The sequence below is a fragment of the Bellilinea sp. genome, assembly GCF_053501535.1.
The window spans coordinates 1-54,013 of the sequence record NZ_JBRCOK010000145.1 but is presented as its reverse complement, the minus strand read 5'-3'; the positions used below and the strand labels follow the sequence as shown (position 1 = coordinate 54,013).

Here is a 54,013-nt window from a genome sequence, read left to right as displayed (position 1 = left end):
CCCAATTACTGAAGTCCATTTACCAGCAGGTGCTCACACTCCCGCCGGAAACCCGTCTGCTGCCCGGTCATGGTGAAGAAACGACAGTTCAGGATGAAGCCGACAATAACCCGTATTTGAATTAGACAAACCCTCTTCAGGATTTCAAAGTGAGAAATGACGTTGCCTGGATTGAAAAAAATCAACATTGGCTTTTCCCTTTTGCCTACCTATTTAGTCGAATCATTCTTTACCTTGCCTTAATCCCCACCAGTTATTATGGTTTTGGTGACCTGCCGGTTTATTACAATTGGACAACCTTGCCGGGTTGGCCTTATTTTAACCATTGGGTAGAATATCCACCCTTGTTTCCTTTTACTAGCGAAATCATTTTTATATTGAGTAACGGTGAAGTTTTTTTATATGATTTTATTCTTTGTGTCATCATTGCTTTAGCGGGATCTGGAACGATTTTCGTATTTCAAAAAATCGCTCACCAAATGTATCAAGAAACGGTTGCTCACTGGAGAACAGTGCTTTTTTTTAGCATTTTATTGATGTTGCCATATACATGGTGGTATGCTGAGCTGATTACAGTTTTCTTGATGATCTTGAGTGTATGGTGGGGTATTTCCAAAAGAGAAACGCTCGCTGGGCTCGGAATCGCTGCCGGTATTTTATCAAAATGGTTTCCTGTTTTTATTCTTCCTGCCTTATTTCGATTTTATTCAAAAAAACAATTCGTCAAAGTTTGTCTTATCGCTGCAACCATTGTAATCCTCACATTCACAACATTATACGTACTATCTCCCCAAATGACTTTAGCCTCCTTGCGAGCTCAACCAAACCGCAGCTCTTGGCAAACCTTATGGGCATTGTTGGATGGCAACCTGACCACGGGAGCATTTTTGACCATTGAAGACAGACTACATCCTGAAGTTGCAGGGATTCCACGCGGTAATCCCCCTGTTATCTCTCCCAATTTAACTCTACTGGTCTTTGCTGGAATCGGTATTTGGTTTTTAATAAAGAGAAATCAATTCGATACCATCTCTGTGATTGCTTTCTTGGGAATAACCTGGTCCCTGTTTCTGCTCTGGTCGCCTGGCTGGAGTCCTCAATGGATTCTATATCTTTTGCCCTTAATTCTCTTAAGCTTCCCCATTTCCAGAGCATATTTGGTTTTAATAGCGTTAATCGGTTTGACAATTTTTGAATGGCCACTGATGCTGATGCGTCAAATCTTCTTAAGTTTGTGGATTATCGTCCCGTTGCGCATGGGTCTGTTAGCCCTCCTGATCAGTTTATGGCTTCCACAGATAATCTCCGCCAAAAAAGAATAATCTACATACCCCATCCATATTTGCTCTTGTGGATACCCATCTGGATAGGCATTGGTTTGCGTATCTATGGTCTATCTTCAAATTCTATCTGGTACGACGAGGCATTAACTGTTTTTTTAACAAGACAGTCCCTGATGAAGATGGTTTCACTGTTAACCACAGAACTCAATCCTCCCCTCTGGGAAATTCTTGAATGGTGGATTGTTCGTATCTTCACACCATCCGAAATTAGCTATCGGATATTATCTTTAATCTCAGGAATTTTCACGGTAGTTGTTGCCCAAAGATTGCTCTCCCATTTTCAGGTTAACTACACAAAACAATTTTTAGCGGTATGCATCCTTTCGATTTCACCTTACCAACTATGGATGGCACAGGACGCCAGAGTATACGCACTGATGAGTTGTCTATACCTGCTTGGATTTTGGTTCATCATCCAACAAAAGTGGCTCGGCGCACTGGCGTGTTTTGGTTTATTGTTTTATTCAAACAGCGCTGCCGTTTTTTGCGTTATATCTCTGGTTGCTATTGGTATATTAATTTATCCCGATAAGTGGCGCAGAATGGTTTACATTGGGTGCGCGTCATTCGGATTATTTATTCCTTGGTTTGCAGCTTCTTTTGGGAATAATCTTTCAGGGAGCTATTTTTCGGGTTACAACATTCCCCCAGTCAATGCTCAAAGAGTACTTGAACAAGTGAATTACATTTTTTTGACTCCATCAATATCAAACCCCCTGGTCAGCACATTACTGAGGTTAATCCACACATCGGTTTTGGTGGTATTTTTTGTTTTCCTTGTCGTGTTTCTTGTGAACACCTTTTTTAGACGGGAAGACAATCAACATGAATTTGTAAAGAATAGCTTGGCGCCTCTATTGATTTTAAGCTTATTTCCCTTAATTATGATCATAATAGCGGCATGGTTTTACCGAAATGGGCATCTCATCCTTTACCGCTCTTTCAGTCCACTTGCTGTTCCCCTCGTGATATTGATCGCAGTATATTCAAATCTTAAGTCCAAATTTTCCTCTGTAATTCTAATCGTTTTGTTGATTGTCAACCTAAGTTATCATTTCGTATGGACTGTACAGGAAAAAGGAGGTTACCTGCAAGAAACCATTCAAAAGCTGTCTATGATTGATCAGCCCTCTACCATCATTTTCCATGCAACGGCAAACTCTCTTTTACCCTTTCAGTATTATCTGAGCGGCGCAACGCACTATTTATTGGATGCCGACCTGCCTGCATGGTTCCTGGTGCAGCCTTTGCAGCAAGCCTTCGATATAAAGAAAATTTCTCCCCGGCAAGTCCCAGCCGGCTCTTTTTGGATTATATGGGCAAAAGATGCTCATTTGCCACCTTTTGTTGAAGAAGAGATGAATGAATTAACCAACAAGTGCCAGTTGATGTGCAAAATATCATATCCCCAAGCAGCAGCCATAGACATTTACTATTGCTCACCATAGGTCAACTTTATGAACAAACTGGATATGTTCTATACAATCTTTCTCATTGTATTATCAGGTTATTTTCGTTTTACAAACCTCGCTCAAAACCCGGGGATATATAATGATGAAGGCACATTGCTTAATATTTCAAACAACTTGCATAAAGGAAGTTTAGAATATCTCGGCATCCAGGGCTCCTGGTTGTTGGCCGGTAGAATGCCCGTCTTCCCATGGCTTCTATCTTCGAGTTACAACTTTTTTGAACCGAGCTTGTTGGTCTTGAGGGGATTTACGGCACTAAGCAGCATTATATCCGTAGTATTGCTCTTCTGGTTCCTCAAAAGTCTATCCGATAAGAATTTACTTTTCATAAAATACCTTTCTCCTCTGGTATTGGCGCTGCATCCAAAATTCGTCTTATTTAATCGAATCGGATTTGGATACAATTTGCTGATTCCAATCACTATTCTAATCACTTGGTTTTTCTGGTCATATTTGCAGTCTAAAAATAAACATTGGATATTTTTTGCCTCTATTTTTGTCGGCATTGGAGTCCTGATTGAGCTGGCCTATATTGCCTTTGTTGTATTTCTTGCCATCTTAATCCTTCTTTTTGATCCAAGAAAGCTCTTTTTTGTAATTGTCATTTCGTTGACTCCACTGTTTTTGTACTTTTTGATTTCTCTTTTTCTTTTTGGATCCCCCTTTTTATTTGACTGGCAAACAACTTTCGAAAGGGGAACATCCCATTCCCTCTTTCTACAAATTGCCACTATGTTAGTAACCACTATCGTTTCTTTTACTTTTGCGGATACATCTCTACTTATTGGATTGCTTGGTAGCTTGGCTATTCCAAACAGGAAACTTGCAATAATAGGATTTTTCGGAATTATTGTTCCCACACTTGTAATTAATCGGACATTTTCCACAATTAATCAGAGTTTTTATTATTTTTTACCTTACCTTCCTTTCGTTGCAATCGGGATTTCGAGTGTTATTCATAAGATGATTGAGTGGATTCTAAAATTTTCCAACGAGCTTTGCGATGCCTATGTTTTCCAAGTATTACGAAAAAACCAAAGCGTAAAATGGAGAACTTTTATTTTCTCATTGATACTGATAATTACAATCCTTGGTCCAGCCGTTTTATTGGTTCTTGATTTAGATACACAAGCGAGGCATAAATTTCGGACATCCTTTGATCATCTACTAATTGACATAAGCGAATTTTCTAAAATTATAGATTTCGTAAATACAGTAACCAAACCGATGGATACGATCATTGCTTCACCGGCAATAGCCTGGGCGATTCAAGCTAACACAACGGACTATCAAATCTCGATTGCAGTCAACGAGCAACCCACTATCCATTTTCCAAATGGAATTCCAAAAGAGAGAATGCGTTTTCAAACAGATATTGAAAATGCACGTTATGTAATAATTGACTCAATTACGCGAAGTTGGGAGGATGAACAGATCCCAGGCATTTACGAGTGGATTCAACAAATCGAAACACAATGGATACCTGTATTTAAAACAACTTCACTTGTTGTATATCAAAACCCCCAACTTCTAACAAAATGAACACATTCCCTCTAATTTCATAAGTGTTCAATCTAACAAATTAATCTAAAAAGCATTCGTTTCTTGCTTCAATTCTTTTTTGTTAAGATTTAGTAATTTTAGATACATTTATAAACCAAGCATTGATTTCTCTGTTATCATTGAGCCAATTATTAACCAAAACTTCTTTTGCAACTTAACGAGCCGCTTATGTCCAACTCCTCCCGAACCTTATTAATCGTTCTGATTGGCATTCTTTTCCTTTGTCTGTGCCTTTGTGCCGGGCTGGTGTTTGCCGGAGCGCTGGGTTTTCTGATAACCACTTCTCCCAGCAGCAGCGACGACACCTCGCCCGTCTTTCAGTTCACCCCTCCTTTCAACGACTGGCAGCCGATTCCTACCCTGCCTGTCGTTGAGCCTCCTGGCCTGCCGTTGGCTACCCCTTCCAATGTTCCGGCAAGCGATGGTGCGTATGAAACCCTGCAAAGTCTCCAAAAGGCCTTGGTGCCGGTGAACGACCCTCGGGAACTGGCTCAACGGCTTGGCGGCAAAGGTCGAATTCCAGAAACCGTGCCGTTTAGCGGACCCTTTCAGGTAGGTGACCGCAAAAAGTTTTGGGTAACCAATGTGGATACCACCGAGAATTTTCAGGTGGAAGCCGTTTTGCGCTATGTCACGGATAACGCCTATTTCTGGATTGAAGACGGCGTTTCTTTCAATCAATCCGCACTGCGTCGGCTGGCTGAAACCTTCAACAATCAAATTGTACCAACCAACCGCGAATTTTTCGGCATGGAGTGGAACCCCGGTGTTGATAACGATCCGCGCTTGTTCATTCTCTACACCCGCGGGGCCGGGCGCAACATCGCCGGCTACTTTTCCTCCGCCGATTCCGTTCATCCACTGGCGCATCAATATTCCAACGCTCACGAGATGTTTATTCTCAGCGCGGACAATGCCGGGCTGGATGAAGAATTCACCTACGGCGTACTGGCGCATGAATTCCAGCACATGATTCACTGGTACCGCGACCGGAATGAGGAAACCTGGCTCAACGAGGGCTTTTCCGAACTGGCTGCTTTTCTCAACGGCTACGATCCGGGGGGTTTTGACTACATCTTCTCGCTCAACCCCGATCACCAGTTGAACGACTGGCCAACCGACTCCAGCGCCACGACTCCTTATTACGGCGCATCCTTCCTGTTCGTAACCTATTTCTTAGAACGATTTGGTGAAGAGGCAACCAAATCGCTTGTTGCCCACCCCGATAACGGTCTGGATAGTATGGATACTGTCCTTGCCGGCCTGAACGAAATAGACCCCCTCACAGGCCAACTCATCCAGGCCGATGATGTCTTTGTAGATTGGACACTGACCAACTACCTAAACGACCCGCGCATCGGTGACGGGCGCTTTACTTATACCCGCTACCGCAGCGCCCCAGCGGTTAACGATACCGAAGTATTCACCAGCTGCGATGGACGAAGTCAGACTCGCAGCGTCCGCCAGTACGGGGCAGATTACATCAAATTCAATTGTCAGGGGAGTTTTACCCTGGAATTTCAAGGCAACAGTGAGGTAGGCGTTTTGCCACTCGGGGCATTTTCGGGAGAATACGCATTCTGGTCGAACAAAGGCGACGAATCGGACATGACCCTCACCCGCGAGTTCGACTTCACCAACACCAGCGCGCCAATTCAGATGACTTACCGCACGTGGTACGATCTCGAAGAAGATTACGACTACCTGTATCTGGTTGCTTCAGAGGACGATGGTAAAAACTGGCAGATCCTGAACACGCCGTCCTGTACAACTGAAAACCCCTCCGGCAACAGCTACGGCTGCGGTTACAACGGCAAGACCAATGGCTATATTCAGGAAGTGGTAGACCTCTCCCGTTTTGCGGGCAAGAAAGTACTGCTGCGCTTCGAATATGTGACCGATGCCGCCGTCAATGGTGAAGGGCTTCTCTTGGATGATGTCTCCATCGCGGCAATTAACTATTTCACCGATTTTGAAACCGATGATGGCGGCTGGCAAGCCGACGGTTTTGTTCGCATTCAAAACCGGCTGCCGCAGACTTTCCGCTTATCCCTCATCTATCTCGGTTCAAATCCACGCGTGGAATACCTGACCCTGGATGCTGCCTCATCGCTTCGGCATACCGTACAACTGGCAGATCCTGGCGAGCCAGTTGTGCTGGTGGTCAGCGGGACAACCCGCTTCACCCGCCAGCCGGCTGCTTACACCTTCAGCGCCCAGCGTTAATCAGCAAAGAGGGGCTGCCCGAACCCAAAGCAGCCCCTCTTGTTTTGTGTTACCCTTCAACCTACTCCAGCTTAATCCGCGCCTGACGCAGGCGGTTCAATTCTTCTTCTAATTCCTTGCGCCGTTGTTCTGCTGCCAGGCGCACTTCCCCGCTGATTCGGTCAATGGTTTCGCCGATCTGCTGCTGAAATTGTTTCCCCGAGGCTGGCGCAAACAGCAATGCCAGCGTTCCGCCGACCAATCCGCCAATCAATACGCCAACAAAAAAACTAGCCAGACGACGCATCGTTTCCTCCTTACTTACGCCCATATGCTTAATCCGCTTTGATTATAACTGGAATTTTTGCTTTCTCAAATGCGCTTTGCCAGATTCAACCGTAAAAACAAAAAAGGAGCAGCCGCTGAAACCCAAAATCCAATCAAGGTATACCGCAGAAAACGGAAACCGTAGCCGAGCATTTCTGGCTCACGGGGAAAGAGCGCGCTCAGCCCGATATACAATATCAGCACACCGGCCATTCCCAGCAGGAAGCGTACCACCAATTGAGTTGGGCTTCCTTTGACACTCATCAAACCGCCGCTGCGCAGCATCAAGATGACACCGGTGATTAAACCCAGCCAGGTACCACCTACCGTAAAAAAGGGTGCGAGGGTGAAAGGGTTGATGGGTTCATCAGGCGCTGCCAGTAAAGCAGTCTGCCCCCATTCCGGCGGCAACGACCAGCGGCTGACAGCCAGCAATACCAGAAATCCAGACAATAAAATCAGCAATGAACTCGCCAGGGCCACAGTCAACTGCCGGCTGGGGTTTAGATTGCTGAACCAGTGAATGACCCTGTTTTCCACCTGAAGATAGGCCACCAGCAGAAGTCCACCCACTCCCCAGCCAACCAAAACATCACTGGGAAAATGCACCCCCAGCAGCAATCGTGAGAAACCGATCAGCAGGATCACCAAAACCATCAACCAGCGTAACCAGGCTTTGCGAATCTTCACCGCCGCCAATCCCCACAAACTGGCAGCATTTTGGGCATGGCCGGAAGGCATTCCAAAAGAAGTTTCACTGCTAAAAGCGCGCACATTCGTATCAACCCAGTAGGGACGCGGGGAATGGAATGCCAGTTTCAAAATAGAATTGAAAAGATTACTGAAAATCAACAGTACCCCAATCCGCAAACCCAACCCGGAATCTACACACCAGTAAAGAAGCGGAATAACCAACAAGTAAAACTCTTCATTCCCCAAAAAAGTGATCCCCTTAAAAATTGGGGCCAAAGCACCAAACCCGCCTTGCAGGTTTTGAATAAAATCAAGTTCACTTAGAAGAAATGGATCCATCTTATCATCCCTGCAATGAAGTGATTGACTTGTTCATACACCCAACATTGAACCCTGCCATTGACGGCTAAAGCAAAAGTATTGTACACTAAAATTATGTTCAATCCTTCAAAACGCTGGTGGGATCTTTTATCGGTATCCCTCTTCCTGGCCGCGTTGATTACCGTTACCTACCGGTTAGCAGATACCCGCTGGACCGACAATCTGGAGATTGTGATTGGGCTGGCATTGATTGGCGCAATCATCGGGCTGGCGCTGGGATACAGCCGATTCAGCCCTCAAACTGCTGGCCTTTTTGGCTTCCTGTTTACCCTCTTCTTCATCACCTGGCAATTGGGGGAACTAACCCCCAGCAATTACATCTGGCTGGAACGGTTGTGGCTGTTGGGTGACCGCATGTGGCAGAATCTGGTTCTTTTTCTGCGTAACCAGCCGCTGAACGACTCAATTTTATTCCTTGCCAACATGGCCCTGCTGTTCTGGCTGGTGGGCATTTCCACCGGCTACCAGCTGACCCGTTATGGTAAGCCCTGGCAGGGTTTGGTTGTGCTGGGAATCGCGCTGGTAGTGATTGACCTTTACCACCCGCCGCTTGCCCAAAGCGGGGTCGCCACCGCCATTTTTGCCGTTCTGGCTTTGCTCCTCTTCAGCCGCATGAATTACCTCAAAAATGCCCGCCAGTGGGAAGAAGAAGAGGTCGGTGTGGATACCGACACCGGATTTAACTTGATGCGCAGCAGTTTAATCATCCTTGTGCTGCTGGTTATTTTTGCCTGGAATGCTCCGCGTATCGTCCGCGCAGTTGTCCCAAACAGCCCCGAGCGCCAGCAGATGATTCAATCCTTGCAATCCCTGCGGGAACGGTTCCAAAATGTTACCAATCCATTAAGGGGCTCGGTTGCTGTACTGGATGAATATTATGCCGATGAGTATGCCCTTGGCACCGGCAGCCAGCTGACGGATGCCACCGTTTTTACCGTTCAAGCCAGTATCACCCAGCGAATAGGGGTGCCCTACTACTGGCGCATCCGCAGTTATGACTATTACGACAATGGCCGTTGGGAAAGCACAGTAACCAATCAGCAATCCCTGCGCGTTGGTTCACCTCCCCTCGATTATCCGCAGTACAGCCGGCGCTTCAATGTGCGCTTCGACTTCCGCCCTGTCCGCAATTTGAGCATGGTCTATGTGCCGGGATTGCCGGTCGGGCTCAACCGCAATGTTTTGCTGGTTTACGACGGTTCAGAACCCGGCAAGGTTGAAGATGTGATTACCGTGCTTGCCGATCCCGATATCCCCCCCGGCAGCACCTATCAGGTGACTTCCTCGATTGCCTCCCCCACAATTGCCGCCCTGCGGGAAGCTGGCCAGGATTACCCTCAATGGGTAGTAGACCGCTACCTTCAATTACCGGATGACCTGCCCCAAAGTATTCGCGACCTTGCCGCCGAGATCACAGCCGGCCTGGAAACCCCTTATGACAAGGCCGCTGCCATCACACAATGGCTGAGGGACAATATCGCCTATTCCGCAACTATCCCAAACCCGCCAACCGGCAGAGACCCGGTTGAGTGGGTATTATTTGAGCATAAACAAGCCTTTTGTAATTACTACGCCTCGGCAGAAGTGTTAATGCTGCGCTCGTTGGGAATACCCAGCCGCTGGGTCATCGGTTATGCTCAGGGATTTCTCGACGAAGAAGAAGACTTTTACTGGGTGCGCGATTTAGACCGCCACGCCTGGCCGGAGGTTTTCTTCCCCGGCATCGGCTGGATTGAGTTTGAACCAACCGCTTTCCAATCCCCCATTGAGCGGCCCAGTGGGGCAGGCACAGAAGACCGCACCCCATTTCCCCAGCCCAACCCCAATCAGCCGCAATTACTGGATGAATTTGAGGAAGCCACGCGTTTTGACGAAAATCAAGCCTCAGGTCCGGTAAATTTACAAACCACACCGCTGGTCAGCGCTACGCTGATCATCCTGGGTTTGCTGATTGCAGGAATTGTTATCTTTCTGGTCGCAGCCAACGGACGCAGACGCCGCTGGTTCCCTCAGCAAAGTTTTCCGGCATTTTTAGAAACCAGCCTGCGAAAACGCGGTTGGCGCATCCCGCGGTGGCTGGAACAATGGTCGTACTACACTCAACTGGCACCCGTTCAGCGCGCTTTTTACAGCATTCACTGGCTGTGCCATTTGTTCAAAATCCCCATCACCCCCGCCCAGACCCCTGCGGAACAAATTCAAACGCTCATTAACCACCTGCCGGAAAGCGAAACCTCTGCTCTTCAGCTTTTGCAAGAATACCAGAAAATTGCTTACAGTCCTTATCCAGCCGATACAGCCGTTGCTCAACAATCTGCCCGGCTGATCTGGAAACTGGCATTTCAAAATCGCGGTAAAATGATTCTGGCGAAATTAGGGGGGAAACCCCTTGAAAGCAACGCTTAAATTCCCATTCAGGAAGTAATAAAAATTGAGTGATCACAAATCTGCTTTGCAGGGTGATCAGCTGGCAACCAATCTGGAAAAGTTGAGATCAGCCTGCTACTCCATTTACAATTACCTGCAGACCAACCGTCCTGCTGCGCTACCCACTTCATTCTTTGAAACCGTAGTGGCAATTAATGCGCTGGTAAAGAAAATCAACGCGCAATTTGAAGAACTGGAAGAAGAACGTCGCAGCCTGATGGCGCTCGCCGGCATGGGACAGGTGATCAACACCTCGCTGGAATTGAACACCGTTCTTCAAATTGTCATGGATACGATTATTCGGCTTACTGGCGCAGAACGCGGCTTTTTAATGCTGAAAGATGAGGAAGGTAACCTGATCACCCGCATTGCCCGCAATTGGGTTCAGGAATCGCTGAATACCACCGAACTCCACATCAGCTTCACAGTGATTGACCGGGTCGCCGGGGAAGGCTTGCCTGTGCTCACCACCAATGCACAGGAAGACCCGCGTTTTGGCAAACAGGACTCCGTCATTGCTCACAACCTGCGTTCGATCATGTGTGTACCGCTGAGGGTCAAGAGCGAAGTAACCGGCGTCATCTACGTGGATAACCGTATTCGGAGTGGTCTATTCACCTCCAAACAGCTGGATTTGCTGGCCGCTTTCGCCAATCAGGCAGCGGTTGCCATTGAAAACGCCCGCCTGTTTGCCTCTGTCCAGCGCAGCCTTGCCGAAGTAACCGAATTGAAGAGTCTGATGGACAAGGTGTTTGCCTCCATCGCCAGCGGAGTGATTACCGCCGATATTGAAGGGAATATCCTGTTGTGCAACCGGGCAAGCGAACAAATTCTCAACCAGACTGCGCCAGAGTTGAGCAGCCAAAAGTTAAGGGATATTCTCACTTCACTCTCCCCGGCGCTGCTGCCCGAACTGCTCCACGTGCTGCAAACAGACCAGCCTGTGCTGGGTCTGGAAATTTCCCCAGCCATCGCCGGGCGTGGACGAATTGATTTACGCATCAGCATTACCCCTGTAAAAGATGGACAGCAGCAAACCCAGGGCATTGCGCTTGTGCTGGATGACCTGACCGAGAAAAAACAGCTGGAAGCACAGCGTCGTCTGTTTGAAAAAATGGTCTCGCCGGCAGTCATTCGCCAATTGAACCCCGACAGCCTTATTTTGGGCGGACAGCGCAAAGAAATCACCGTATTATTCGCCGATATTCGCGGATTTACCACCATCAGCGAGAGTTTATCGCCGGAAGAACTGGTCTCCATCCTCAACCGTCACCTTGCAGCAGCGGCCGAAGCCATTTTGCAGGAAGAGGGAACCATTGACAAGTTCCTGGGTGATGCAGTTATGGCATGGTTTAATGCCCCGATCCGCCAGCCCGACCATGCCCTGCGTGCAGTGCGGGCAGCCTTGCTCATGCGCGACTCGCTCAAAGCCCTTCATCTGCAATTGCCAGCAGCACAACGCCTTTCTTTTGGCATTGGCATTCACACCGGAGAAGCCGTGCTGGGTTTAATCGGCAGCGAAAAACGCCTGGAATACACCGCCATTGGGGATTGTATCAATACCGCCAAACGAATTCAGGAAAATGCACGCGCTGACCAGATTTTGATCACTCAGTCGGTGGTTGACCGGCTGGGGGGATATGCGGTCTATCAGCCGGTACAGGCAATTCAGGCAAAGGGCAAACGAGAACCGATTCAGGTATACGAGGTCAACTTCTTAACAATCTGAGTTCGGCATCCATATTTACGCTCTGCCAGAGATGGATTTTTTGCCCGCTCACCCAAAAGCGGCTTTGGGGTGTATCAACTGCGCCTGCTGCCGTTTTTGTACCAGATGCGTTCAATGACCATCAAAACTTGCTGCAATCCGAGGCGGATTGGCGGGATTTCAAGGTACTCGCTATCGGTATGGGGAGCGCCGCCGCGCGTTAGCCCGAGGCATACCGCAGCAATCCCCCGGCTGAGGGGGATGTTGGCATCCGTCGAGCCAATTTCCAACACAGCCGGTACGTGCAGTTCGGCAAGACACTCCAGCGCCAGTTTGACCAGCGGATGAGAAGGGCGAATGCTTCCTGCCGGCCGAATACCGATCAGGTCCATCTCAAAATGCACTCCCTTGCGTTCTCTCCCCATGACGATGCGTCGGACCCGCTGTACAAGCCGCTCCAAACCAGCTTGATCCTCTGAACGCAGGTCAACCTCACAAAAGGCGCTGGCGGCAATCGTATTAATCGAGGTGCCGCCCTGGACAATTCCAACATTCAGGCTGCTGCGCGGTTTTTGCGGCAAAATGATTTCTGCCATGGTGTGAATTACCGCCGCCAGTTCATGGATGGCCGAGGGCTCGCCCTGATTAACCCAGGCATGTCCGCCCTGACAGTGCGCGGTGATACGATAACGGGCAACGCCCAGTCCGCGATGACAAACCTGTCCCAAACCCAACCCTTCCAAAATCACATAAGCCTGAACGGCTTCACCAAAACGATCCACCACCGTCCGCATACCGGCAAGGTTGCCAAGGCCCTCTTCACACACATCCGCCACCAGCCAGATATCTCCATCAAAACGCTGTCCATGTTGAACCAGACATTTGCCAATCGTCAACAGAGCCGCCAGCCCCAAAGCATTATCCGCCGAGCCTGGGCCGGTGATTTTACCGGTTGTCACCTCCAACGGTAATGATTTATCCAATGGGTGAACAGAATCGAGATGAGCTGAGAGGATAAAAGGCTCGGCATCCCCGCCTCTCCAGCGGCCAAACACATTACCCTGCTCATCCAGAAAGACCTCATCCAGACCGATCCGCAGCATTTCATCGCGAATGTAAACCGCCCGGCGCTCTTCGTGAAAGGTTGGCGCAGGAATTTGTTGAATCCGTGCGGTTTGTTCAACAATATAATCCAGCAACTCGGCGGGCAAAGGGATCATCAGACTTTACTCACCATTTCGCGCAGTTTTTCCAGTCGCATGGGGGGCAGACCCGGCAGTACATCCAGCGCATAGAAGGGGCCACTTCCCTCCACCACAATCGAAGCCGAGATATTCCCCCATAACGTAGCCTCCAGGGGATCGTAGGTCTGCCGCAGCCCGGCCAAAAAACCCCCACAAAAAGCATCACCCGCGCCGGTCGGATCCACAACCCGAGCAGGATAAGCCGGCACCATCCAGCGCTGGCGGCTGGTCCGTGAATAGACCCATTGCCCCTGGCTTCCCCGTTTAATCACCACAATTTCACAATCAAAAGAGGTGAGCCGTTCCGCCATTTCCCACAGATCATCGGTCAACCCCTGATAAAAGCGACGCACCTTCTTTTCCGAACAAATCAATGCGCTGACCCCCCTCAACATTGCCGGCAAGTCATCCCGAAAGGTTGGATTCATGCTCCCCTCGGAAGGATCCATCGTCAAAGTGGTAACTTGCCCACGGCGGAAGAGGGAAGGCAACAAGGACTGCGTCAGGTAATCAATGGGGGCAATATGCGCTGCTGTAGCATCCAGATAATCCGGTGGAAAATCGCCGGCGCGGATCGTCCAGTCGGTTGGCTGCACCCGGCTGTCAATCTGATTTGTGGGTGGGGAATAGCCCAGCAATGCTTTGGGAAAGGGTAAACCCAACCTGGAAAAATGCGTCAGAGGTGCATCCGAATTTTCTTCATCACCGTTTGGGTAAGCTGCAAAATAACGTGACTCCAGGGCTGTGGGCAGCACTTTGATGCCGCGGCAGTCAAATCCACGCGCGGCAAATTGATCAAGCCATTCATGAGGATAGTCTTCGCCGACCCGTCCGATCAAACCAATCCCCTGATCCCACAGGCGCACCCCAACAGCGGTGTAGATCAGATTACCACCGGGAATATCCAGGGCCGGTTTACCGTTGACGGGCAGAATAAAATCCCGCCTCAGCTTACCGGCGATCAAATAACGTAGAAAAGGAGCGCTATCCAAAAAACCCCCGCCCGGCGCAACCGTTTTTCGATTACTTTTTTGAACCGGCAATATCGGTAATCAGCCGCAACAGTCCCAGAACACCCAAGCCAACCTTTACACCATCACCGGCGGTCAAACGAGGAGCCTGTTGGGTTTCTTCCGCCCGTTGAATGAGGAGCAAGGCCGCAATCACACCTGCCGCTGCACCAATCAATCCCCCGATCACAATTGTTTTCGTTTTCCAATTTTCCATCAGAAATCCTCTTGGAATGAGATAAGATGAAGGCTGAAAATTAATGGCGAATGATTTTTGACCGCAGGGTATGGAAGCCCGCTGACCACCCACCCCAACGGATGAAAGGGCGGGCAAGCCGGTCACACAAGGCTTTCACCCGGAGTACCATTACCTGCGAATAAATCTGACCAATCCTAAAATAAGGGGGCAGAACCCGCAAAATTTTGTTCATCAGGTAAATCAGTCCAATGTTGAGTGCCAGAAACAGCATTGCAAAAATAATGAGCGGGCCGATTAACCAGATTAAGGAAATGGCTGCCCAATGACCGGTGCGGGATGTCCCCAGTGAGGGAGTCAGCACCATCAACAATCCTAAACCGAGGAACACCACCCCTGCCGCAATTACCGGCATCCATATCTGCCAGACAACCTGCCGACGGTGTTTTTGAAAGGAGGGGGATGGAGAATTTTGATTTTCCGCACTCATGCAATTATTGTAGCATGAAACCGCCGCGTAAAAAATACAATCCCAACCGATTGAAATATCGGTTTTAACTCAACTCTCTTTCCACCCAAACAAGCCGGGGCAATCCCTGCAGATCATGGATTACTTCAATTTTCGCGTTCGGCAAATTACGGTAAACCAGTTGGGCAACCTTTTCTGCCTGCCCTGCCTCGATCTCCAGCAGCATTAAACCGCCCTTCGCCAACCAGCGTTTTGAATCTTCGATCAAGGCTGCAATCCAATCCAAGCCGTCATATCCACCATCCAAAGCCAGCCGAGGCTCAAAGCGGCTGACTGCCAGTTGCGCCAGTTCATTGGCAGGTATATAAGGTAGATTGGCACAAACCAGATCAAACATCCCCTCTACGGCATCCAGCAAGTTACCAAGCATGGGAAACACCCGCTGAGAAACCTGCAGTTGCTCAAAATTCTGGTGGGCAATCTGTATCGCCTGCCAGGAACGCTCGACCGCCACACATTTCAAATCCGGAACATGAAAAGTCAGCGTAGCGGCAATACTGCCCGAACCGCTGCCCACATCTGCCGCACTGCGCCGATTTGGATGGCGTTTTAACCACCCAAGCGCTCTTTCGACCAGCAATTCAGTTTCGGGACGCGGAATTAAAACCGCCGGGCTGACCCAAAAGGTCAGTCCGTAAAACTCTCGTTTGCCGGTTAAATAAGCCAGCGGTTCACCCTGCTCAAGACGGGTGATTAAATTCTCCAACCGCTCGATGTGGTCTTCTCCCAGCACATATTCCGGATGAGCCAGAATAAATTCACGGCTTTTCCCCAACACATGCGCCAGAATCACCTGAGCAGCCAGACCCCCGTCTTCTATACTCTTTAGTCTTTTCCGGGCAAATTTCAGCCAATCCCCGGCATTAAGGTTCAGCAGTTTCATGTGCGGTCAGGCGTTCGGTTTCATCCCGCAAGGACAGTTCTTCAATAAATTCGTCCAGTTCTCCATCCAATACCGCCGGCAGGTTGAAGGAAGAAAGATTGATCCGGTGATCGGTTACACGGTTTTGCGGGTAATTGTAGGTACGGATTTTCTCGGAGCGTTCACCGGTTCCCACCTGAGAACGCCGGGCTTCATCCAGTTCCTGCTGCCGCCGGTTTTCTTCAATTTCATATAATTTGGCACGCAGAATGCTCATTGCCCGCAAGCGGTTTTGCAATTGAGAGCGCTCGTCCTGACAGGCCACCACAATACCGGTTGGGATGTGCGTAAGGCGCACCGCGGTGGAGTTTTTCTGAACGTTCTGTCCCCCGGCTCCAGCCGAACGATAAATATCTATGCGGATATCCGATTCCGGGATATCAATATCCACCTCTTCCACCTCGGCCAGTACGGCTACTGTGACGGTGGATGTGTGAATTCGGCCGGAGGCTTCCGTTTCCGGCACACGCTGTACGCGGTGCACGCCGGATTCGTATTTCAGGCGGGAATATGCACCCCGCCCTTTGACCATGAAAATGATTTCCTTGAAACCACCGATGCCGGTTTCATTCTGCGAGAGAATTTCCACCGACCAGTTACGCCGCTCGGCGTAGCGGCTGTACATGCGGAACAAATCAGCCGCAAACAGGGCGGCTTCTTCTCCGCCCGTTCCAGCACGAATTTCCATGATGACATTGCGCTCATCACGTTTATCTTTGGGAAGTAAAAGTGACTTGATCTCCCGTTCCAGCGCTTCCTGGCGTGGTTGCAGTTCTTCTAAATCCTGCCGGGCAAGCAGGCTGAGTTCCTCATCATCACCATCCACTAACTGACGGGCTTCTTCGATGCGTTTCAGCACCTGCCGGTATTCGCGCCCTTTTTCGACAATCTCCTCCAAGTCGGAGCGCTCTTTGGCAAGTTCTGCAGCACGTTGATAATCCTCTCCGACTTCTTCCAGCAAGCGATTGAGTTCTTCGTAACGCTCTTCGATCTTTGTAATTTTTTCCAGCATATGTTTTCTTAATCCGTTAACTCAGATTGGCAATGTTTAATTATACCAGCCTGTCATGTTCCAACAGCCGGCAAAAATTAAGTTCGACTGCGGCGCTAAAACTTACTGATTAATTCGATGTTGATAGCCTGGATTCCCCCGCCTCGCTCAGACCGCGCCAGTTCCATCTCGAAAATATAACTGCGGCTGGGCAGTACGGTCGGCCGCACCGATTCGGGCAAATTGGAATCATGGAAAAATGCGGTGGCATACGGCGATTCGGGATGGCGGGTATCGGTCAGCCACAGACCGGGCGCGATGGATTTTAAGTATCGCATGAAGCCATAGCCCTGTTCGCTGTGCCAGTAACACCATCCCCGCACACGGGAACCGATTTCACCCCATTCGGGTTGATCGGTTTTGTAATTGTTGACCGGGATTAAGTTGGGAATGAGATAACCGGAAATAAAGAAATCCGCTTCATGACGCAGTTTGCTGGATACATTATCCAGCGCCATCACTTCAACTCGACAGCCCTTATCCTGCAAGGCGCGCACAACCTGAACAAAATCGCCGTCCCCGCTGGCCAACAGCACCCGGTCCAGCTTGGCAGATTGCAGCAGCGCATCCACCGCCAGATCTAAATCGGCATTTGCCTTGCCATATCGGTTGCCGCTTTCATCCTCAAACCACTGGATTTCCTTGACAATCACTTTATAGCCCATATCCCGTAAAGCTGAGTGAAAATTTTGGGTGCCTTTCCGGTAAACCTCATCCCATTCGGCCCGCTCACGGTCATAACTGACGTAAGCATTCATGCGCACCGGTTCGGCAAAATCCCGGCAGGCAAATTCCCGCAACACATCGTACTGCATTTTAGAACCGCCGTTGTTATAAATATAGGCTACATCCACATAAATACCGACTTTGCTGCCACCACCTGATATGGGCATATAGACTCCTGATCACTTTACATTGATTGTAAGTTTCATCCCCACCGCGGGGGATTATGCAAGCCAAAATTTTATAATTTTTTTTACTGTTTGAAATGATATTTTATATTGCACAAATTCTATACCTCAATGCTAATTAAATCAATAGTTACAAAGTTGCTCCTTTACAACAGGCCAATAAAATAATATTTCCCTCCACCCGCAGGCGGAGGGAATTGCCAATTGCTCAAATTGTCTTTTTCTTTCAGTCAAACGGTTTCTCTCTTGCGGCGTACCCATTTGAACACTTCCACACCACTAAAAACCAGAGTGCTCAACGCGAGGCTGACCAGCAAATCTTCGAGGGGCAACGCACGGGTGTTGAAGACATTTTGCAAAAAAGGCACATACACAACCGCCATCTGCAAAGCGAAAGTCAGCAATACCGCCCCCAAGAGAGGTTTATTCGAAAACAGACCAATTTGAAAGAGCGAGAAGCGATTCGAACGGGTTGCCAGCACATTGCCCATCTGCGCCAGGGTGAGGGTTGTAAACACCATTGTCTGCCAGGTTTCCATCCGTCCGGTGTTCAAAGCCCACAAGCCAGCCGCCAGTGAAACCAGCCCCATCCACAAACCGATCCATAAAATATCGCGTGCCATTCCCCGCGAAAAGACATTCTCCTTTGGTGGAAAAGGTTTGCGTTTCATCGTGTCCCGTTCAGCCGGCTCTACCGTCAACGCCAATCCGGGCAAACCGTCCGTCACAAGGTTGACCCATAAAATTTGAATGGGGGTCAGTGGCAAGGGCATTCCCAGGAATGGACCGGCCAGCATCACCCAGATTTCACCGGCATTCGAGGTGAGTGTATACTTGATGAATTTGCGGATATTGTCATAAATCCGCCGGCCTTCCTCAATCGCCGCCACGATTGTGGCAAAGTTATCATCCAGCAAAACCATATCGGCGGCTTCTTTGGAAACATCTGTACCGGTGATACCCATCGCCACGCCAATATCTGCCTTTTTCAACGCCGGCGCATCGTTGACGCCGTCCCCGGTCATGGCGACGATTTCACCTTTTTCTTGCAATGCCTGAACAATTTTCAACTTATGTTCGGGAGAAACCCGCGCAAAAACCGAAACATGCTCCAACACCTCTTTAAGTTCCTCGACGCTCATGAGGCTCAGCTGCTGGCCGGTAATTGCTTCGCCATCCGGCGTGGTAATGCCCAGTTCGCGGGCAATGTGCAGCGCAGTCAGCGGGTGATCACCTGTGATCATAATCGGACGTACGCCTGCACCCTTGGCGGTTGCCACCGCATCTCTGACTTCCGGGCGGGCAGGATCAATCATACCCACCATTCCAACAAAAATCAGGGCTTGTTCTTGCGGCTTATCACACCCCTCGACTTGTTCGGCAGGACATAGCCGGTATGCCACGCCCAGTACCCGCATTCCCTTCATTGCCATGTCTTCATTGGCTTTTTCAATCCGCCTGCGCCATTCCTCATCCAGCGGAACGCTGCCATCTTCGACCCACACGCGGTTACACACTTCCAACAGGCTATCCACAGCGCCTTTGGTAATGGAAATGTACGGCTGCTGAATTTCAGCGGCGATAACACGCTCAGCCGTTTTCAAGATTTCCGGCAGTTCATTCTGATTGAGGCGGTGAACGGTGGTCATGCGCTTACGTTCCGAATCAAACGGCAATTCGGCCACGCGCGGCATAGCTTTTTCCAGTTCGTCTTTCCACAAACCTACCCGCGCTCCGGCAATGACCAGCGCGCCTTCGGTAGGATCACCGACTGAAACAAAGCCTCCCCGCGCGCTTTCATTAGCTTCGATCACCGCATCATTGCACAAAGTCCCTCCCACCAATAGAAGCGCAACGGCAGGGTATTCTACCAGCACTGGTTCGATTTTTCGACGGTCGGGCAGGGTTGGCGAATAATTTTGAACCTCTTCCAGAAAATCAATCCGATTCCCGGCCACATCAACCACCGTAACGGTCATGCGATTTTCGGTGAGTGTACCGGTCTTATCGGAGCAAATCGTGGTGACGGAACCCAGTGTTTCGACGGCTGGCAATTTTCGGATCAGCGCCCGACGCTGAAGCATTCGCTGAGCGCCAAGAGCCAACGCAATGGTAACCACCGCCGGTAACCCCTCCGGCACTGCTGCCACTGCCATGCTGATCGCCGTCTGGAACATGATGCGGATGGGCTCACCGCGCAGCACCCCCAACCCAAAAACGATGCCGACAATCACCAGCGCAGCCACTGCCAGCCCTCTGCCCAGCTGCGCCAACCGTTTTTGCAGGGGAGTGGCTTCCTGACCCACTCCCTGAATCATGTCGGCAATCCGCCCCAGTTCGGTTTGCATGCCGGTTTGTACCACCACCGCCGAACCGCGCCCGTAGGTTGTCACGGTTCCCATGAAAACCATATTGCGCCGGTCTCCAACCGGTATATTTTCCCCCTGGATCACCTGGGTATTTTTCTCAACCGGCTCAGATTCACCCGTCAGCACGGCTTCCTGAACGCGCAGGTTAATCGCTTCAATTAAGCGGCAATCAGCAGGTACAGCATCTCCCGCATCCAGCTGAATGACATCTCCCGGTACCAATTCACGGGAAGAAATCTCGATCAGGTGACCATCGCGGTGGACTTTGACCTTAGGTGCTGCCATCTTTTTAAGCGCAGCCATTGCCCTTTCGGCACGGTATTCCTGGGTAAAGCCCAACAGCGCGTTCAGCACCACGATGATCAAAATCACAATTGCATCGGTGACTTCGTGAAGGAAAATTGAAATAACCGCCGAGATGATCAGGATTACGACCATGATCTCGGTCAACTGTTCCAATAGAATTTTCCAGGGGCTTTTCAGACCGCGCTCAATCAGTTCGTTCGGTCCGTATTTTGCCCGTCTTTTTTCGACTTCCGCTGAAGTTAGTCCGTGTTTTAAATCGGTTGAAAGTTCGGCTTCAATTTCATCCAGGGATTTTGCGTACCAGTTTTTCATTGCAATGTTGCTCCCATTCAAACTTTGATATAAAAAAAGACCATCACCATTCCGTGATGGTCTTGCCAAACGCTTTTTCATGCGCCCGGGCTACCGGAAGCCGCTGGCTTCGTTTTGACGATAACCCGTCCTGCGAGAGGAGGCTACTCCCCATTACTTTGTTTATCCTAACGCATCTCATTCAGGATGTCAAGCATCCGTTACGGAACCCATTTTCCAATTTCGGACCACGCATAAGCCAGATGGGCTGCCAGCGTATCTCCCACCCTCCGCCGCACTTTTTTCATGACATATTCCATGAGGGCAATCCCGCCCGCCTGATCCAATCGAACGCCAATTTCGCGTGCCCGAATGTGACGGCATTGCGCATTGAAGGAGCCCCCGGATCGCTCTGACAGAAAATCCTCCTTTTGACCAATACGCACCAGCTCGTCAATCAAGCGGTCAATTTCAGCCTGCATTTCTGCCGGATACGGTTTCTTTTCGAAAAGAAAATCAAGCCAGCCCACAACACACCTCCAATTCGATTGTATCATGCCCTGCCCGCAATGGTACAATAAGTCGAATATGGATTGGGTATTTCTTTCCCCTCACCTGGATGATGCCGTTCTCTCCTGCGGGGGGTTCATTTTTGAGCTGATCCAAAAGGGGGAACGGGTCGAAATCTGCACGATTTGTGCGGGTGATCCGCCGCCGGGTGAACTTTCCCCGCTGGCGGAAATGCTTCACCAGCGCTGGGGGGTTACAGCCCAATCTTCCCAGATTACCCGTCGGCAGGAAGATCGGGCTGCCTGTCAAAAACTCGGCGCTACACCGTTTCATCTGGATATCCCCGATTGTATTTACCGGCGCAACCCCGAAAACGGCCAGCCATTGATAACCTCAAATGAGGCACTCTTCCAACCTTTGCTGCCGGCGGAATATCCTCTGGCCTCGCAACTGGCCAACCAATTAGCCGCCCATATTCCCCTCTCCAGCCGGATTGTTTGCCCGCTTACTCTCGGCGGACACATAGACCACCACCTGACCCGCACAGCCGCTCAATTGATCGGCAGACCGTTGTGGTACTACGCCGATTATCCCTACCTGCTGCAACACGCCGGCCGTTTGCACGAATATATCGCGCCGGATTGGCGGATTGAACAAATTGCCATATCGCTGGATGCCTGCCGTGCCTGGCAGGATGCCGTTGCCTGTTATCAATCCCAAATCAGCACTTTTTGGACAAGTATGGAAGAAATGAGAGATGCCATTTGTCATTACTGGCAAAAAGGCGGGGGAAGCACCCTCTGGAGATCACTTTCAACCTGAAATCACTCCCTTTTTAGTGCATACCCCCTCGAAAAAATTGCATTTAAAAAATTATGCTATACTGATACCATGCAAGAGGTTGAATCCTGCTGGCAAAAATGGGCGAATTTCCTTAAGGAAAGAAATCTCGAGGAAATCACAATCACCCTGCTGGAAGCGACCGGCCCGCTAAAAATCCTTGCAGCGCAGGTGGTTTATGCCGGAATCCCCCTATTGGAATCCTTTTCTCCATCTAAAAGAACATGGCTCGAATTGGCAAACCTGTTGGAAGACAATCAGCGCAGCCGGAAATTCATTGCCTACCTGCGCGGGGAGGTTGATTTATGATGGTTGAAGCAATCATGGCTCTGGCTTTGATTGCGGTCACTGCTGGTCTGATCTTGCTGCTGACCCTGCAGCGCAACATCCTGCGCAGCGGTTTGCGTCAACTGCCGGCTTTTGACCGCCTTCGTCAGGCCATTGGTCTGGCCGTCGAAAATGGCACCCGCATCCATATTACACTGGGTAAAGCCGGTATCGCCTCTTCAACCAGCGCAGCCGGTTTGGCCGGGCTGACCACACTGGAACGCATTGCGCGAGTCAGCAGCATCAGCGACCGCCCCCCTTTAGCCAGCAGCGGCGAAGGAACCCTCACCTTGCTGAGTCAGGATACGCTGCGCGCAGCTTACCGTCAGATGAACCAGCTGGAACTGTATGACCCGCATCGCGGGCGGCTGACCGGCCCGACCTCTTTCTCCTACATTGCCGGCGCGCTGCCAATCGCCGATGGTGAAAATGTTTCCGCTCATCTGGCAATTGGAAATTTTGGCCCGGAGATTGCCCTGTTGATGGAAGCTGGAGAGCAGCAAGAAGCCTTTACCCTGGCTGCCACCGATTCGCTCAGTGCTCAGGCGGCGCTTTTCACCAGCAGTCAGGAAACCCTGATTGGTGAGGAATTGTTTGCCATTCCGGCATATCTCAATAGTGGCGCAGTGTATACCGCCAGCCTGCAAGTACAGGATATTTTACGCTGGGGTGTGATTGTGGTTATTGTTGCAGGTTCTATTTTGAAATTGCTGGGGGTGGTATGAGGGCACCAGTCTCCACTGCTATCGCCATTGCCACCGGGCTGCTGGTTTTGCTGGGTGCTTTTCTGCCCGTTCCGGTGTTGTTGCCCGTCCGCCAGATTTTGCTTTCCTGGACCATTCCAGTGGCGGCTGCTGCTGGCCTGATTGCCATCCTCAACCTTTTGAGCGTCCACTGGCGCAAGTTGAACTCCGCCCGCGAACGCGATTACTACAGCATCATCCTGCTGCTGGCATTTGCGGGCACCTTTATCGCCGGTCTGCTTCTCGGCCCAACCGACCCCAATTTCCAAAAAGTTGTCACTTATATCCAGTTTCCGGTGGAAGCCAGCCTGATGGGTGTGTTGACCGTAACGCTGACGTACGCCAGCATCCGCCTTTTTCAACGCAAACGCGGCTGGCTGGCTGTTTTGTTCACCGCCAGCACCCTTCTCTTCCTGATTTTGTTAAGCGGCTTTTTGAACATTCCTGAAAACATCCCCTTCGTAAAGGATTTATTGGCCGCCCTGAATACCCTTCCCATTGCTGGTGCTCGGGGTATTTTGCTGGGTATCGCATTGGGCAGTATTACTACCGGTTTGCGCATCCTCATCGGCGCAGACCGCCCCTATAGTGGATAGTCTATGAGCGAGATTATTTGTCCTCATTGTGGGGCTTCCAACCCATCCGATGCCATTGAATGTAAAAAATGTCATCGCTTGTTTTTTGATTTTCCCTCTTCAAATGCTTTTCATTTTGAAGGAGAAGAGGATGATTGGCTGAAAAGCCTGCGCGATGACACAGAACCCCCACCCGAAAGCGAGGGCGATGAAGCCAAACCCGCCGATACACCGCCCTTTACAGAAGACGTGCCAGACTGGCTGGCGCGTATCCGCCAACGCTCGCAGGAAGAACCCGGCAGTGATGATCAATCAGATGAGCGTGCAGAGGAAGAGGAACTCCCCGAGTGGTTGAAGGATGTAGAAATATCCTCCAGCCAGAGCGAGCCATCCATCTCTGAATCCGAAGTCGGGGAAGGACTCCCCCTCCCCGATTGGCTTTCGCTTGTCAACCTGGAAGCACAAGAGGAACCCTCACCTGTCCGCCCAGCCTCACTTTCCCCCACCGAGGGCGAGGATCTGGATTTAAGCGATGAGCAACTGCCGGATTGGCTGAAAGGCATTGAACAAAGCCAAGAAACCGCCGACGAAACCCCCTCTACACCCCAAGAAGAACCGCTCGACTGGCTGGGAGGTTCAAACCTGTTCGTTGAGGAAGAAGATGCGGGTCAAATGCCCCTGCCTGCTTCAGAGGAAGCAGAACCAGACTGGTTAAAATCCTTTGAGACTTTTGGTACAAGCCCTTCTCCCTTATCGGAAGAGGAACAATCACCCCCAGAAACCAGTGAAGACTGGTTGAAAGCCTTTGAATCCTTTGAAGGTGACGCTGAGCCCTCCTCAATTGAAATGGAAACACCTTTCACCCTGCCGGATGAAGCATGGCTCGAGCAGGGGGAGGAATTGCCCACCGAACCCTCACCGGAAGAAACCGGCATTTCGGAAGAGGATGCCCTACCAGAAGTGCCTACCGGGCAAGCTCCAACCCCCGAATCCACCTCATCCGAATCCGTAGAAGACTGGCTGGCTTCATTCCCACCGCTGGAGGAGGGCATCCCTTCACTGGAGGGTGAACTTCCGGAAGAAACCCCTGCCGAACCGTTGATTGAGTCAGAAGATTTCAGCTCAATTTTGGAAGATATTTCTCCTCTGGCTGATGGTGCTTCTTCCGCATTTATATTTGAAACACCGCCCGCTGAACCTGCAGCTGAGGAGGAGTATGAAATCTCCCCCTTTATCAGCGAAGAATTACCGGAATGGTTTGACGAGCAGGTATTCGAACCTTCTACCGAAACCGCAGCTCCGGCTGCGGAGGGCGAAGCCGGGCTGGAACCGGTTGAGTTGCCCGGCTGGCTGGAAGCCATGCGACCCGTTGATGCCGTTGCGCCGGGCCGCATTGGAACGGATGAGGATCAACGCATTGAAACCAGTGGGCCGCTTTCGGGTTTTCAGGGAGTTCTGCCTGCCGAAGCGTTGATTACCCAATACAGCAAACCGGCTGTTTACTCGGCCCGCTTGCAGGTGAGTGAAAAGCAGCGCAATTATGCCAATCTTCTCGAATCCATCCTCCAGGAGGAAAAACAAGGCCGCCCATCCCGCGGAGCAAGAACCGCCGCCCCGCATGTCCTTGCCCGAATGTTGATCGGGATTGTGCTGGCGGCCACAGTATTGTTTGTTCTGATCGGTGGCGTAAACCTGGCAGCCCCCCCGGCTCTATTTGCTCCGGAGAATGTAGCCTTCTTCACTCAGATTCAAGCGCTGACGGCATCCACGGAACAAAATCCGCCCATCCTTCTGGCAGTTGATTTTGAACCCGCGCTGGCAGGCGAAATGACTACCGTCGCACAACCGGTTATGAATGATCTCCTGCGAGCCGGAAAAACCATTGCCATTGTTTCCATCAACCCTGCCGGCGCTGTACTGGCAGAAGAAATGCTGGCAAACTCTGCCTCCGAAGGTCAAATCCTCAATCTGGGTTATTTGCCGGGCGGCGTCACCTCCATTGCAGCGCTGGCCAGCCAGCCATCGCTGGCTGCTCCACGCGACCGCTTTGGAGCTTACGCCTGGGATCAAGCGCCCTTCCAAAGCATTCAACGTATCTCAGATTTCTCAGCGATATTGCTGCTCAGCGATAACACCGACACCAGCCGGTTATGGATCGAACAACTCAGCCCGCTGTTGGAAAACACTCCGCTGTTAGTTATTGCCAGCAATCAAGCCGCCCCGATGATTCAGCCATACGTACAAAACGGGCAGGCAACTGGTATGCTGGCCGGTTTGCCCGGTCTGGCAGCTTACCAGCAACTGAGCGGTCGGACAACCAGCCTGACACCCGGCTACATGGATGCCTATCAGGCCGGGTTGATGTTGATCGTTGTCCTGATTCTCCTTTTCAGTCTCTATTATCTGGTGATGCATTTGTTCAAGAAACCCGAAACGAAGGGGAAATAAGCATCATGGATGTTGACTTTGCCTGGACTGCGGTTGCTTTCATTCTCACCCTGTTGACTCTCAGTTATCTTTTGGGTGATAATCCGCTCTTTCGTTTGGCTGCATATTTATTTGTGGGTGTGTCGGCTGGCTATGTTGCCGTCATCTTATTGTTTGAAGTCATCTTCCCCCGTTTGGTCGTTCCGCTCATCTTCGGCAGCGCGTCCGAAAAACTGCTCGCCGTAGTACCTGCAGTGCTGAGCGTTCTTTTACTTTTCAAGTTATCTCCCCGTCTGACCACCCTGGGCAATCCTTCGATGGCATTTCTGGTCGGCAGTGGCGCAGCGGTTATTATTGGTGGGGCGGTTAGCGGTACACTTTTTGGGCAAATCCGCGGTGCAATACAACCTTTTGCCCTGACCCAAAGCGGAAATGTTTTGCAGGCTGGCAGCCAGTTGATGGGAGGCATCATCCTGCTGATCGGTACAGTTCTCACCTTGATCTACTTCCAGTTCAGTGCACGCCGAAAAGCCAATCAACAAATCAGCCGATCGGCAGCAGTTCAGGCAGCAGCCTTTGGTGGACAAATTTTCATTGCCATCACATTGGGCGCTTTGTACGCCGGTATTCTGGCTGCCGCCCTGACCGCATTGATCGAACGGTTCGACTTCCTGCGCACGGCAATCCAAACCTTTCTTCCATGAAAATTGCTTATGACCACTTCCCTAGTTGACGCCGAATCCGTTCTCGCCATTGAAATTGGCAGCATTCACACCCGCGCGCTCTTGTTTGACCTGGTGGACGGGCAGTATCGCTTCATTGGTGCCGGCCGCGCACCCACAACCATTCAATCCCCATTCTTTGACATTTCGGAAGGCATCCATCTGGCCATTTCCAATTTACAGGAAATCACCTCGCGCATTCTTTTGGAAGAATCGCGCCTGATTTTGCCCGGTAAACCGGATGGCAGTGGGGTGGATCAGGTCGTATTGACTTATACCGCCGGTCAGCCGCTGCGGGTGGTCGTCATGGGTCTGCTGGAAGATGTTTCGCTGGAAAGCGCTCGTCGTTTGGCTTCCTCGGCACACACGCTGATCACCGAGTCAATCGGTTTGAATGACCGGCGCCCGCCGGAAGCGCAAATTGACGCCCTGTTACGCGCAAAGCCGGATTTGATCATTCTTTCCGGAGGAACAGATCAAGGGGCAAGCCGCTCCATCGCCAAAAATGTTGATCTCCTGACTTTTGCATTGCAAATCATGCCCCGTGAAAAGAGGCCGGAAATCATCTACGCCGGTAATCAGACCCTCACCACCCCCGTCAAAGATGTGCTCAGCACCTATACTCAAGTGCATGTTGCCCCCAATCTGCGGCCGGAGATTGATGTTGAAAATCTTTCCCCCGCCCAAGATGTCCTCGCTGAAGCCGAATTTCACATCCGCTCGCGTCAGATTGGGGGATTGCAATCCTATCGTTCCATTCTGGCAGTAGAACCGCTTTCTGCGCCTTTCGCCTTTGCCAGAATGATTCGTTTCCTGAGCCGTATCAATAACCCTGCAAAAGGAGTCATGGGTGTTGATTTAGGGGCAGGCAACCTGATTGTAGCCACCGCTTTTCAGGGCAACTCCGAAGTGAGTGTGTTTCCAATGGGAACGGGAACGGGCATTGCCCAGGCATTGCGCGTCGTTCCGGTTTCGGAAATTGCCCGCTGGCTGCCCATTCACATCCCTGAAAGTGTGGTGGAAGATTATCTCTGGCATAAAACACTGCACCCTGCGCTGCTGCCCATCACCGCCGAAACGGTTGCCATTGAACAGGCTGCCATTCGCCAAATCCTGTGGAGCGGATTGAACCAGCACCGCGCCCGTTACCCCAATGCCCCATTACTAACCGAACCGATTCTGGCAGCCGGCATGCCTCTCACCCAATGGTCGCCCCAAATCAGCCTGATGATGCTGGCAGATGGACTTCAACCGTATGGGATTACCACCTTTGTTCAGGACGCGCATGGCCTGACAGCAGCGTTGGGCATTATCTCGACCAACAACACCATCCTGCCGGTTCAGGTCATTGAATCGAATGCGTATCTCAACCTTGGAACGGTCATCACGCCGCTCAGTAACGCCCGCTACGGGACAAGCATTCTAAGGGTGAAGGTGGAATACGAAGCCGGCAACCAGGTGAGTCTGGAAATTCGGCAAGGCAGCATAACCGCATTACCCATTCAGGCTGGACAAACTGCCAAAGTCCACCTTCAACCCCTTCGGCCGATCACGATTGACCCCACCGGCAAAGATACCACCCGCTCATTTAAAGTCATCGGCGGGGTGTGCGGTGTCATTGTGGATGCTCGCGGCCGTCCCATCTCTTTACCGGCAGATGCCGCCCGGCGGCGCGATATGCTCAAAAAATGGGCAGCCGGCTTTGGCGTATAAATCTGGTATAAAAGTTGCACTTTGTTGATTGAGGTCACAAGGAAAATGATCGCCACAGTCACCCACATTCTCCCATTGGCACACATTCGCCGGGCACGCATGTTACCGGGCAAGGGGCGCATTCTGGCGCGGGTTGGGCAGGAGGTCAACGCCGCTTATGTCGTTGCCGAAGCCGACCTGCCTGGCAGCCATATTCTGGTGGATGTGCGCCGCATTTTGGGGTTGAGAAGGGCTGAACAGGCGCATCGCTTGATCGAGAGAAAGGTTGGTGAACGGGTCGAAAAGGGAGATATTCTCGCCCAAACCGGCGGACTGCTCCCCAAAGTCATTCGCGCCCCGCTTGATTCGACCATCGTTTCCATTCAGCGCGGCCAGATTCTGCTCGAAAAAGCAGGGGAACATTTTGAACTGAAAGCAGGTTTGAATGGCGTTGTAAGCGAGGTGCTGGCCGAACGCGGCGTGGTGATCGAAACCCACGGAGCGCTGATTCAAGGCGTTTGGGGAAATGGTCAAATCAACAGCGGCATGTTGCAATTTGCCGCTTCACAAGCGGATGAGGAGATTCATCGAGCCAATCTGGATATGAGTTTACGCGGTTCGATTGTTGTTGGCGGTTTCATCCATAAACCGGATGCCTTGGACGCCGCCGAAGAACTGCCGTTGCGCGGATTGATTGTAGGCAGCATCTCGGCCGCTTTGATTGCCGCTGCCCAAAAATGCACTGTTCCCATCATGGTCACCGAAGGTTTTGGACAAATCCCCATGAACCGCGCCGCTTTTCGATTGCTCAAGACCCATGAAAAACGGGAAGTATCCATTAACACCAACTGGAATCCGGAAATTGGCGAACGACCCGAAGTGGTTGTCCCATTGCCTTCGCAGGGTCAAACACCTATGGATGCGGTGGAGTTTACTGTTGGACAAACTGTGCGCATTCTCAGCGCGCCTTACGCAGGTGAAATCGGCACACTGACTGCCATCCGGCCGGGACGGGTCACCCTGCCGGGAGGTCTGCGAGCTCAGGTTGCCGAAATTCGTTTGGAAAATAACCAGCAGATTTCGTTACCACTTACAAACCTGGATGTGCTAGAATAACCTCTAGGAGAAGCACCCATGAACATAGACAATAACAGTCCTGAAGAAAACCCATTTGAAGAGTTCAAACCTGACTTTCAGGAAGAACAGCCGCTTGAAGAAGAAGAGGGCGAACCAAAAAGCAACAAGACCTTCTGGCTTGTGGTCGGCGTGATTGCCAGCGTATTCGTGCTGGCGGTGGTGGTAATCATCATTTTCGTGATCGTCAACCGCAACCGCGCCGGTGAATACACCCAGCAGGCCGCCCAAATCAACGCCCAAAATACGGCAATTGCCCAGCAGGCTACCGATATCTACGTACAGGAAATCCGCCGCATGACCGAAAAAGCCGTCATGCCGCCGACCTGGACACCCACGGTAGTGGTGGTGATTGCCACCAGCACACCCCAACCGACGGCTACCTCTGGTGTCCTTGCGGAAGGTGACTCGGCTGCCCGTACGGCTACGGTCGCTGCCTTTCTTACCGCAGTGGCTCAGGGCAGTCCAACCGTTCCACCCACACCCGGTCCCGGCACACTTGTCCCCACTTCGACAGCCTTACCCAATACCGGTTTCATGGATGAGGTCGGTTTGCCCGGCATGTTTGGGGTGGCTCTGGCGCTGATCTTCGTGGTGCTGGTTGTCCGGCGGTTGCGGCTTTCCACCAGCGGTTAGTCGTCAGTGGTTTGAAACTTTGTAGATAGCCGGCTGTCAACCGACACGCGGGTGCACTTGCTCCTCAAAAAAAGCCAATCCCCGGCGAAACCCGTCGGGGATTGTTGTTTTAACTCTAGCGACAGGTTGCATTTTCAGGCAACGCTGGCCGCAACTTCCTCTCCATACCTTAACAGCTCTTTGACCATATCCATTGAACGCCCCTCTGCGTACACCCTCAAAACGGGTTCAGTGCCGGAGGGGCGGATCAACAACCACGAATCATCGGACAAAATGTACTTAACCCCATCGCGGGTGCTGATCTCAATGATTTTTTCTCCGCCAATTTGAGCCGGGGCTTCATTTTGCAAGCGGGCTGTCATCTTATCTTTGGCCACCGGATGCTTCAGACGCAGGTCGCGCCGTTCATAAAAAGCCGGTCCAACCTCTGCCAGTAAATCATCTACCAGATCAACCAGGCTCCCGCCGGAATCGGCGACCATTTCAACGATCAACAACCCCATTAAGATGCCATCTCCCTCAGGGATATGCCCTTTAAAGGAAATTCCGCCGGATTCCTCACCGCCGATCAGCACCTCTTCTTTGAGCATGTAATCGGCAATGTGATTGAAACCAACCGGGGTTTCGTGCAGAGGTAATTCATACTTGCGGGCAAGCCGGTCAATCATCCGCGTTGTGGATACAGTGCGAACCACCGAACCCTGCCAGCCGCGTTTCTTGACCAGATAACGCAAAGCCAGCGCCATAATTTTGTGCGGGTCCACAAAATTTCCGCGTTCATCCATGGCACCAATCCGATCCGCATCACCATCCGTCGCCAGGCCAAAACTACCGGCGCCGGTAGCAATTGCCCCCGCCAGTGCCCCCAAATAACGGCTGATCGGTTCGGGATGGACTCCGCCAAAACCGGGATTCATTTCGCCACGGATCTCAAAAACTTCGCAGCCCGTTCCTTGCAAAATCGAACGAATTACACCCCGCCCGGAACCGTACATCGAGTCCACTACAATCCGCTGAGGGTTTTCTGCAATCAGGTCAAAATCAATCAACCGGCGCAGGTGTTCGGTATAGGCTGGAATTGGATTGAAGCGTTGAATGAGTTTCAACTGGCGCGCCTGCTCAAACTCCATCAGGTTTGGACCGCGCGCCTGAGCTTCGTTATCGTTAAGGTAAACTTCCACCTTGCGGCATTGTTCAGGGGATGCCGAACCGCCAAAGGCTGCTTTGAGCTTGACTCCGTTATAACGGGGCGCATTGTGCGAGGCGGTAATCATAATGCCGCCGATGGCATTCAAGTGGCGAACCGCATACGAAATTGCCGGCGTGGGTGCATCCGCTTGTGCCAGATGTACCGTGAAACCATTGGCAGCCAGCACGCGCGCGGCTTCTGCGGCATAGCGGTCCGATAAAAAGCGGGTATCAAATCCCACCACCATCACCCGCGCATCCGGGCTGAGTCCATTCCCCGCGCCGTTCAGCCAGCCATCGGTTGCCACAGCATCGGCAATTGCCTGAGTAACCAGCCGCAAGTTGTTGAAAGTGAAAGTATCCGAGATAACTGCACGCCATCCATCCGTGCCAAAGTGAATTGTCATACCAATCTCCTGTGTGAAAATATATCAGGGTTATTCGCCCTGCATTTTACCTGTTTTTATTCCATTTACCATCCCGGTGCAGGGGTGGCAGTTGCAAGGAGCGCCTGCACCATCCAACCCACCAATCCGTTTTCAGTCCTCACCTGCACCCAAAGCGTATTCCCGTTCCCTTTAACCGGGTCGGAAATCACCTGAACAAGACTGCCATTTAACAAGGAAGTGAGTGCTTTTCCATCCGGTTCTTCGCGCACAATGGCGCCATCACTCTGAGGGGCAAATACCCGCGCCCAAACCGGGGTCGGTTGGGGAGTTACCGTCACAGTAGGCGTAAAGGTCGGTTGAATGGTCGCAGTGGGTGACTGTGTTGGCGGCGGGGGAGATGGGGTAAGGGTTGGTGTGGCGGGAGGTTGGGCTGGCGCCGTTGAAGTCCAGGTAAGCGTATGGGTTGGAGTAGGCAAAGTAGCCACCACGATGGGCTGGCTCGTCATTAATCCGGTGATCAGTACCACCGCAATCAGGCTGATGAGAATGATGGACGACCCCAGCGTATACCCAAATACATTGGCGGGTTTTAATCCCATCACAAACAAAACCATTGAACCGACCAGCGCTGACCATGCCAGATGAACAACAAACACGATGAGTCCATCCACCCAGGAGCCGGGCAGACCATAGCTCAACGAAAAGCCTGCCACCCCCAGCGGCAGCAATAACTCGTAGGCAATGGCTACGCTGGCAACCAGCGGCTTTTGACGGGGGGAACGCACCAGCATGTAGTTGGCAAGCCCAACCCCAATTGCCAGAACGATGAAATTGGGGATAGAAAACAGGGAAAAGTTGACCGGAAGCGTGAGGGTGCTGCCCGGTAAAAACGCTTTGCCAATACCGCCAGCCAGCAGGCACAAACCAAAAATGAGCATACAGGCAATGACCAGACTGCCCAATGCTTTGAGGAAAAATCGGCCCGAGCCGACTACCACCGCCAGCGAAAGCCCCAAAACGGGGCCTAAAAATGGTGCAAACAACACAGCCAGTAAATAAAAAGCAGGCGAATCCAGTAAAATTGCGACACCCAGAATCACACCTGCCAGAAAAGTGAAAAGAAAAAATTCGTAGCCGGGGGTAACCTGATGCGCAATCTGCTCCAAAAAGGCTGAGCGCTCATCACCTCCTGCTGGCAGCAGCGAACGCCGGACGCGCCGCCGCCGGGCAGGCGGCAGACGATTTTCATCCTCAGGGAGCAAAGGTTCACTGCTTGGAATACTCATTGACGTAAGGTAGCAATCAGTCGAAGCGGTTTTTCCAGCAATTCCAGCGCACTCAAAATATCCGGCACAACAATATCGGCCGCCTGCAAGGCGGCGGTGGAGACCCCTTCGCGTGAAAACACACAAATTCCCAACGCCGCTTCCGCCAGCATTGCCGCATCATTAGCGCCCTGCCCAATCGCGATCACCTGAGCAGCGCCCAGCGAGCGGACAAATTCAGCCTTCTGTTCAGCCTGGTTGCCGGCTTTAAGGCGGTGGGCGGTCAAATTCAACTGGCGGTCAATCAATTCCTGCCTGCCGTGGGTATCGGCGGTGATCAGATGAATCGTCAGGCGGTCTTTTAAAATCGAGAGGCTGCGTCCAACCCCGTCTATCAGCCTGCCATCCAAGGCCAGTGTGCCATTCACATCACAAACCAGATGGTTGAGCCTTAATTCGCCGCGGCCGGGAATGTTTATCTCAATCATAAGACAATTATAATACAGACTTAAAAAAGCATTTCCGGGTAAAATTAGCCCATGTCCTCCCTCCTGTCTTTCCGAAAAATGTTAATCGCTTCTGTGCTATTGATGGTTGGATTACTCAGCGCCTGTACCACCAATCCGACCAGTGTTCCAACATCCCAACCAACCAGTTATTCCAATGGCGAAAACCAGCCCGCCCCTGTCCAGCCGTCACCTACCACCCCTTTGCCCGGCCTGGTCTGGCTGGTTATCCCCCCCGGCGGAGAAATGACCGCCGCCAGTATCCAACCCTGGCTGGAACAAAAAGCCGCCGCAGATAATCTCACCCTTGAGGTACGAACGCCGCCTGATCTGAACACTCCACCGGAGAATCTGCAACTGGTCGTCTTATCCACAGCCGATTCGCAGACCACCGAGTGGGGTTTGCGCTTTCCCAATCTCAGGCTGATCATCCTTAACGATGATTCTACCCCGGCCTCCCCGAATGTCAGTGTAATCCGTTCCTCTATGGCGAATCAGGCGTTCATCGCCGGTTTCATTACCACACTCGTTGCTCCCGACTTTCGCTCCGGAGCGATGTTTCGTCAGGATGATCCGCTTGTAAACCAGATGGAGGATGCTTTTAAGAACGGAGGCCGTTATCTGTGCGGCCGGTGCGCCCCGGTTTTCGCTCCAATTGTGTTGTTCCCTCAGACGACAACTTTTTCCCCAAATTCAGACCCGCAAGGCTGGGTTGGCGCGTTTGATGCGCTCCAGCAAAACCGTTTGGAAACCATCTACCTTTCCGACCCCGCTCTCATGCAGCCGGTTCTGCTCGATCAGATTACCCGCCAGAATATTGCCATTTTGTCCCTCCTGCCTGCTCCGGAGGAGTACCGCAATCAGTGGATTGCCACGCTGCAAGCGGATTGGCTAACCGCGCTGGAAAAGGCATGGCAAAACTGGCGAAACGGCGACGAAGGCACCCTCTGGCAGGCCGGCACGCAGATTAGCGAGGTCAATCCGGAGCGCCTGACCGAAGGAAAATTGGAACTGGTGCGGAAAACCTTGCGGGAACTGGAAGAAGGCTGGATTTACCCCCTTAGCGTTCCCTGACTGGATTTTTCTGGACTGCCCATGAACGGCTCTGCCGTTTCCGACCCGGGGGCGTTGATGCCCTCCCGGCGCAGCACTTTCCACAAAGTCAGAGCAAGAATTTTCACATCCAGCCCTAAAGACCAGTGGTCCACATACCAAACATCCAGCCGAAACTTTTCTTCCCACGTCAGCGCATTGCGCCCGTTGATTTGCGCCCATCCGGTGATTCCCGGCAGAACCTCATGGCGGCGGGCTTGTTCCGGGGTGTAACGGGGTAGATATTCCACCAGCAACGGACGCGGCCCAACCAGACTCATTTCACCGCGCAGGACGTTGAACAGCTCCGGCAATTCATCCAAGCTGGTGGAACGTAAAAATTTACCCAGTCGTGTCAGCCGTTCGGCATCCGGCAGCAGGTTGCCGTGCCTGTCCACGGCATTACGCATGGTGCGGAACTTGTAGAGGGTGAAAATTTTGCCCCCCAGACCGGGGCGCGGCTGTTTGAACAAAACCGGGCTGCCTTCTTTGAGGTAGATGACCAGAGCAATGATACCCATGAGCGGCAAAGCAATGACCATTCCCAGCAGGGTGATCACCAAATCGAATAGCCGTTTTTGCAGTGGTATACTCTTCATACAACGCCAGATGAATTATAATTCAGCCAATTCCAAAGCGGGAGCCAAGCAATGAAACTGGAGATTACTATTGAATATTGTGCAGTCTGACGTTACACCGAAAGAGCCATCAGTTTGATGGTAAGTCTGCTCAAACAACATGAAGCACGTATCGAACGAATGACCCTGATTCCCTCCGATGGAGGCTGCTTTGAAGTAACCGTCAACGGAAAGTTGATCTACTCCAAACTGCAAACCCATCGTCATGCCGAACCCGGCGAAGTTCAAAATTTGCTCTTATCTTTCATCAAGGAAGGCGGTTAAGTTTATGGCAAAAAAAGGAAGAGTTTTCTCCGGTGCACGCCCTACCGGGCGGCAGCACTTAGGCAATTATCTCGGCGCCATGCTGAATTATGTTGCCCTTCAGGAAGATTACGATTGCATTTATTGCATTGTGGATGTGCATGCCCTGACCACGCTGGAAACCACCCTCGACCTGCGCCAAAACACCTATGAAATGGCCCTGGACTGGCTGGCAGTGGGTATCCGCCCGGAGGAATCGATTGTCTTCGTCCAGTCCCATGTGCCGCAGGTAATGGAGCTGCATACCTACCTTTCGATGGTTACGCCGCTGGGCAAACTAACCGATTTACCCACCTTCAAAGAAAAAGCCCGTGAACAGCCTCACAACGTCAATTATGGTCTGGTGGGCTACCCGGTATTGATGACCGCTGATATCGTGCTTTACAAAGCGGATGTGGTGCCGGTTGGCGTGGACCAGGCACCCCACCTGGAATTTGCCCGCGAAACAGTACGCTCGTTCAACCATCGCTACAATACACAGGTACTGATCGAACCTCAAATGAAAGTAACTCAGGTGCCCAAAGTCATCGGCATTGACGGTCAGCAAAAGATGAGCAAAAGCCTGAACAACCACATTGAACTGGCCGCCACGCCGGAGGAAACCCGCCAGCGTGTCATGCAAATGGTCACCGACCCCCAGCGCATCCGCCGCAGCGACCCCGGAAACCCGGATGTCTGCAATGTATTCAGTATGCACAAAATCTTCTCCAGCCCGGAACAGGTGGAAATGGTCAACACCGAGTGCCGCCGGGCAGGAATTGGCTGCGTGGACTGCAAGAAACTGTTTGCTGAAAACCTGAACAATCACCTGCTGCCCTTCCGCCAGCGCCGTGAAGAAATCTCCAAAAATCCGGATTACGTTTGGGACGTGCTGAAAGATGGCGCCAAACGTGCCGGTCAGATTGCCGAAGCAACCATGGTGGAAGTGCGGCAGGCAATTGGGTTACCCTGATGCGTGCGGTCATTCAACGCGTCAGACGTGGAGCGGTCAGCGTGAATGACCGGCGGATTGCCGAAATCGGCAAAGGGCTGGTCATTCTGGTCGGCATTGGACCGGCGGATACCGCTGATACTGCTCAGGCGCTGGCGCGCAAAATTGCCCAGCTGCGCATCTTTGAAGATGAATACGGCAAGATGAATCTTTCCCTGCTGGAGATTGGCGGGGAAGCCCTGGTTGTTTCACAATTCACCCTGTATGCCGATGCCCGCAAGGGTAACCGACCCTCCTTCACCGAATCGGCCCCCCCCGAAGTGGCTGCCCCTCTGGTTGACCAGTTTGCCAATTTTATGCGCGATCTCGGTGTTCCCGTCCAGTGCGGTGAGTTTGGTGCCCACATGCTGGTTGAAATTGAAAACGATGGGCCGGTTACCATCTGGCTGGAAAAATAGTGCGTAAAAATTGTTGACGCGCCGTCCGGATATGTGGTAATATCCATTTACGAACCGGCTGCATGAAAGAAAAGCGGACGGTTTTGTCTAAATAAACTTAACCAAAGGAAAAGAAAGGAGCAAGCCCATTAGCACAACAAATTATCGGGTAAACGAATCCATTCGGGTGCCAGAAGTACGCGTCATTGGCCCTAATGGCGAAAATCTGGGGGTTCTGCCAATCGAAAAGGCCCTGCGTGCCGCGCGGGAAGCGGAATTGGATCTGGTAGAGGTCGCGCCGGGGGCAACCCCGCCCGTCTGCCGGATCATGGATTTTGGCAAATTCCTTTATGAACGTACCAAAAAAGAACGCGAAGCCCGCAAATCTCAGACGAAAATCGAAGTCAAGGAGATTCGCCTTCGCCCCAAAACCAACGAACACCACCGCGGTTTCAAGACCCGTGATGCCCGCCGCTGGCTGCAGGATGGAATGAAAGTGCGGGTTACCGTTCGTTTCCGCGGACGGGAAATTACTTACCCCGAACTGGCGCTGGAAGATCTAAAGGAAATTGCCCAAGAACTGGCTGATATTTCCACCGTTGAACAAATGCCTTCCCTGGAAGGAAAAACCATGACCATGGTTCTTGCACCGGTCAAAGGTGGAAAGAAAAAAGCCGTCGAATCCACCGAAAAATTAGCCAGCGAAGAGTAACTTCTGCCCTTTTTTTCAAGCCCGGCGTCTTGTTTGAATCCAAAAATCTGGTATAATGAGCGGTCGCGGAAGCAGACCGTTATACTATTTTTACGAGAGGAGAGTCACCGTGCCTCGCAAAGCAAAAGCAGGAAAAATCAAACTCAAGACCCACAAGGCAACCTCAAAACGGTTTCGCCTGACCGGGTCGGGCGTGCTTGTGCGCACCAAAGGCGGCAAAAGCCACCTGCGCCGCCGCACCTCCAAGCGCACAAAAGCCCTCTTCACCGAGATGCTCCCTGTTGAAGGGGAAAACATCATTAAACGGGTTCGTCGTTTGGCGCCTTATCTCGACAAGAAGGATTAAGGCCGGTTCGTTCATTCTTTTTTTAGTGCGGCTGTTGGGTGTTTGCAACAGGTGAACTCACCGGCGCCCAGGGGTTCGCAAAGGAGTAAGCAATGCGTGTAAAAGGTGGACCGCAAGGTCATCAACGACATAAGAAAGTTTTGAAATTTACCAAAGGCCAGCGCGGCACGAAACATTTTCTCTTCCGCCGGGCCAATGAAGCCATGCTCAAAAGCATGTGGTACGCCTATCGCGATCGGCGCACCCGCAAGCGGGATCTGCGCAAGTTGTGGATCACCCGCATTAATGCCGCTGCCCGCCTGAACGGCGTTTCTTACAGCCGGTTGATTTACGCCCTGCGTAAAGCCAACATCAACCTCAACCGTAAGATGCTGGCAGACCTGGCTGTTCGTGATCCGCAGGCGTTTGCCGCAGTGGTAGCACAGGCTCAGGCGTCCTGATTACCGACTCCAACGGTTCTGCACAACGCATACCCGGACGGGATGGAACATTTCCATCCCGTTTTTTTATGCGGTATACTTGTCCAAGAGGAGGAGAAAATGACTGTGGTCAAACGCACTCACACATTTTCTAACCGACAGTGCCTTGAATTGGCTCAGGGTGATATTACGCTTCAAGAAGTGGACGCAATTGTCAATGCCGCCAACGAATTTCTCCAACATGGCGGCGGCGTGGCTGGCGCAATAGTGCGCAGGGGCGGTTGGACCATTCAGGAAGAAAGCGACCGCTGGGTGCATCAGCACGGACCGGTTACTCATGCTGCTCCCGCCTATACCACTGCCGGAAATTTGCCTTGCAAGTACGTGATTCATGCTGTGGGACCGGTGTGGGGCGTCCAGAATGCTGATGAACGATTGGCAACGGCTGTTTTTTCCAGTTTGCGGGTGGCGGAAAGTCTGGGCGTTCATTCAATTGCCCTCCCGGCAATCTCAACCGGCATTTTTCGCTTTCCCAAAGACCGTGCCGCCCGAATAATTTTGCGCGCCATTGAGGAATACTTTTTACAAAATCCACAATCCCAGTTGGGTCTGGTACGCCTGACTCTCCTGGATCAGGAAACCCTGGAAGAATTTATCCGCATCTGGGATGAAGAATTCAGCAATCCGTCCCTGCATTGATGATCACCAGCATCCATAACCCCAAAATCCAGCGGGTGCGTGCGCTTTTACAACGCCGCTCCAGCCGCGAAGAAGAGCAAGCCTTTGTGATCGAAGGTGCGCGCCTGATTCAAGAAGCCCACCTGAGCGGAGTAAACCTTGACCTTGTGCTGATCAGCAGCCAGCCTTCTCCCCGCACGGTACAACTGGCTGCCGAACTTGCCGCTACCATACCGGTGGAGGAAGTATCAGCCGATCTGTTCAAACGCATCTCGGATACCGAGAATCCGCAGGGTATTCTGGCAATTGCCCGCCAGCAGCCGCGCGACCTCCCGGCAAATTGGGACTTTCTGGTGGTTGCCGACGGGCTGCGCGATCCCGGAAATCTAGGGACACTGCTGCGCACTGGTGCAGCCGCCGCTGCCGATGGGGTGATCCTCACCCCTCAATGTGCCGATGTTTACTCGCCCAAGGTTGTGCGCGCTGCAATGGGTGCTCATTTTAAACTGGCCATTCTGCACAAAAATTGGGAGGAAATCATCCTGCTATGCCGTCAGCGAGCGAAGCAGCCTGCCCGATTGCTGGTCAGCGATGTGGAAAGCGGCAGCCCTTGCTGGCAGGTTGACCTGCGCCAGCCGTTGGCGCTGGTGATCGGCAGCGAAGCCGAGGGAATATCGCCTGCCGCCCGTCAGGCTGCCGACCAACACATCATCATTCCCATGCCCGGTCAAATCGAATCGCTGAACGCAGCCGTAGCGGCAGGTATTTTGCTGTTTGAAGTTGTCCGTCAGAGGTACACATGAAAATCCGCACACTCACCTGCTTTCTTGATCCACAGCAAGCTCCCTTTTCAGAATCACTGACAAACCTCGCAGCCTTTGCTGCTGAAGCAGCCGGCCGCTTGCAGCAAATCGGTTTTACCCTGCAAACTCTCCGGCTGGCAACCACCCCCTTTCCCTTGTGGCTGGGTTATAAAAGTTTAGCCGAGGCAATCCCTCTTGTAAAAGAATGGGAGGATCAGGCTGAAACTGCCGGCTTCGCTTACCTCTCGCTGGGTTGTGCCCTTCCATCCCATCCAGAAGCCTTCGAATGGATTTCACCACTTCTTGCGGCTACACAAAGGGTATTTTTGACCGGTTTGCTGACCACCCCACACCAGCAGGTAGATTTCCAGGCCGCGCGCCATTGCGCTCAAGTCATCCTGGATAACGCCCCTCTCGAAGCAAATGGTTTTGCCAATTTGCGCTTCGCTGCGCTTGCCAACGTCCCACCGGGTTGTCCCTTTTTACCGGCAGCCTACCACACCCCCGGCCAGCCGCCGGCTTATGCGCTTGGTTTCGAATGTGCCGATACCATTTTACGCATTTTTCAGGAGGCGCAAACGCTTTCTACAGCCCGCCAGAATTTGATCAATGAACTGGAAGCGGTTGCCGCCCGCATCGGTGAAATTCTCACCCCCCTACAGGAACGCTTCGGAATACAATTTTACGGCTACGACTTTTCGACTGCCCCTTACCCACAGGACTGGTGTTCTGCCGGGGCGGCTTTGGAGCAATTGGGCATTGTCCCCCTTGGCGGGTTTGGGTCGCTGGCGGCGGCTGCCTTCCTTGCAGATACACTGGGTCGGGGCAGGTGGAAACGAGCAGGCTTCAATGGCTTGATGCTGCCGGTTTTGGAAGATTCCCGCCTTGCTTTGCGCAGTGCGCAAGGTCACCTCACCATCAAGGACTTGCTACTCTATTCCACCGTGTGCGGCACCGGTTTGGATACGCTGCCATTGCCGGGCAACTGTTCTCAGGAAACCATCTTTGCCTTGCTGCTGGATCTGGCAGCCCTGTCGCTGCGTTTGAACAAACCCCTCACCGCCCGGCTGATGCCCATGCCGGGCAAGCAGGCGGGTGACCCGCTCACTTTTGACTTCGAATTCTTCAGCAGTGGCAGCGTGATGGCACTCGATTCCGGTGAATTGAACGGCCTGCTGGCAGCCAGCCAGATAATGGATGTTCAGCCGCGCTGAACGACCCATTTTGAATCAACGTACTTTCTTGAAGTCAATCAAAATCAGGTTTTTATCACAATCGGCAAAGGTATCGAAAACAACCCGTTCTGAAAGAGGTAAGTTAGCCTGATCCAGCAAGCGCACCGAAAGCAAGCCGCGTGAGGCAATCGGCTGATTTGCGATGGTAAATTCATAACCCGAAGGACCATACTGGGCAGCCGTACCGGTCAAGCTGGTCATATCCACCCGCTTGCCATCCAGCGTACCGCGCAGCCAAACTCGAATACCGGTAACCGGGCGGTTCTGTTCGTCCACCACGCGTCCGGCCACGCCCATCCAGCCGCAGCCACGGCTGGCATCGTACAGATTGATCGAAATCGCCTGCGGGTCGCTCTGACGCATAAAGGTAAACCCACCGGGCGCATTGGTTTCAGTCGGTTCGGGTGTCTCCAGACTTTCAATCGGCGTGCCAATGATGACGATGATCGGCTCGGTAGGGGTTGGGCTTGGTGGTGGAGTGGGCGAGTAGTCGGGGGTAGGTGAAGGAGTTGGCGTCCAGGTAGGGGGTAACGCCAGCAGGGTTGAGGTCGCCGTCGGCGCCTGCGCCAAAGCCGGCAAAGTCGGCGGCGGGAATGGGTTCAGTGAAGATTGCGGATTGAGAAAAATCATCAAGAAAAAAGAGGCTGTCAGGGGAATCATGGCCAGCACAAACACGGTTGCCAGATTCCATGGCAAGTCTCGGTTTGATTTTCGGGGTTCTCGTTTGTTCACGCACTACCTCCTTAGGGGCTCGGGACGGTAAATTGTGACAGCTCACGGGTAGAGTATTTCAATTTGCGCCGCAGCCCGCTGCTGGTTGAGCCATTCCTGTATCAATTTTTCCTGCAGTGTCAAACGGGCTTCACTGCTCAAGGGATAACTTTCATCTCGTTCTTCCACCTGAATGATATGATAACCCAAAGTGGACTCAATCACATTGCTGTACTCGCCCGGCTGCAAACTGAAGGCTGCTTCTTCGACCGCCGGGATGGTCAGAAAACCACGCGGAAACCAGCCCAAATCCCCGCCGGTGAGCGGGTCGTACTGAAAGGCAAGGGTTGCAAAATCTGCGCCAGCCTGTAACTGCCGGTAGAGCGAATCGGCAGTCGAACGAAGGCGCACCACAATCTGGCGGGCTTTGACCTGCTCCACCTGTGCAGGCAGACTGGCTGCCAGCTGATCGCGCTGCCGGGCGGCTTCCATTGCGCGGCGCAGCGCAAATCGAAACACCATTAAGTCCTCATACCCATTCTGGTTCATCCAATCTTGAAAAACCTGTTGATCCCCTGTTTCGGCAATCAGTTGCTGAATGCGGTTCTCTAACTGGGCATCATCCACCGCAAAACCACTCGCACGGGCCGCCTGCGCCAGCAGGGTCTGCTCAATCAAATCATTTACCACAAGCCGGATGCGCTCCTCCTCACTGCGCTGGATACCCAATTCTTGATCGGCCTGTTGTAGTTGAAGCAGCGAAGCTTCAAATTCACGCCGGGGTATTCCTTCACCATTGACAATCAATGCAAGCGGTTCGGGTGTGGCCGTCACCGTGGGGATATGCGTGGGCCGGGCAGGTGGTTGGGGTGTTTGATCCGACGGCACAGGACTGCTGGTTAAAACCGGTTCACCCCCATTATTACAGCCTGCCAGCAGCGCCAAAACCAAAACTCCCAGCACGAAACAATTTTTCCAATAAGCCCATTTTGATCTGAACATAAAAAAAATTATAACCGATATATCCATAAAGCACCTCCCGCAGAGGTCTGCGGGAGGTGTAACCTTTCAGAACTGGAAAGGCGAATGGTTTAGTATTCAGGCATCGGCGGAGCGGCCGGTTTTTCCTTTTCAGGAACCTCCGTGATCAGGGCTTCGGTGGTCAGGATCATGGCTGCAATCGAGGCAGCATTTTCCAGCGCACCGCGGGTGACTTTGGCAGGATCAATCACACCGCCCTTGACCATGTTCAGGTACTCATCGCGCAGCACATCATAGCCAATCTTGGGATCGTTTTCGCGCTTCTGAGCCTGCCGCACGTTCTCAATGACTACCGAGCCTTCTTTGCCGGCGTTTTCAACGATCTTGCGCATGGGTACTTCCAGCGCTTTGCGGACGATGTTGACGCCAATTTGCTCGTCCTCATATTCCATCTTGAGGGTATCCAACACCGGAATGGCATTCAGCAGGGCAACACCACCGCCGGGGACAATCCCCTCTTCCACTGCGGCACGGGTCGCCGAGAGAGCATCCTCAACACGGTGTTTCTTCTCTTTCAATTCGGTTTCGGTGGCAGCGCCCACGCGGATAATCGCCACGCCACCGGCGAGTTTCGCCAGACGTTCTTGCAGTTTTTCGCGGTCGTAATCGCTGGTGGTTTTCTCAATTTCCACGCGAATTTGCTCGATGCGCCCGCGGATTTCGGCCTCGTTGCCCTTGCCGCCAACAATGGTGGTGTTGTCTTTATCAGCCACCACTTTCTCGGCGCGGCCGAGATCGGCAATGGTCGTGGTTTCCAGCTTGCGGCCGGTTTCTTCGGAAATGACACTGGCACCGGTCAGAATGGCAATATCCTGCAGCATGGCTTTGCGGCGATCACCAAAACCGGGGGCTTTGACCGCCAGCACATTCAGCATACCGCGCAGTTTGTTCAGCACCAGGGTTGCCAGAGCTTCGCCATCCACATCCTCGGCAATGATGACCAGATCGCGCTTGCCAACCTGCACCAGCTTTTCGAGAATGGGGACAATATCCTGTGCAGCGGAGATTTTCTTGTCATGGATCAGGATGTAAGGATCCTGAATGACCGCTTCCATGTGTTCGGGATCGGTAATGAAGTAGGGGGAGATATAACCGCGGTCGAACTGCATACCTTCGACGTACTCGGTTTCGAATTCCAGACCTTTGGATTCTTCTACGGTGATCACGCCATCTTTGCCGACTTTATCCATCACCTCGGCAATCAGGTTACCAATGGTGCGGTCCTGGGCGGAAATGGTGGCAACGTTGGCAATGTCGTCTTTGGTGGTGATGTCAATCGCCTGTTTGCGGATTTCTTCCGAAACCAGTTTGGCAGCAGCTTCAATACCGCGTTTGAGCAGCATTGGGTTGGCGCCAGCGGCCAGGGTTTTCAAACCTTCCGTAACGATGGCGTGCGCCAGTACGGTAGAAGTTGTGGTGCCGTCACCGGCAATGTCATTGGTTTTGGTGGCCGCTTCTTTGAGCAGCTGAGCACCCATGTTCTCGAACGGATCTTCCAGCTCAATTTCTTTCGCAACGGTCACACCGTCATGGGTAATGGTGGGTGAACCAAATTTGCGGTCCAGTGCCACATTGCGGCCTTTGGGGCCCAGGGTGGTTGCCACTGCAGTAGCAACGATATCAATGCCGTTCTTAAGACGACGGCGAGCCTCTTCCGAAAATACCAGTTGTTTGGCTGCCATAGGTGTTCTCCTTCGCTTATAGGATGATTTTGAAAATTACTTGGTTTCAACAATGGCGAGTAAATCGCTCTCGCGCAGGATGAGCAATTTCTTGCCCTCTACTTTGATTTCGGTGCCTGCATATTTGGCAAACAAGACGGTATCACCCTCTTTCACATCCATCGGAATGCGTTTGCCGTCTTCGTCCCGGTCACCGGGGCCAACCGAAAGAATGACACCCTTTTGGGGTTTTTCTTTTGCCGTTTCGGGAAGAACGATACCACCAGCGGTGACTTCTTCCTGTTCAATCGGTTCAACCACGACACGGCTGCCTAACGGTTTTAGATTGATACTCATACAAACCTCCCACTACTGAAATTCGATTGGATTCTGAGCACTTTAGCACTCTCTCATCCTGAGTGCTAAACCAGTGCGTATCATACCCACCTTTGAGGGGAAAGTCAAGGGGTTTAGAGAATCTCTTACAAAATTCTGATATTTTTTAGCGGTTTATGGCGCCTGAATTCCATAAGAAGCACAGATGCGCTCGCTGGGATCAATGATGGCGCGGATGGTTGGGTCATCCCCATACCGGGCGCGCACCTCTGCCAGCACCTTGACCGCCTCCTGGCAATATTCCAGGCCGGGACGGTGCATACCTGCCAGCACCGAGCCATAGGTATAGTAATAAATCAACGAAGCGCCCGTCAATTCCAACCCCTGAATTTCAATGGGGGGATCCACATCGGGATTGCACTGACGCACTTCACAGGAGATGGCTGCGTCACAACCGCGCACGGCGCACTGCAAAGCCGGTATGGCGCTTTCATAATTGCGCGCCCGGAAATAAACTAACCCCAGTTGACCATAAATATCCGCATCCGCTGGCAGCATACTCAATGCGGTGCGTACATTCAAAGAGGCGGCAAAGAATTCCCCCATTTGAGAATAAGTGCGTCCAATTGCCAGGTACGGAATGGGATCCTGAACACCGATTTGTTTGTTGATGGCTACCGCTTTGGCATAATAGGTGAGCGCTTCTTCGTACAGCGCTTTGACTTCTGGATGATCACTGCCAACCACCTCAGCACGTTTCAAACCCAATGTGCGGTAGTTCGCTCCAATCCGAATGTAAAGCGGTGTAAAGTTGGGTGTAATTTCAGCGGCTTTCAGATATTCCTCAATGGCTGCTCGATAGTCGCCCAGCGATTCCTGTACATATCCGCTTACGCGGTGAACATCCATTAAATCCGGGCCGCGCTCCAGCGCCTGACGCATACTCTCATCTGCCTGAACATACTTTTGTTGATCAATCAAAATCTCAGCATAATAGGCATGGGCAAGAGCGTTATTGCTGTCAAACTGCAGCGCGCGAATAACCGCCTGCTCGGCTTCATTGAGGTAACGTTGAGCATTTTCTCCTGCGTAAATTGAGTTCCAGTCATAAACAAAGGCACGAATCGCCAGCACAAAAGAGTCTTCCGGGGCCAGTTCAGTGGCTTTGTCAATGTTCTCCCGAGCAGCTTGCAACCGTTCAATGCGAATGGCGTCGGTGGTGGACAAACTGGAATAATAGGTTTGAATGCGTGCCAGTTCTGCAATCAAGCGCGCATCGCTGGGATCCAGTTCCATTGCGCGTTGGTAAGCGGCAATTGCGCCCGGCAAATTGCCAGCGATGAACTGGGTTTCCCCTTCCAGCGCATAAGAACGCGGGATGCGGGTTGGTGTGGGGGTAGGAAGAAACAGCGCTTCCACCTGTCCACTCTGGTAACCCCGTAAAATGAATAAACCAGCCATCAGCAATGCCAGCAAAACCACAATCCGATAGGGATTGTTGTGTCCGTTTCGGTTTCTGAAAATCGGGCGGTTGTTGTTCAGGTCAATCATGGTTCATCCCATCCCACCCTTAAGGTTTGGGCGTTGGGCTGGGGGTCGGCAGGCCGCCTTCAGCGACTTGCTGGCAGATGTTGATGATTTCCTGCGCATTGGCAACCGAAATCTGCTCAATAGCAACGGTTTCCATTACTGCCCGGGCAATCAGCAGCGCCTCGCCACACTGAGCCTGACGAGCCAGCGCCAGGCCGTAAATATAATAATATTCAGAAACCGGCCAGTAAGAAAGCGGCAACCCCTCAACCACTTTTCCATCTTCGGTTGTGCCTCCCTGCACTGCCAGACGAAGGGCCTGAATGGCACGCGGATAATCACCGCGTCGGTAATGCATCACGCCCAGATTGCCATAAAGATAAGGATCGGTGGGGTTGTTTTCGATGGCCTTTTCCGCATATTGAATGGCACTGGCAAACTCACCTTGAATGAAATAGGTCCGCGAAAGATAAGTTAACGGCAGGGGGTCGGTAGGATTGAGCGTGCTGGCACTGGTGAAGGCGCGAATGGCTTTCGGGTAGTCCCCCAAAGCACGGTAATTTCTGCCCAGGTAAATATATAAATCGGCAATATACGGGTTCTGGGCAATTGCGGCTTCAAATTCTGCGACAGCTTCTTCGTAATTGGTGGTAAATTCCAGCACCAGCCCGCGCGCCCGGTGAGTTTCCAGCGCATTGGGCGCCATGGATTGAGCCTTGCGTGAAAGTTCAATGGCACGGTTCAGGGCATCCGGATCCCCGGCGGAAGATTGGGATTTCAACGCCAGTACCTCGGCAAGATAAGCATACGGCACGGCATTGTTCGGGTCCACTTCAATGGCCTGATTGAGGGATGACTCAGCATCCAGGTAATTACCGCTCAACCCCTGCGCATATCCGCGCAACGCCAGCGCCGCAGCATTATTCGGGTTGATCACCAGTGCATTGCCGGCGTTATCCACGGCTGCCTTGTACTGGTTGGTATACACCTGCAGCCGGGCAATTGCCAGATAAATGGCCGGATTATCCGGGTTGACCAGCAAAGCCGTCTGGTAAACCTGAATAGCTTGTTTGAACTTGCCCTCGCGCATAAATTGTTCCGCCTCAGCCAGATACGATTCCGGCGAACGGGTAGGGGTGGGCGTAGGCACAAACAACGGCGGCGTTTGCGGTACCACCACCTGATTGATATAAATTCCTCCGCCAATCAGTAACAATAAAATGATGATGGTCAGCGGGTTGGAAGTCCGCCGGCGGCGGTTCATCCTTAATCGGCTACCTCGTAAATACATATAAAGGATATTACCATCAGGTTTAAAAAACCGTCAAGCGCTGGGGTTCAACCTTTAAGGCTGGGTTAATCTTTACCATTTTTGCTTGCCTACTTTTTCGCCAACGGCTAAAATGAGGGCATGCGTTTTGATGTTTTCAGTCTTTTTCCGTCCGTTATTCAGCCCTACCTCGAAATCAGCATTCTCCAGCGCGCCATTCAAAACGGCCTGCTGGAAGTTCACCTCCATGACATCCGTTCTTTCACAACCGACAAACACCACATCACCGATGACGCACCCTTTGGGGGCGGCGGCGGTATGGTGATGAAACCCGAACCGATATTCACTGCCGTGGAAAGCGTGCTGGGCAGCCCGCCTTCCTGTCCGGTTATTCTACTCACGCCACAGGGTCGAACTTATACCCAGCAGGTGGCTGCCGAACTGGCGCGTTATCCTCATCTGGCTCTGTTGTGCGGCCGCTATGAGGGAATAGATGAGCGCGTGCGTGAACATCTGGTTACGGATGAAATTTCGATTGGTGATTATGTGCTGACCGGCGGTGAACTGCCTGCCCTGATTCTGATCGACTCAATCACCCGCCTGATTCCCGGCGTGCTGGGCGACCCTGACGGCGCGCAGGATGATTCCTTTGCCAGCGGTTTGCTGGAATATCCACACTATACCCGTCCAGCCGAATTTCGCGGCTGGCGCGTTCCCGAAGTACTGCTTTCCGGCAATCACGCCGAGATTGCCCGCTGGCGGCGCCAGCAAGCCCTGTTGCGCACCTGGAAACGCCGCCCTGACCTGTTAGAAAAAACCGAACTCTCCGACAGTGACCGCCGTTTTCTGGCATCCCTGATAAAACCAGAAAACGACACCCCAACTTCTTCCTGAATTGCAAACCCATTTTTCATTCAAGAGGTGCTTTCATGACTCCCCGTTTCAGTTTCGGCAAGACCTTTCTGCTGGGATTTGGTTTTTTTGGCGTCAGCGTCATCTGGAGTGTGTACAACGCCTACGTCCCGATTTTTCTGGCAAACCGGTTCAATCTGGCACCCGCGCTGATCGGATTCTTCATGACGCTGGATAACATCGCCGCCTTGCTGATTCAGCCCCCCATTGGGGCCTGGTCAGACCGCCTGCGAACCCCGATTGGCCGGCGCATGCCTTTTATTCTGGTCGGCGCACCCATCGGGGCAGTTGCCTTCGGATTAATCCCCTTGCAGACCTTTCTGCCGCTCTTTGTTGCCTGCACCAGCACACTGCTGCTCAGCATGGCGCTCTGGCGTACACCCGTGGTTGCGCTCATGCCGGATATCACCCCCTCACAGTACCGCTCGCAAGCGAACGGGATTATCAATTTCATGGGCGGCGTGGGGGCCATCATTGCCTTTTTGTTTGGGGCAAACCTGTACGAGATGAACCCGGCTTACCCGTTCTGGTTGGGATCAGCCCTGGTCATCCTCGCTTCGCTGATGGTGTTTATCTTCATCCGTGAGCCAAAAGACTACGAAGTCACCGATAAAACCGAGCCCAGTTTACTGGTCAGCCTGCGCAAAGTTATCCGCGAGGAAGAAAAATCTCCCTTGCGCATTCTACTGGCGATCTTCTTCTGGTTTGTGGCGTACAACGCCATTGAAGCCTTCTTTACGCTCTATTCGGTCAATCATCTAGGCCTTTCCGAATCAGACGGCGCCCGTCTTTTGGGTCAGCTTTCGCTGTTCTTTGTGATCATGGCCTTACCGGCCGGTTTGATCGGCGGACGAATCGGGCGGCGGCGCACGATTATGACCGGTATTGTGCTGCTGGCTTCCTGTATGCTGGCCATGTTCCTCGTCCCCGCAAATGTCCTCACCATTTCGCTTACCCGCCTCCCGGTGCTGGGCAATGTTCCGGTGGTCGGCACCATCCTGATGCTGGCGGGCATTTCATGGGCGTTGATCAATATCAACTCGCTGCCCATGGTCGTTGACATGACCGATGACCTGCACATTGGCACCTACACCGGTCTGTACTACCTGTTTTCCACCATGGCTGCCATTTTTGGGCCCAACCTCAACGGCATCATCATCCAGTTGAGCGGTTCGAACTACGCGCTGGTCATGCTGTTCGGCCCCATGTTCATGCTGCTGGCACTGATCATGATGCTGGGTGTACGGCGTGGCGAAGCTAAAACTCGTTCCACCTGACTCAAAAAGAGGTGTCAAGTATCAACTTGTCATCTTCTCCAAAGCGTTGTATACTTGAAGCAAGTTGCGGGGGGTTTTGTGAAACCCGTAAGCTGCAACCGAGTCGTCCCCAAATTCCAATCCTATTTTTTATGGAGGAGAAAAACGCATGTTCAAAAAGCTCTACCTTGTTGTAGCAGTGTTGATCATTGCCAGCATGGCGCTTAGCGCCTGCCAGCAAGCCGCAACACCCGCGCCGCAGGAACCGGCTGCCCCGAAGATCAAGGTCTGCCAGGTTACCGACACGGGCGGTATTGATGACAAATCCTTCAACGCCACCGCATGGAAGGGTGTCGAAGACGCCATGAAAGAATTAGGCGCTGAAGGAAAATATCTTGAATCTCAGCAGCAAACCGACTACGAAAAGAACATCAACGCCTTCATTGAAGATGGCTGCAACCTGATCGTCACAGTCGGCTTCCTGCTGGGTGATGCCACCGCTGCAGCCGCCAAGGCCAACCCCGACCAGAAATTCGCCATTGTGGACTTCGCCTACGATCCGGAAATCCCGAATGTGCTTGGGCTGGTCTTCGCCACCGATCAGGCCGCCTTCCTGGCGGGTTACGCTGCTGCTGGCGCCACCAAGACCGGTAAAGTCGGTACCTTTGGTGGTATTCAGATCCCGCCGGTAACCGTTTTCATGGACGGTTTTGCGCTGGGTGTCAAATACTACAATGAAAAACACGGCACCAATGTGCAAGTTCTTGGATGGGATGAGGTCGCGCAAACCGGTCTCTTCACTGGTAACTTCGAAAGCACCGATGACGGCCGCCAGCTGGGTCAAACCCTGATGGACGAGGGCGCCGACATCATCATGCCGGTTGCCGGTCCGGTAGGTTTGGGCACCGCCGCCGCCGTACAGGAACGCGGCAATGCCTGGATCATCGGTGTAGATACCGACTGGACGGTCAGTGCCTCGCAGTTCACTGATGTCATCTTCACCTCCGTGCTGAAGAAGATGGACAAAGCCGTGTTTGCTGCCAGCAAAGCAGTGGTTGACGGAACCTTCAAAGGTGGGCTGTATGTCGGTACGCTGGAGAACGACGGTGTGGGTATTCCTGAATTCCTGCCCGGCCGCATCTCCGATGACCTGAAAGCCGAACTCGAACAGGTCAAGGCCGACATCATCGCCGGCAAGGTCAAAACAACCCCTTAATTCTTGTTTCGACGGATAATAGCGAGGGGCTGGCTTTTCAAAGCCAGCCCCGTTTTTTTATTCCGCGCGGCTTGCGCGCCTGCTTTTCGGCCGCGGAGTGGTCTTCGGGCTAATCCGCCGCTGGCGCACGGTTGTCTTGCCGGCGTTGGGACTGAGGATCAGGGATAATTGATTGAGCGCATTCAGATCATATTCCCGCCTGCCGCATACATCACACACCCAGGCCGGAAAATCCGGCACCGTAATTAAATCCTCCCCCAACCAGGTGTAATAGACCACCCGCGTACGGTGCATCTGACCTGCCTGACATTCACTGCAGGGGATAAAAAATTCAGAGGGGAGCATCTTCTTGCGGTCAAACTTCATGGTTGATTTTTCGCAATCACCGTAATCTGAGTCGTCAGCACCTTCATCTCTTCCAAAGGCCAGTATACCACGAATGCCTTGCCAACGATATTTTCAACCGGAACAAATCCCCACGTGTGCGAATCGGATGACTGATTGCGATTATCGCCCAACACAAAAACTTTACCTTCCGGCACCTGCCACGAACCATTGTACATGGGGGGCGCATTGATATAAGGCTCTTTGAGGGCGTAACCATTCACCTTTACCAGTCCATCTGCAATTTCTATGCTGTCACCGGGTAAACCGATGACCCGCTTAATGTAATCTTCCTGCGGGCTGTAATGGAAAACCACAATATCGCCGCGCTGAATATCCCCAAAACGGTAAGCAAGTTTATGTACCAGCACAAATTCACCCGGCTTGAGCGTCGGCTGCATGCTGATGTTTTCCACCCGCACCCGCGCAACCACCGCATCAATGGCAAAATACAACACAAACGCCAGCAGCAGGGTCTGGAAGATTTCGCCAACCGATTTCAGCCACGAGCCGCTTCTTTTTTCGCCCGCTTCGGGAGGGGTCAAATTTTCCATTTCAGGGGATGAAAATTGCACGAAACTTACTCCACACCATTAATCTTTCCAGAATACTCTTGATTCATTTCTGGGGTGATTATATGCCCGCCAGTCAAAAGGTGCAAGGATTATTCCTTACGCAATCTAACGCCACAGGTGCGGCAAAACAAATCACCGGCTTCAGCCCGCCGACCACATTGATGGCAATACACCACAGGACTGACTTCTTCAGCAATTCTGGCAGCTGCCGGACGCTTGTGGCGGTAACGACGGGCAGGCGAGCTGCCCTCCCGATCCCGCCGAATCAAGAACCATGAAACCATCACAACCAGCAGCACCCCGCCGATCACCAGCAGAAAGACCGGCAGCAGGGCCGATGCCGCAGTTCGACCGGGCGTATTTTCATCCAACGGCTGGGCAGGCTGCACCGGCAGCATCCCCACCGAAAGCGAGTCATCCGCTTTTTCATAACGCAAATTGACTTTGAAAGTGACTCCCGCCTCGACTTTTCCCACCGGGTTGGTGAAATAGATAAAACCATCGCTCAACCGCTGACCGGCGTCAAAACCCGGATAGGCTTGCATATTTTCTGCGTTGGCCGGTTGTTGAACCGAAACCACCAGATTTTCCACCTTGAAGTCCCCATTCCATTCGTAAGTAAACTTCCTCAGGGTTTGTTCACGCTCCAAACGGGGATCATAGTATTCCACCTGTAAGTTCGCCGAGGGGGTGGTGAAGGTAATCTGCAGCCATTCGCCGCGCACCTCGGTAGTATAGGCAAGGTTATAGAGCAAACCATCCACGTCCTCCCAGGCGACATTGTAAGGCGCGCCTGCCGCACGCGGAATGCGTAAACTGATCTGCGCCGGCAGGCTGACACTGGCTGCCAGAGTGAGCCGGTAAATGACCAGCACATCCGGCCGGTCAAACTCCGGCAGAATCTGAATCACCAGACTTTCGAGAGGGGTGCTGCTCTGAGCCTGAGCAGAAGGCGCTGCCAGTAAAGCCAATAAAATCAGAATGAAAATGCACCTGCGCGCAGCGGACATGTTTTCCATCCATCCTTCCGAATAAAGGCTATCCTACCGACATCTCGGGATAAATCCTATCAGCATCCAATTTCGCATTTTTGGCCCCCTCCTACGCCTCCCCCAATATCGCTGAAGCGATATTGGGGGAGGTGGGAGGGGGTTCATTTCGCTGCTGGTTGGGTTTTGCGCTTATCCCAAACCCACGTTATCTTACCATAAACGGTTCGTTTTTTGAAAGCGCCGCTTCGCCAAAATCGGGTATAATTTTGAGGACTGGAAAGGAACAAGCGTATTGCGCCGCAGACGATCTGTTGAAGACCTCACTGTTGAGGAATTGAGGCAAATCCTGGTGGAAAAGCGACGAGCCGAACGCGAACAACGGCTGGAGCGCTTTCGCCGCACCGGCAGAGTGGTGAAGGTTGAACCACAGCCGAGTATTTCTGCATTCCAAACCACCCAACCGCTCACCGAGTTGGAAACCGATTTTGAACAGGCTGCCCCCCGCCCCAGACAAAACCGCTGGCTGGATCGTTTGTTGTTGTTTGTTGAAATTGCCGCGGTGCTTGGGCTGGCATTTGTGTTGTTGAACGGCATGAACCTGATTCGCAGCCTGAATGAGGAAGTAGCCGCCGC

General features: G+C 52.2%; 52 protein-coding genes and 1 pseudogene. 29 read left to right on the top strand and 24 right to left on the bottom strand.

The genetic code is table 11. From position 1 onward, the window contains the following. Positions 1 to 149: 149 nt before the first annotated feature. From ACWIZX_RS13440 to ACWIZX_RS13425, 4 genes are all read left to right on the top strand, one after another. Complete coding sequence (locus tag ACWIZX_RS13440; RefSeq protein WP_448336136.1) at positions 150 to 1,322, top strand: hypothetical protein; 1,173 nt, start codon at positions 150 to 152, stop codon at positions 1,320 to 1,322. Beyond that, the gene (locus tag ACWIZX_RS13435; RefSeq protein ID WP_448336135.1) at positions 1,286 to 2,791 is read left to right on the top strand and encodes a hypothetical protein; all 1,506 of its coding nucleotides are present in this window, start codon (positions 1,286 to 1,288) and stop codon (positions 2,789 to 2,791) included. The genes ACWIZX_RS13440 and ACWIZX_RS13435 overlap by 37 nt, the downstream gene beginning before the upstream one ends. Before the next feature lie 9 nt (positions 2,792 to 2,800). Further along, positions 2,801 to 4,357 (top strand): ArnT family glycosyltransferase, encoded by a 1,557-nt coding sequence (locus ACWIZX_RS13430; RefSeq protein ID WP_448336134.1) that lies wholly within the window; start codon positions 2,801 to 2,803, stop codon positions 4,355 to 4,357. 189 nt (positions 4,358 to 4,546) lie between these two features. After that, positions 4,547 to 6,604 carry a hypothetical protein gene (locus tag ACWIZX_RS13425; RefSeq protein WP_448336133.1) on the top strand — a complete coding sequence of 686 codons (2,058 nt, stop codon included), beginning with the start codon at positions 4,547 to 4,549 and terminating at the stop codon, positions 6,602 to 6,604. A gap of 61 nt (positions 6,605 to 6,665) precedes the next feature. On the opposite strand, the gene ACWIZX_RS13420 is transcribed toward ACWIZX_RS13425, so the two are convergent. Both ACWIZX_RS13420 and ACWIZX_RS13415 read right to left on the bottom strand, forming a co-directional pair. After that, the gene (locus ACWIZX_RS13420; protein ID WP_448336132.1) at positions 6,666 to 6,890 is read right to left on the bottom strand and encodes a YtxH domain-containing protein; all 225 of its coding nucleotides are present in this window, start codon (positions 6,888 to 6,890) and stop codon (positions 6,666 to 6,668) included. Between the two features lie 65 nt (positions 6,891 to 6,955). Then, positions 6,956 to 7,942, bottom strand: a complete 987-nt coding sequence (locus ACWIZX_RS13415; protein WP_448336131.1) for a phosphatase PAP2 family protein — start codon at positions 7,940 to 7,942, stop codon at positions 6,956 to 6,958. An 81-nt stretch (positions 7,943 to 8,023) separates the two neighbouring features. Between ACWIZX_RS13415 and ACWIZX_RS13410 the strand changes: the two genes are divergently transcribed. Together ACWIZX_RS13410 and ACWIZX_RS13405 are read left to right on the top strand one after the other, a co-directional pair. Beyond that, positions 8,024 to 10,390: a transglutaminase-like domain-containing protein gene (locus tag ACWIZX_RS13410; RefSeq protein ID WP_448336130.1), complete on the top strand. Its 2,367-nt coding sequence runs from the start codon at positions 8,024 to 8,026 to the stop codon at positions 10,388 to 10,390. Positions 10,391 to 10,415: 25 nt separating this feature from the next. Next, positions 10,416 to 12,140 (top strand): adenylate/guanylate cyclase domain-containing protein, encoded by a 1,725-nt coding sequence (locus ACWIZX_RS13405; protein ID WP_322794155.1) that lies wholly within the window; start codon positions 10,416 to 10,418, stop codon positions 12,138 to 12,140. A 74-nt stretch (positions 12,141 to 12,214) separates the two neighbouring features. Here the strand turns inward: ACWIZX_RS13405 and ACWIZX_RS13400 are convergent, their stop codons facing one another. The 9 genes from ACWIZX_RS13400 to ACWIZX_RS13360 all read right to left on the bottom strand — a co-directional run bounded on the left by ACWIZX_RS13400 (position 12,215) and on the right by ACWIZX_RS13360 (position 21,478). Continuing rightward, positions 12,215 to 13,339 carry a M20/M25/M40 family metallo-hydrolase gene (locus ACWIZX_RS13400; RefSeq protein ID WP_448336129.1) on the bottom strand — a complete coding sequence of 375 codons (1,125 nt, stop codon included), beginning with the start codon at positions 13,337 to 13,339 and terminating at the stop codon, positions 12,215 to 12,217. Beyond that, entirely contained in the window at positions 13,339 to 14,355 is a 1,017-nt protein-coding gene (locus tag ACWIZX_RS13395; protein ID WP_448336128.1) for a carbohydrate kinase family protein, read from the bottom strand. Before ACWIZX_RS13395 ends, ACWIZX_RS13400 begins: the two co-directional genes overlap by 1 nt. A 31-nt stretch (positions 14,356 to 14,386) precedes the next feature. After that, a complete protein-coding gene (locus ACWIZX_RS13390) occupies positions 14,387 to 14,590 on the bottom strand; it encodes a hypothetical protein (protein ID WP_322791907.1) in 204 nt (67 codons plus the stop codon). 40 nt (positions 14,591 to 14,630) lie between these two features. Then, on the bottom strand, positions 14,631 to 15,059 hold the full coding sequence (locus ACWIZX_RS13385; protein ID WP_322791906.1) for a hypothetical protein: 429 nt from the start codon (positions 15,057 to 15,059) through the stop codon (positions 14,631 to 14,633). 64 nt (positions 15,060 to 15,123) lie between these two features. Next, positions 15,124 to 15,981 carry a peptide chain release factor N(5)-glutamine methyltransferase gene (gene prmC / locus ACWIZX_RS13380; RefSeq protein WP_448336127.1) on the bottom strand — a complete coding sequence of 286 codons (858 nt, stop codon included), beginning with the start codon at positions 15,979 to 15,981 and terminating at the stop codon, positions 15,124 to 15,126. Beyond that, positions 15,962 to 17,032, bottom strand: a complete 1,071-nt coding sequence (gene prfA, locus ACWIZX_RS13375) for a peptide chain release factor 1 (protein WP_448336126.1) — start codon at positions 17,030 to 17,032, stop codon at positions 15,962 to 15,964. The genes prmC and prfA overlap by 20 nt, the downstream gene beginning before the upstream one ends. Positions 17,033 to 17,127: 95 nt before the next feature. Continuing rightward, positions 17,128 to 17,964, bottom strand: coding sequence for a LabA-like NYN domain-containing protein (locus ACWIZX_RS13370; protein WP_448336125.1), 837 nt, complete (start codon positions 17,962 to 17,964; stop codon positions 17,128 to 17,130). Positions 17,965 to 18,212: 248 nt separating this feature from the next. Next, positions 18,213 to 20,969: a cation-translocating P-type ATPase gene (locus ACWIZX_RS13365; protein ID WP_448336124.1), complete on the bottom strand. Its 2,757-nt coding sequence runs from the start codon at positions 20,967 to 20,969 to the stop codon at positions 18,213 to 18,215. A 200-nt stretch (positions 20,970 to 21,169) separates the two neighbouring features. Next, on the bottom strand, positions 21,170 to 21,478 hold the full coding sequence (locus ACWIZX_RS13360) for a hypothetical protein (protein WP_448336123.1): 309 nt from the start codon (positions 21,476 to 21,478) through the stop codon (positions 21,170 to 21,172). 58 nt (positions 21,479 to 21,536) lie between these two features. On the opposite strand from ACWIZX_RS13360, the gene ACWIZX_RS13355 reads away from it, so the two are divergent. From ACWIZX_RS13355 to ACWIZX_RS13315, 9 genes are all read left to right on the top strand, one after another. Beyond that, a complete protein-coding gene (locus ACWIZX_RS13355; RefSeq protein WP_448336122.1) occupies positions 21,537 to 22,280 on the top strand; it encodes a PIG-L deacetylase family protein in 744 nt (247 codons plus the stop codon). 69 nt (positions 22,281 to 22,349) lie between these two features. Beyond that, complete coding sequence (locus tag ACWIZX_RS13350; RefSeq protein ID WP_322794256.1) at positions 22,350 to 22,607, top strand: hypothetical protein; 258 nt, start codon at positions 22,350 to 22,352, stop codon at positions 22,605 to 22,607. After that, positions 22,604 to 23,350 carry a DUF6754 domain-containing protein gene (locus tag ACWIZX_RS13345; protein WP_322794255.1) on the top strand — a complete coding sequence of 249 codons (747 nt, stop codon included), beginning with the start codon at positions 22,604 to 22,606 and terminating at the stop codon, positions 23,348 to 23,350. The genes ACWIZX_RS13350 and ACWIZX_RS13345 overlap by 4 nt, the downstream gene beginning before the upstream one ends. Further along, positions 23,347 to 23,964, top strand: a complete 618-nt coding sequence (locus ACWIZX_RS13340) for a hypothetical protein (protein WP_448336121.1) — start codon at positions 23,347 to 23,349, stop codon at positions 23,962 to 23,964. The genes ACWIZX_RS13345 and ACWIZX_RS13340 overlap by 4 nt, the downstream gene beginning before the upstream one ends. A 3-nt stretch (positions 23,965 to 23,967) precedes the next feature. Beyond that, positions 23,968 to 26,391, top strand: coding sequence for a hypothetical protein (locus ACWIZX_RS13335; protein WP_448336120.1), 2,424 nt, complete (start codon positions 23,968 to 23,970; stop codon positions 26,389 to 26,391). A 5-nt stretch (positions 26,392 to 26,396) separates the two neighbouring features. Next, positions 26,397 to 27,074, top strand: coding sequence for a hypothetical protein (locus ACWIZX_RS13330; RefSeq protein WP_448336119.1), 678 nt, complete (start codon positions 26,397 to 26,399; stop codon positions 27,072 to 27,074). Positions 27,075 to 27,083: 9 nt separating this feature from the next. Then, positions 27,084 to 28,805 (top strand): glutamate mutase L, encoded by a 1,722-nt coding sequence (locus ACWIZX_RS13325; RefSeq protein WP_448336118.1) that lies wholly within the window; start codon positions 27,084 to 27,086, stop codon positions 28,803 to 28,805. A gap of 45 nt (positions 28,806 to 28,850) precedes the next feature. After that, positions 28,851 to 29,900 carry a hypothetical protein gene (locus ACWIZX_RS13320; RefSeq protein ID WP_448336117.1) on the top strand — a complete coding sequence of 350 codons (1,050 nt, stop codon included), beginning with the start codon at positions 28,851 to 28,853 and terminating at the stop codon, positions 29,898 to 29,900. 18 nt (positions 29,901 to 29,918) lie between these two features. Beyond that, complete coding sequence (locus ACWIZX_RS13315; protein WP_448336116.1) at positions 29,919 to 30,554, top strand: LPXTG cell wall anchor domain-containing protein; 636 nt, start codon at positions 29,919 to 29,921, stop codon at positions 30,552 to 30,554. 134 nt (positions 30,555 to 30,688) lie between these two features. Here ACWIZX_RS13315 and ACWIZX_RS13310 read toward each other — a convergent pair whose 3' ends face one another. From ACWIZX_RS13310 to ACWIZX_RS13300, 3 genes are all read right to left on the bottom strand, one after another. After that, positions 30,689 to 32,149, bottom strand: coding sequence for a phosphoglucomutase/phosphomannomutase family protein (locus ACWIZX_RS13310; protein ID WP_448336115.1), 1,461 nt, complete (start codon positions 32,147 to 32,149; stop codon positions 30,689 to 30,691). Between the two features lie 65 nt (positions 32,150 to 32,214). Beyond that, positions 32,215 to 33,417 carry an SH3 domain-containing protein gene (locus tag ACWIZX_RS13305; protein ID WP_448336114.1) on the bottom strand — a complete coding sequence of 401 codons (1,203 nt, stop codon included), beginning with the start codon at positions 33,415 to 33,417 and terminating at the stop codon, positions 32,215 to 32,217. Beyond that, on the bottom strand, positions 33,414 to 33,884 hold the full coding sequence (locus ACWIZX_RS13300; RefSeq protein WP_322792199.1) for an HAD family hydrolase: 471 nt from the start codon (positions 33,882 to 33,884) through the stop codon (positions 33,414 to 33,416). The genes ACWIZX_RS13305 and ACWIZX_RS13300 overlap by 4 nt, the downstream gene beginning before the upstream one ends. Before the next feature lie 78 nt (positions 33,885 to 33,962). On the opposite strand from ACWIZX_RS13300, the gene ACWIZX_RS13295 reads away from it, so the two are divergent. Continuing rightward, a complete protein-coding gene (locus ACWIZX_RS13295; protein ID WP_448336113.1) occupies positions 33,963 to 34,976 on the top strand; it encodes a hypothetical protein in 1,014 nt (337 codons plus the stop codon). Here the strand turns inward: ACWIZX_RS13295 and ACWIZX_RS13290 are convergent. Continuing rightward, a complete protein-coding gene (locus ACWIZX_RS13290; protein WP_448336112.1) occupies positions 34,955 to 35,593 on the bottom strand; it encodes a sugar transferase in 639 nt (212 codons plus the stop codon). The genes ACWIZX_RS13295 and ACWIZX_RS13290 overlap by 22 nt on opposite strands. 102 nt (positions 35,594 to 35,695) lie before the next feature. Between ACWIZX_RS13290 and ACWIZX_RS13285 the strand changes: the two are divergent. The 9 genes and pseudogenes from ACWIZX_RS13285 to ACWIZX_RS13245 form a co-directional block, all read left to right on the top strand. Further along, positions 35,696 to 35,896, top strand: a pseudogene (locus ACWIZX_RS13285) (Rdx family protein); the annotation flags it as partial. A gap of 4 nt (positions 35,897 to 35,900) precedes the next feature. Continuing rightward, the gene (trpS, locus tag ACWIZX_RS13280; protein WP_448336111.1) at positions 35,901 to 36,887 is read left to right on the top strand and encodes a tryptophan--tRNA ligase; all 987 of its coding nucleotides are present in this window, start codon (positions 35,901 to 35,903) and stop codon (positions 36,885 to 36,887) included. After that, positions 36,887 to 37,324, top strand: coding sequence for a D-aminoacyl-tRNA deacylase (gene dtd, locus ACWIZX_RS13275; protein WP_322792195.1), 438 nt, complete (start codon positions 36,887 to 36,889; stop codon positions 37,322 to 37,324). The genes trpS and dtd overlap by 1 nt, the downstream gene beginning before the upstream one ends. A gap of 91 nt (positions 37,325 to 37,415) precedes the next feature. Continuing rightward, entirely contained in the window at positions 37,416 to 38,015 is a 600-nt protein-coding gene (gene infC, locus ACWIZX_RS13270; protein ID WP_448336137.1) for a translation initiation factor IF-3, read from the top strand. Between the two features lie 109 nt (positions 38,016 to 38,124). Continuing rightward, on the top strand, positions 38,125 to 38,361 hold the full coding sequence (locus ACWIZX_RS13265) for a large ribosomal subunit protein bL35 (protein WP_322792194.1): 237 nt from the start codon (positions 38,125 to 38,127) through the stop codon (positions 38,359 to 38,361). Positions 38,362 to 38,453: 92 nt separating this feature from the next. Next, the gene (gene rplT / locus ACWIZX_RS13260; protein ID WP_448336110.1) at positions 38,454 to 38,801 is read left to right on the top strand and encodes a 50S ribosomal protein L20; all 348 of its coding nucleotides are present in this window, start codon (positions 38,454 to 38,456) and stop codon (positions 38,799 to 38,801) included. 99 nt (positions 38,802 to 38,900) lie between these two features. Then, a complete protein-coding gene (locus ACWIZX_RS13255) occupies positions 38,901 to 39,479 on the top strand; it encodes a macro domain-containing protein (RefSeq protein WP_448336109.1) in 579 nt (192 codons plus the stop codon). Continuing rightward, positions 39,479 to 40,261, top strand: coding sequence for a TrmH family RNA methyltransferase (locus ACWIZX_RS13250; RefSeq protein WP_448336108.1), 783 nt, complete (start codon positions 39,479 to 39,481; stop codon positions 40,259 to 40,261). The genes ACWIZX_RS13255 and ACWIZX_RS13250 overlap by 1 nt, the downstream gene beginning before the upstream one ends. Then, positions 40,258 to 41,475 (top strand): DUF711 family protein, encoded by a 1,218-nt coding sequence (locus tag ACWIZX_RS13245; RefSeq protein ID WP_448336107.1) that lies wholly within the window; start codon positions 40,258 to 40,260, stop codon positions 41,473 to 41,475. The genes ACWIZX_RS13250 and ACWIZX_RS13245 overlap by 4 nt, the downstream gene beginning before the upstream one ends. A gap of 15 nt (positions 41,476 to 41,490) precedes the next feature. Here the strand turns inward: ACWIZX_RS13245 and ACWIZX_RS13240 are convergent, their stop codons facing one another. The 6 genes from ACWIZX_RS13240 to ACWIZX_RS13215 all read right to left on the bottom strand — a co-directional run bounded on the left by ACWIZX_RS13240 (position 41,491) and on the right by ACWIZX_RS13215 (position 48,039). Next, positions 41,491 to 42,228, bottom strand: a complete 738-nt coding sequence (locus tag ACWIZX_RS13240; protein WP_322793069.1) for a hypothetical protein — start codon at positions 42,226 to 42,228, stop codon at positions 41,491 to 41,493. A gap of 42 nt (positions 42,229 to 42,270) precedes the next feature. After that, entirely contained in the window at positions 42,271 to 43,170 is a 900-nt protein-coding gene (locus ACWIZX_RS13235) for a peptidylprolyl isomerase (RefSeq protein WP_322793068.1), read from the bottom strand. Positions 43,171 to 43,298: 128 nt separating this feature from the next. Next, the gene (gene groL / locus ACWIZX_RS13230; protein WP_448336106.1) at positions 43,299 to 44,930 is read right to left on the bottom strand and encodes a chaperonin GroEL; all 1,632 of its coding nucleotides are present in this window, start codon (positions 44,928 to 44,930) and stop codon (positions 43,299 to 43,301) included. A gap of 36 nt (positions 44,931 to 44,966) precedes the next feature. Beyond that, positions 44,967 to 45,266 (bottom strand): co-chaperone GroES, encoded by a 300-nt coding sequence (groES, locus tag ACWIZX_RS13225; RefSeq protein WP_322792648.1) that lies wholly within the window; start codon positions 45,264 to 45,266, stop codon positions 44,967 to 44,969. Between the two features lie 153 nt (positions 45,267 to 45,419). After that, complete coding sequence (locus ACWIZX_RS13220) at positions 45,420 to 46,796, bottom strand: tetratricopeptide repeat protein (RefSeq protein WP_322792647.1); 1,377 nt, start codon at positions 46,794 to 46,796, stop codon at positions 45,420 to 45,422. A 19-nt stretch (positions 46,797 to 46,815) separates the two neighbouring features. Beyond that, complete coding sequence (locus ACWIZX_RS13215; RefSeq protein WP_448336105.1) at positions 46,816 to 48,039, bottom strand: tetratricopeptide repeat protein; 1,224 nt, start codon at positions 48,037 to 48,039, stop codon at positions 46,816 to 46,818. A gap of 147 nt (positions 48,040 to 48,186) precedes the next feature. Here ACWIZX_RS13215 and trmD point away from each other — a divergent pair, with 147 nt between their 5' ends. From trmD to ACWIZX_RS13200, 3 genes are all read left to right on the top strand, one after another. Then, positions 48,187 to 48,939 (top strand): tRNA (guanosine(37)-N1)-methyltransferase TrmD, encoded by a 753-nt coding sequence (trmD, locus tag ACWIZX_RS13210; RefSeq protein ID WP_322793179.1) that lies wholly within the window; start codon positions 48,187 to 48,189, stop codon positions 48,937 to 48,939. 35 nt (positions 48,940 to 48,974) lie between these two features. Continuing rightward, the gene (locus ACWIZX_RS13205; RefSeq protein WP_322793180.1) at positions 48,975 to 50,234 is read left to right on the top strand and encodes an SLC45 family MFS transporter; all 1,260 of its coding nucleotides are present in this window, start codon (positions 48,975 to 48,977) and stop codon (positions 50,232 to 50,234) included. Positions 50,235 to 50,382: 148 nt separating this feature from the next. Further along, positions 50,383 to 51,429, top strand: a complete 1,047-nt coding sequence (locus ACWIZX_RS13200; RefSeq protein WP_448336104.1) for a BMP family lipoprotein — start codon at positions 50,383 to 50,385, stop codon at positions 51,427 to 51,429. A gap of 57 nt (positions 51,430 to 51,486) precedes the next feature. Here ACWIZX_RS13200 and ACWIZX_RS13195 read toward each other — a convergent pair whose 3' ends face one another. From ACWIZX_RS13195 to ACWIZX_RS13185, 3 genes are all read right to left on the bottom strand, one after another. Then, positions 51,487 to 51,795, bottom strand: a complete 309-nt coding sequence (locus ACWIZX_RS13195) for a YgiT-type zinc finger protein (protein WP_448336103.1) — start codon at positions 51,793 to 51,795, stop codon at positions 51,487 to 51,489. After that, positions 51,792 to 52,388 (bottom strand): signal peptidase I, encoded by a 597-nt coding sequence (lepB, locus tag ACWIZX_RS13190; protein ID WP_448336102.1) that lies wholly within the window; start codon positions 52,386 to 52,388, stop codon positions 51,792 to 51,794. The genes ACWIZX_RS13195 and lepB overlap by 4 nt, the downstream gene beginning before the upstream one ends. 89 nt (positions 52,389 to 52,477) lie before the next feature. Beyond that, complete coding sequence (locus tag ACWIZX_RS13185) at positions 52,478 to 53,407, bottom strand: hypothetical protein (protein ID WP_448336101.1); 930 nt, start codon at positions 53,405 to 53,407, stop codon at positions 52,478 to 52,480. A gap of 322 nt (positions 53,408 to 53,729) precedes the next feature. On the opposite strand from ACWIZX_RS13185, the gene ACWIZX_RS13180 reads away from it, so the two are divergent. After that, positions 53,730 to 54,013: hypothetical protein (locus ACWIZX_RS13180; RefSeq protein ID WP_448336100.1), on the top strand; the 284-nt coding region annotated here is incomplete at its 3' end.

What these genes read in the sequence shown, in the direction of transcription:
- ACWIZX_RS13435 (WP_448336135.1), top strand. Translation starts at nt 1,286, where the DNA reads ATGGCTTCCACAGATAATCTCCGCCAAAAAAGAATAATCTACATACCC.
- ACWIZX_RS13430 (WP_448336134.1), top strand. Translation starts at nt 2,801, where the DNA reads ATGAACAAACTGGATATGTTCTATACAATCTTTCTCATTGTATTATCA.
- ACWIZX_RS13425 (WP_448336133.1), top strand. Translation starts at nt 4,547, where the DNA reads ATGTCCAACTCCTCCCGAACCTTATTAATCGTTCTGATTGGCATTCTT.
- ACWIZX_RS13420 (WP_448336132.1), bottom strand. Translation starts at nt 6,890, where the DNA reads ATGCGTCGTCTGGCTAGTTTTTTTGTTGGCGTATTGATTGGCGGATTG.
- ACWIZX_RS13415 (WP_448336131.1), bottom strand. Translation starts at nt 7,942, where the DNA reads ATGGATCCATTTCTTCTAAGTGAACTTGATTTTATTCAAAACCTGCAA.
- ACWIZX_RS13400 (WP_448336129.1), bottom strand. Translation starts at nt 13,339, where the DNA reads ATGATCCCTTTGCCCGCCGAGTTGCTGGATTATATTGTTGAACAAACC.
- ACWIZX_RS13390 (WP_322791907.1), bottom strand. Translation starts at nt 14,590, where the DNA reads ATGGAAAATTGGAAAACGAAAACAATTGTGATCGGGGGATTGATTGGT.
- ACWIZX_RS13385 (WP_322791906.1), bottom strand. Translation starts at nt 15,059, where the DNA reads ATGAGTGCGGAAAATCAAAATTCTCCATCCCCCTCCTTTCAAAAACAC.
- prmC (WP_448336127.1), bottom strand. Translation starts at nt 15,981, where the DNA reads ATGAAACTGCTGAACCTTAATGCCGGGGATTGGCTGAAATTTGCCCGG.
- prfA (WP_448336126.1), bottom strand. Translation starts at nt 17,032, where the DNA reads ATGCTGGAAAAAATTACAAAGATCGAAGAGCGTTACGAAGAACTCAAT.
- ACWIZX_RS13370 (WP_448336125.1), bottom strand. Translation starts at nt 17,964, where the DNA reads ATGCCCATATCAGGTGGTGGCAGCAAAGTCGGTATTTATGTGGATGTA.
- ACWIZX_RS13365 (WP_448336124.1), bottom strand. Translation starts at nt 20,969, where the DNA reads ATGAAAAACTGGTACGCAAAATCCCTGGATGAAATTGAAGCCGAACTT.
- ACWIZX_RS13355 (WP_448336122.1), top strand. Translation starts at nt 21,537, where the DNA reads ATGGATTGGGTATTTCTTTCCCCTCACCTGGATGATGCCGTTCTCTCC.
- ACWIZX_RS13350 (WP_322794256.1), top strand. Translation starts at nt 22,350, where the DNA reads ATGCAAGAGGTTGAATCCTGCTGGCAAAAATGGGCGAATTTCCTTAAG.
- ACWIZX_RS13345 (WP_322794255.1), top strand. Translation starts at nt 22,604, where the DNA reads ATGATGGTTGAAGCAATCATGGCTCTGGCTTTGATTGCGGTCACTGCT.
- ACWIZX_RS13340 (WP_448336121.1), top strand. Translation starts at nt 23,347, where the DNA reads ATGAGGGCACCAGTCTCCACTGCTATCGCCATTGCCACCGGGCTGCTG.
- ACWIZX_RS13335 (WP_448336120.1), top strand. Translation starts at nt 23,968, where the DNA reads ATGAGCGAGATTATTTGTCCTCATTGTGGGGCTTCCAACCCATCCGAT.
- ACWIZX_RS13330 (WP_448336119.1), top strand. Translation starts at nt 26,397, where the DNA reads ATGGATGTTGACTTTGCCTGGACTGCGGTTGCTTTCATTCTCACCCTG.
- ACWIZX_RS13325 (WP_448336118.1), top strand. Translation starts at nt 27,084, where the DNA reads ATGACCACTTCCCTAGTTGACGCCGAATCCGTTCTCGCCATTGAAATT.
- ACWIZX_RS13320 (WP_448336117.1), top strand. Translation starts at nt 28,851, where the DNA reads ATGATCGCCACAGTCACCCACATTCTCCCATTGGCACACATTCGCCGG.
- ACWIZX_RS13315 (WP_448336116.1), top strand. Translation starts at nt 29,919, where the DNA reads ATGAACATAGACAATAACAGTCCTGAAGAAAACCCATTTGAAGAGTTC.
- ACWIZX_RS13310 (WP_448336115.1), bottom strand. Translation starts at nt 32,149, where the DNA reads ATGACAATTCACTTTGGCACGGATGGATGGCGTGCAGTTATCTCGGAT.
- ACWIZX_RS13305 (WP_448336114.1), bottom strand. Translation starts at nt 33,417, where the DNA reads ATGAGTATTCCAAGCAGTGAACCTTTGCTCCCTGAGGATGAAAATCGT.
- ACWIZX_RS13300 (WP_322792199.1), bottom strand. Translation starts at nt 33,884, where the DNA reads ATGATTGAGATAAACATTCCCGGCCGCGGCGAATTAAGGCTCAACCAT.
- ACWIZX_RS13295 (WP_448336113.1), top strand. Translation starts at nt 33,963, where the DNA reads ATGTTAATCGCTTCTGTGCTATTGATGGTTGGATTACTCAGCGCCTGT.
- ACWIZX_RS13290 (WP_448336112.1), bottom strand. Translation starts at nt 35,593, where the DNA reads ATGAAGAGTATACCACTGCAAAAACGGCTATTCGATTTGGTGATCACC.
- trpS (WP_448336111.1), top strand. Translation starts at nt 35,901, where the DNA reads ATGGCAAAAAAAGGAAGAGTTTTCTCCGGTGCACGCCCTACCGGGCGG.
- dtd (WP_322792195.1), top strand. Translation starts at nt 36,887, where the DNA reads ATGCGTGCGGTCATTCAACGCGTCAGACGTGGAGCGGTCAGCGTGAAT.
- rplT (WP_448336110.1), top strand. Translation starts at nt 38,454, where the DNA reads ATGCGTGTAAAAGGTGGACCGCAAGGTCATCAACGACATAAGAAAGTT.
- ACWIZX_RS13255 (WP_448336109.1), top strand. Translation starts at nt 38,901, where the DNA reads ATGACTGTGGTCAAACGCACTCACACATTTTCTAACCGACAGTGCCTT.
- ACWIZX_RS13250 (WP_448336108.1), top strand. Translation starts at nt 39,479, where the DNA reads ATGATCACCAGCATCCATAACCCCAAAATCCAGCGGGTGCGTGCGCTT.
- ACWIZX_RS13245 (WP_448336107.1), top strand. Translation starts at nt 40,258, where the DNA reads ATGAAAATCCGCACACTCACCTGCTTTCTTGATCCACAGCAAGCTCCC.
- groL (WP_448336106.1), bottom strand. Translation starts at nt 44,930, where the DNA reads ATGGCAGCCAAACAACTGGTATTTTCGGAAGAGGCTCGCCGTCGTCTT.
- groES (WP_322792648.1), bottom strand. Translation starts at nt 45,266, where the DNA reads ATGAGTATCAATCTAAAACCGTTAGGCAGCCGTGTCGTGGTTGAACCG.
- ACWIZX_RS13220 (WP_322792647.1), bottom strand. Translation starts at nt 46,796, where the DNA reads ATGATTGACCTGAACAACAACCGCCCGATTTTCAGAAACCGAAACGGA.
- ACWIZX_RS13215 (WP_448336105.1), bottom strand. Translation starts at nt 48,039, where the DNA reads ATGAACCGCCGCCGGCGGACTTCCAACCCGCTGACCATCATCATTTTA.
- trmD (WP_322793179.1), top strand. Translation starts at nt 48,187, where the DNA reads ATGCGTTTTGATGTTTTCAGTCTTTTTCCGTCCGTTATTCAGCCCTAC.
- ACWIZX_RS13205 (WP_322793180.1), top strand. Translation starts at nt 48,975, where the DNA reads ATGACTCCCCGTTTCAGTTTCGGCAAGACCTTTCTGCTGGGATTTGGT.
- ACWIZX_RS13200 (WP_448336104.1), top strand. Translation starts at nt 50,383, where the DNA reads ATGTTCAAAAAGCTCTACCTTGTTGTAGCAGTGTTGATCATTGCCAGC.
- ACWIZX_RS13195 (WP_448336103.1), bottom strand. Translation starts at nt 51,795, where the DNA reads ATGAAGTTTGACCGCAAGAAGATGCTCCCCTCTGAATTTTTTATCCCC.
- ACWIZX_RS13185 (WP_448336101.1), bottom strand. Translation starts at nt 53,407, where the DNA reads ATGGAAAACATGTCCGCTGCGCGCAGGTGCATTTTCATTCTGATTTTA.